The organism is Maricaulis sp., assembly GCF_030149515.1.
Classification (GTDB): domain Bacteria; phylum Pseudomonadota; class Alphaproteobacteria; order Caulobacterales; family Maricaulaceae; genus Maricaulis.
This window is the reverse complement of the sequence record NZ_JASBRI010000001.1, coordinates 168780-222403: the sequence shown is the minus strand read 5'-3', so window position 1 is coordinate 222403 and position 53624 is coordinate 168780. Positions and strand designations below refer to the sequence as shown.

General features: G+C 65.9%; 58 protein-coding genes, 1 tRNA gene and 1 riboswitch (2 of these 60 cut by a window edge). Of the genes, 27 read left to right on the top strand and 32 right to left on the bottom strand.

Translation table 11 applies throughout. The features are described from left to right. Positions 1-572, bottom strand: the start of a protein-coding gene (locus Q1U94_RS01110; protein WP_300541048.1) for an ABC transporter permease. 826 nt of this gene lie to the left of the window's left edge; the window shows 572 of its 1398 coding nt (coding positions 1-572); its start codon is at positions 570-572; its stop codon lies beyond the left edge, outside the window. Beyond that, on the bottom strand, positions 572-1516 hold the full coding sequence (locus Q1U94_RS01105) for an ATP-binding cassette domain-containing protein (protein WP_300541046.1): 945 nt from the start codon (positions 1514-1516) through the stop codon (positions 572-574). Before Q1U94_RS01105 ends, Q1U94_RS01110 begins: the two co-directional genes overlap by 1 nt. Before the next feature lie 163 nt (positions 1517-1679). Here Q1U94_RS01105 and Q1U94_RS01100 point away from each other — a divergent pair, with 163 nt between their 5' ends. Both Q1U94_RS01100 and Q1U94_RS01095 read left to right on the top strand, forming a co-directional pair. After that, positions 1680-2009, top strand: coding sequence for a TraR/DksA C4-type zinc finger protein (locus Q1U94_RS01100; protein WP_300541044.1), 330 nt, complete (start codon positions 1680-1682; stop codon positions 2007-2009). Between the two features lie 98 nt (positions 2010-2107). After that, positions 2108-2848, top strand: a complete 741-nt coding sequence (locus Q1U94_RS01095) for a 2OG-Fe(II) oxygenase family protein (protein ID WP_300541042.1) — start codon at positions 2108-2110, stop codon at positions 2846-2848. Here the strand turns inward: Q1U94_RS01095 and Q1U94_RS01090 are convergent. Continuing rightward, complete coding sequence (locus tag Q1U94_RS01090) at positions 2845-3396, bottom strand: DUF4269 domain-containing protein (RefSeq protein WP_300541040.1); 552 nt, start codon at positions 3394-3396, stop codon at positions 2845-2847. The two genes, Q1U94_RS01095 and Q1U94_RS01090, sit on opposite strands and share 4 nt — an antisense overlap. Before the next feature lie 67 nt (positions 3397-3463). Between Q1U94_RS01090 and Q1U94_RS01085 the strand changes: the two genes are divergently transcribed. After that, on the top strand, positions 3464-3943 hold the full coding sequence (locus Q1U94_RS01085) for a DUF6265 family protein (RefSeq protein WP_300541038.1): 480 nt from the start codon (positions 3464-3466) through the stop codon (positions 3941-3943). After that, positions 3943-4563: a class I SAM-dependent methyltransferase gene (locus tag Q1U94_RS01080; RefSeq protein ID WP_300541037.1), complete on the top strand. Its 621-nt coding sequence runs from the start codon at positions 3943-3945 to the stop codon at positions 4561-4563. The genes Q1U94_RS01085 and Q1U94_RS01080 overlap by 1 nt, the downstream gene beginning before the upstream one ends. Here Q1U94_RS01080 and Q1U94_RS01075 read toward each other — a convergent pair whose 3' ends face one another. The 6 genes from Q1U94_RS01075 to Q1U94_RS01050 all read right to left on the bottom strand — a co-directional run bounded on the left by Q1U94_RS01075 (position 4564) and on the right by Q1U94_RS01050 (position 8684). Continuing rightward, positions 4564-4851: a hypothetical protein gene (locus Q1U94_RS01075; protein ID WP_300541035.1), complete on the bottom strand. Its 288-nt coding sequence runs from the start codon at positions 4849-4851 to the stop codon at positions 4564-4566. Positions 4852-4894: 43 nt separating this feature from the next. Beyond that, positions 4895-5323: a DUF3995 domain-containing protein gene (locus Q1U94_RS01070; RefSeq protein WP_300541033.1), complete on the bottom strand. Its 429-nt coding sequence runs from the start codon at positions 5321-5323 to the stop codon at positions 4895-4897. A 77-nt stretch (positions 5324-5400) separates the two neighbouring features. Further along, positions 5401-6804, bottom strand: coding sequence for an NAD(P)(+) transhydrogenase (Re/Si-specific) subunit beta (locus Q1U94_RS01065; RefSeq protein ID WP_300541031.1), 1404 nt, complete (start codon positions 6802-6804; stop codon positions 5401-5403). A gap of 3 nt (positions 6805-6807) precedes the next feature. Further along, positions 6808-7128 carry a proton-translocating transhydrogenase family protein gene (locus Q1U94_RS01060; RefSeq protein ID WP_300541029.1) on the bottom strand — a complete coding sequence of 107 codons (321 nt, stop codon included), beginning with the start codon at positions 7126-7128 and terminating at the stop codon, positions 6808-6810. Positions 7129-7130: 2 nt separating this feature from the next. Next, positions 7131-8261 (bottom strand): Re/Si-specific NAD(P)(+) transhydrogenase subunit alpha, encoded by a 1131-nt coding sequence (locus tag Q1U94_RS01055; RefSeq protein ID WP_300541027.1) that lies wholly within the window; start codon positions 8259-8261, stop codon positions 7131-7133. A 117-nt stretch (positions 8262-8378) separates the two neighbouring features. Next, positions 8379-8684, bottom strand: coding sequence for an aa3-type cytochrome c oxidase subunit IV (locus Q1U94_RS01050; RefSeq protein ID WP_300541025.1), 306 nt, complete (start codon positions 8682-8684; stop codon positions 8379-8381). A gap of 211 nt (positions 8685-8895) precedes the next feature. Between Q1U94_RS01050 and Q1U94_RS01045 the strand changes: the two genes are divergently transcribed. Then, positions 8896-9144 carry a hypothetical protein gene (locus Q1U94_RS01045; protein WP_300541023.1) on the top strand — a complete coding sequence of 83 codons (249 nt, stop codon included), beginning with the start codon at positions 8896-8898 and terminating at the stop codon, positions 9142-9144. 3 nt (positions 9145-9147) lie between these two features. On the opposite strand, the gene Q1U94_RS01040 is transcribed toward Q1U94_RS01045, so the two are convergent. After that, on the bottom strand, positions 9148-10098 hold the full coding sequence (locus Q1U94_RS01040) for an alpha/beta hydrolase (protein ID WP_300541021.1): 951 nt from the start codon (positions 10096-10098) through the stop codon (positions 9148-9150). Between the two features lie 206 nt (positions 10099-10304). Here Q1U94_RS01040 and Q1U94_RS01035 point away from each other — a divergent pair, with 206 nt between their 5' ends. After that, positions 10305-11762, top strand: coding sequence for a sigma-54 dependent transcriptional regulator (locus Q1U94_RS01035; protein WP_300541019.1), 1458 nt, complete (start codon positions 10305-10307; stop codon positions 11760-11762). 118 nt (positions 11763-11880) lie between these two features. On the opposite strand, the gene Q1U94_RS01030 is transcribed toward Q1U94_RS01035, so the two are convergent. The 6 genes from Q1U94_RS01030 to Q1U94_RS01005 all read right to left on the bottom strand — a co-directional run bounded on the left by Q1U94_RS01030 (position 11881) and on the right by Q1U94_RS01005 (position 16820). Next, on the bottom strand, positions 11881-12309 hold the full coding sequence (locus Q1U94_RS01030; RefSeq protein ID WP_300541017.1) for a hypothetical protein: 429 nt from the start codon (positions 12307-12309) through the stop codon (positions 11881-11883). A gap of 93 nt (positions 12310-12402) precedes the next feature. Beyond that, entirely contained in the window at positions 12403-14376 is a 1974-nt protein-coding gene (locus Q1U94_RS01025) for a S9 family peptidase (protein WP_300541016.1), read from the bottom strand. Between the two features lie 64 nt (positions 14377-14440). Next, positions 14441-14890 carry a hypothetical protein gene (locus Q1U94_RS01020; RefSeq protein WP_300541014.1) on the bottom strand — a complete coding sequence of 150 codons (450 nt, stop codon included), beginning with the start codon at positions 14888-14890 and terminating at the stop codon, positions 14441-14443. 25 nt (positions 14891-14915) lie between these two features. After that, on the bottom strand, positions 14916-15206 hold the full coding sequence (locus Q1U94_RS01015; protein WP_300541012.1) for a DUF2312 domain-containing protein: 291 nt from the start codon (positions 15204-15206) through the stop codon (positions 14916-14918). A gap of 56 nt (positions 15207-15262) precedes the next feature. Next, the gene (locus tag Q1U94_RS01010; protein ID WP_300541010.1) at positions 15263-16294 is read right to left on the bottom strand and encodes an alpha/beta hydrolase; all 1032 of its coding nucleotides are present in this window, start codon (positions 16292-16294) and stop codon (positions 15263-15265) included. Then, the gene (locus tag Q1U94_RS01005; protein WP_300541009.1) at positions 16239-16820 is read right to left on the bottom strand and encodes a tetratricopeptide repeat protein; all 582 of its coding nucleotides are present in this window, start codon (positions 16818-16820) and stop codon (positions 16239-16241) included. Before Q1U94_RS01005 ends, Q1U94_RS01010 begins: the two co-directional genes overlap by 56 nt. Positions 16821-16975: 155 nt before the next feature. Between Q1U94_RS01005 and Q1U94_RS01000 the strand changes: the two genes are divergently transcribed. Then, positions 16976-18100, top strand: coding sequence for a lipase family protein (locus tag Q1U94_RS01000; RefSeq protein ID WP_300541007.1), 1125 nt, complete (start codon positions 16976-16978; stop codon positions 18098-18100). Between the two features lie 8 nt (positions 18101-18108). Here Q1U94_RS01000 and Q1U94_RS00995 read toward each other — a convergent pair whose 3' ends face one another. The 5 genes from Q1U94_RS00995 to Q1U94_RS00975 all read right to left on the bottom strand — a co-directional run bounded on the left by Q1U94_RS00995 (position 18109) and on the right by Q1U94_RS00975 (position 22664). Next, on the bottom strand, positions 18109-19188 hold the full coding sequence (locus Q1U94_RS00995) for an acyl-CoA dehydrogenase (protein WP_300541005.1): 1080 nt from the start codon (positions 19186-19188) through the stop codon (positions 18109-18111). Between the two features lie 3 nt (positions 19189-19191). Then, the gene (locus Q1U94_RS00990; protein ID WP_300541003.1) at positions 19192-20373 is read right to left on the bottom strand and encodes an acyl-CoA dehydrogenase family protein; all 1182 of its coding nucleotides are present in this window, start codon (positions 20371-20373) and stop codon (positions 19192-19194) included. Between the two features lie 368 nt (positions 20374-20741). Beyond that, entirely contained in the window at positions 20742-21356 is a 615-nt protein-coding gene (locus Q1U94_RS00985) for an HAD family phosphatase (protein ID WP_300541001.1), read from the bottom strand. 117 nt (positions 21357-21473) lie between these two features. Beyond that, positions 21474-21599: a type B 50S ribosomal protein L36 gene (ykgO, locus tag Q1U94_RS00980; RefSeq protein ID WP_075188610.1), complete on the bottom strand. Its 126-nt coding sequence runs from the start codon at positions 21597-21599 to the stop codon at positions 21474-21476. Positions 21600-21710: 111 nt separating this feature from the next. Next, positions 21711-22664 carry a hypothetical protein gene (locus Q1U94_RS00975; RefSeq protein ID WP_300540998.1) on the bottom strand — a complete coding sequence of 318 codons (954 nt, stop codon included), beginning with the start codon at positions 22662-22664 and terminating at the stop codon, positions 21711-21713. A 275-nt stretch (positions 22665-22939) separates the two neighbouring features. Here Q1U94_RS00975 and Q1U94_RS00970 point away from each other — a divergent pair, with 275 nt between their 5' ends. From Q1U94_RS00970 to Q1U94_RS00955, 4 genes are all read left to right on the top strand, one after another. Beyond that, positions 22940-23575 (top strand): LysE family translocator, encoded by a 636-nt coding sequence (locus Q1U94_RS00970; RefSeq protein ID WP_300540996.1) that lies wholly within the window; start codon positions 22940-22942, stop codon positions 23573-23575. Positions 23576-23636: 61 nt separating this feature from the next. Further along, positions 23637-24416: a DUF1194 domain-containing protein gene (locus Q1U94_RS00965; protein ID WP_300540994.1), complete on the top strand. Its 780-nt coding sequence runs from the start codon at positions 23637-23639 to the stop codon at positions 24414-24416. Further along, positions 24413-25186 (top strand): DUF1194 domain-containing protein, encoded by a 774-nt coding sequence (locus Q1U94_RS00960; protein ID WP_300540992.1) that lies wholly within the window; start codon positions 24413-24415, stop codon positions 25184-25186. The genes Q1U94_RS00965 and Q1U94_RS00960 overlap by 4 nt, the downstream gene beginning before the upstream one ends. Continuing rightward, positions 25183-26394, top strand: coding sequence for a lytic murein transglycosylase (locus Q1U94_RS00955; protein WP_300540990.1), 1212 nt, complete (start codon positions 25183-25185; stop codon positions 26392-26394). Before Q1U94_RS00960 ends, Q1U94_RS00955 begins: the two co-directional genes overlap by 4 nt. On the opposite strand, the gene Q1U94_RS00950 is transcribed toward Q1U94_RS00955, so the two are convergent. Continuing rightward, positions 26391-27665, bottom strand: a complete 1275-nt coding sequence (locus tag Q1U94_RS00950; protein WP_300540988.1) for an MFS transporter — start codon at positions 27663-27665, stop codon at positions 26391-26393. The genes Q1U94_RS00955 and Q1U94_RS00950 overlap by 4 nt on opposite strands. 146 nt (positions 27666-27811) lie before the next feature. Between Q1U94_RS00950 and motA the strand changes: the two genes are divergently transcribed. The 3 genes from motA to mnmD all read left to right on the top strand — a co-directional run bounded on the left by motA (position 27812) and on the right by mnmD (position 31087). Beyond that, positions 27812-28684, top strand: a complete 873-nt coding sequence (motA, locus tag Q1U94_RS00945; protein ID WP_300540986.1) for a flagellar motor stator protein MotA — start codon at positions 27812-27814, stop codon at positions 28682-28684. A gap of 100 nt (positions 28685-28784) precedes the next feature. Further along, positions 28785-29336, top strand: coding sequence for an alpha/beta hydrolase (locus tag Q1U94_RS00940; protein ID WP_300540984.1), 552 nt, complete (start codon positions 28785-28787; stop codon positions 29334-29336). Beyond that, positions 29336-31087 carry a tRNA (5-methylaminomethyl-2-thiouridine)(34)-methyltransferase MnmD gene (gene mnmD, locus Q1U94_RS00935; RefSeq protein WP_300540982.1) on the top strand — a complete coding sequence of 584 codons (1752 nt, stop codon included), beginning with the start codon at positions 29336-29338 and terminating at the stop codon, positions 31085-31087. The genes Q1U94_RS00940 and mnmD overlap by 1 nt, the downstream gene beginning before the upstream one ends. Here the strand turns inward: mnmD and Q1U94_RS00930 are convergent. Next, entirely contained in the window at positions 31069-31308 is a 240-nt protein-coding gene (locus Q1U94_RS00930; protein ID WP_300540980.1) for a hypothetical protein, read from the bottom strand. The two genes, mnmD and Q1U94_RS00930, sit on opposite strands and share 19 nt — an antisense overlap. A 146-nt stretch (positions 31309-31454) precedes the next feature. Here Q1U94_RS00930 and Q1U94_RS00925 point away from each other — a divergent pair, with 146 nt between their 5' ends. The 5 genes from Q1U94_RS00925 to Q1U94_RS00905 all read left to right on the top strand — a co-directional run bounded on the left by Q1U94_RS00925 (position 31455) and on the right by Q1U94_RS00905 (position 37141). Then, on the top strand, positions 31455-32339 hold the full coding sequence (locus Q1U94_RS00925) for a WecB/TagA/CpsF family glycosyltransferase (RefSeq protein WP_300540979.1): 885 nt from the start codon (positions 31455-31457) through the stop codon (positions 32337-32339). Between the two features lie 42 nt (positions 32340-32381). Then, positions 32382-32582, top strand: a riboswitch (cobalamin riboswitch). Between the two features lie 111 nt (positions 32583-32693). Continuing rightward, positions 32694-34589 carry a TonB-dependent receptor gene (locus Q1U94_RS00920; RefSeq protein ID WP_300540977.1) on the top strand — a complete coding sequence of 632 codons (1896 nt, stop codon included), beginning with the start codon at positions 32694-32696 and terminating at the stop codon, positions 34587-34589. After that, positions 34525-35400 (top strand): ABC transporter substrate-binding protein, encoded by an 876-nt coding sequence (locus Q1U94_RS00915; RefSeq protein ID WP_300540975.1) that lies wholly within the window; start codon positions 34525-34527, stop codon positions 35398-35400. Before Q1U94_RS00920 ends, Q1U94_RS00915 begins: the two co-directional genes overlap by 65 nt. Further along, entirely contained in the window at positions 35397-36386 is a 990-nt protein-coding gene (locus Q1U94_RS00910; protein ID WP_300540973.1) for an iron ABC transporter permease, read from the top strand. Before Q1U94_RS00915 ends, Q1U94_RS00910 begins: the two co-directional genes overlap by 4 nt. Continuing rightward, entirely contained in the window at positions 36383-37141 is a 759-nt protein-coding gene (locus Q1U94_RS00905; protein ID WP_300540971.1) for an ABC transporter ATP-binding protein, read from the top strand. Before Q1U94_RS00910 ends, Q1U94_RS00905 begins: the two co-directional genes overlap by 4 nt. A gap of 100 nt (positions 37142-37241) precedes the next feature. Here the strand turns inward: Q1U94_RS00905 and Q1U94_RS00900 are convergent, their stop codons facing one another. Next, on the bottom strand, positions 37242-38324 hold the full coding sequence (locus Q1U94_RS00900) for an Mrp/NBP35 family ATP-binding protein (RefSeq protein ID WP_300540969.1): 1083 nt from the start codon (positions 38322-38324) through the stop codon (positions 37242-37244). 70 nt (positions 38325-38394) lie between these two features. Beyond that, positions 38395-39033, bottom strand: a complete 639-nt coding sequence (locus Q1U94_RS00895) for a response regulator transcription factor (protein ID WP_300540967.1) — start codon at positions 39031-39033, stop codon at positions 38395-38397. Positions 39034-39112: 79 nt separating this feature from the next. Here Q1U94_RS00895 and Q1U94_RS00890 point away from each other — a divergent pair, with 79 nt between their 5' ends. Both Q1U94_RS00890 and Q1U94_RS00885 read left to right on the top strand, forming a co-directional pair. Then, positions 39113-40486, top strand: a complete 1374-nt coding sequence (locus Q1U94_RS00890) for a HAMP domain-containing sensor histidine kinase (protein ID WP_300540965.1) — start codon at positions 39113-39115, stop codon at positions 40484-40486. A gap of 93 nt (positions 40487-40579) precedes the next feature. Further along, positions 40580-40924 carry a hypothetical protein gene (locus Q1U94_RS00885; RefSeq protein WP_300540963.1) on the top strand — a complete coding sequence of 115 codons (345 nt, stop codon included), beginning with the start codon at positions 40580-40582 and terminating at the stop codon, positions 40922-40924. Between the two features lie 203 nt (positions 40925-41127). Here Q1U94_RS00885 and Q1U94_RS00880 read toward each other — a convergent pair. Then, positions 41128-41202: transfer RNA gene (locus tag Q1U94_RS00880), tRNA-Val, on the bottom strand. Positions 41203-41551: 349 nt separating this feature from the next. On the opposite strand from Q1U94_RS00880, the gene Q1U94_RS00875 reads away from it, so the two are divergent. Next, on the top strand, positions 41552-44734 hold the full coding sequence (locus Q1U94_RS00875) for a TonB-dependent receptor (protein WP_300540961.1): 3183 nt from the start codon (positions 41552-41554) through the stop codon (positions 44732-44734). 141 nt (positions 44735-44875) lie between these two features. Here the strand turns inward: Q1U94_RS00875 and cpdR are convergent, their stop codons facing one another. Beyond that, positions 44876-45241, bottom strand: a complete 366-nt coding sequence (cpdR, locus tag Q1U94_RS00870; protein WP_300540959.1) for a cell cycle two-component system response regulator CpdR — start codon at positions 45239-45241, stop codon at positions 44876-44878. Positions 45242-45388: 147 nt separating this feature from the next. On the opposite strand from cpdR, the gene Q1U94_RS00865 reads away from it, so the two are divergent. From Q1U94_RS00865 to hisN, 3 genes are all read left to right on the top strand, one after another. After that, positions 45389-46267, top strand: coding sequence for an N-formylglutamate amidohydrolase (locus Q1U94_RS00865; RefSeq protein ID WP_300540957.1), 879 nt, complete (start codon positions 45389-45391; stop codon positions 46265-46267). Positions 46268-46388: 121 nt separating this feature from the next. Beyond that, the gene (locus tag Q1U94_RS00860) at positions 46389-46775 is read left to right on the top strand and encodes a helix-turn-helix domain-containing protein (RefSeq protein ID WP_300540955.1); all 387 of its coding nucleotides are present in this window, start codon (positions 46389-46391) and stop codon (positions 46773-46775) included. 68 nt (positions 46776-46843) lie between these two features. Beyond that, the gene (hisN, locus tag Q1U94_RS00855) at positions 46844-47644 is read left to right on the top strand and encodes a histidinol-phosphatase (protein WP_300540953.1); all 801 of its coding nucleotides are present in this window, start codon (positions 46844-46846) and stop codon (positions 47642-47644) included. Here hisN and Q1U94_RS00850 read toward each other — a convergent pair. Further along, on the bottom strand, positions 47641-48300 hold the full coding sequence (locus tag Q1U94_RS00850; RefSeq protein ID WP_300540951.1) for a hypothetical protein: 660 nt from the start codon (positions 48298-48300) through the stop codon (positions 47641-47643). The two genes, hisN and Q1U94_RS00850, sit on opposite strands and share 4 nt — an antisense overlap. Further along, positions 48297-49265, bottom strand: coding sequence for a methyltransferase (locus Q1U94_RS00845; RefSeq protein WP_300540949.1), 969 nt, complete (start codon positions 49263-49265; stop codon positions 48297-48299). Before Q1U94_RS00845 ends, Q1U94_RS00850 begins: the two co-directional genes overlap by 4 nt. Positions 49266-49490: 225 nt before the next feature. On the opposite strand from Q1U94_RS00845, the gene Q1U94_RS00840 reads away from it, so the two are divergent. Continuing rightward, complete coding sequence (locus Q1U94_RS00840; RefSeq protein ID WP_300540946.1) at positions 49491-49967, top strand: Hsp20 family protein; 477 nt, start codon at positions 49491-49493, stop codon at positions 49965-49967. A gap of 72 nt (positions 49968-50039) precedes the next feature. Here Q1U94_RS00840 and Q1U94_RS00835 read toward each other — a convergent pair whose 3' ends face one another. The 3 genes from Q1U94_RS00835 to gpmA form a co-directional block, all read right to left on the bottom strand. Continuing rightward, positions 50040-51341: a pentapeptide repeat-containing protein gene (locus tag Q1U94_RS00835; protein ID WP_300540944.1), complete on the bottom strand. Its 1302-nt coding sequence runs from the start codon at positions 51339-51341 to the stop codon at positions 50040-50042. Between the two features lie 65 nt (positions 51342-51406). Next, positions 51407-52045: a bifunctional diaminohydroxyphosphoribosylaminopyrimidine deaminase/5-amino-6-(5-phosphoribosylamino)uracil reductase RibD gene (ribD, locus tag Q1U94_RS00830; RefSeq protein ID WP_300540942.1), complete on the bottom strand. Its 639-nt coding sequence runs from the start codon at positions 52043-52045 to the stop codon at positions 51407-51409. Between the two features lie 4 nt (positions 52046-52049). Next, positions 52050-52775 carry a 2,3-diphosphoglycerate-dependent phosphoglycerate mutase gene (gpmA, locus tag Q1U94_RS00825; protein ID WP_300540940.1) on the bottom strand — a complete coding sequence of 242 codons (726 nt, stop codon included), beginning with the start codon at positions 52773-52775 and terminating at the stop codon, positions 52050-52052. A gap of 412 nt (positions 52776-53187) precedes the next feature. On the opposite strand from gpmA, the gene Q1U94_RS00820 reads away from it, so the two are divergent. Beyond that, positions 53188-53624, top strand: the start of a protein-coding gene (locus Q1U94_RS00820) for a KpsF/GutQ family sugar-phosphate isomerase (protein ID WP_300540938.1). 532 nt of this gene lie beyond the right edge of the window; 437 of the gene's 969 nt are visible here — the first part of the coding sequence; it begins with the start codon at positions 53188-53190; the stop codon falls past the right edge of the window.

Below are 53624 nucleotides of genomic sequence, written 5' to 3'. Positions count from 1 at the left end.
ACCCCGCCCTCGATTAGCCGCTGCAATTGCATGTGATCGCGCAGGGCGCTGCGGATGGTCGAGCGCAGGCCACCATCGGTCAGATTGGCGCTCCAGTATTCGATATCGACATCGCCGGGCGAGGGTTCGCTGAGATAGATCGCGGCGAACAGCGGCTGCGGCCCGTCCTGGGTGTCCAGTTCCCGGTCGCCCGTGAGATAGGGGCGCAACGCATCCAGATCGGTGGTCTCTGCCTCGATGCGGATATAGCGGTCGTCTTCCAGCTGCATCGAGCTTTCCAGCGCGGCCTGGACCTGCGGATTGTCGCCGAGCATTTCCGAGGCGACTTCGCGGGCGCGTTCGAGCTGTTCCTCCCGGGCACGGTCCATCTGTTCATAAACGGCCTGTTCCAGCGAGCCGCCGGTCTCGTCGACCAGCACGTAGTAGCGGGTGGGCTGGGAGTTTTCGATGAGGATCGGCATGCCGAAGCCGAGCGCCATGAACATGGGCACCGAGAGCAGGGAGAGCCAGAAGCCCCAGGTGGCGACGTAGGACAGGAATTCGCGGCGGGCGATAAGATAGATGGCACGCATCAGACGGTCTCCGGCTCGCTCGGGGTCTCGGCATCGCGGCCGACCAGATGGACAAAGGCGTCGTGCAGGTGGGCCCGCACCGGTTCGAACCGGGTCAGCTTCACATCGGCGTCGACGCAGGCTTTCAGCACGTCCTGGGCGTCCGAGCCGGCCGCCAGGTCGACGATCCAGACCGAGCGTCCGTCCTGCTCTTCACGGTGAAGATTGCCCATTCCGGCGAGGACCTGGGCAAGGTCATGGTCGGACGCAATCTCCAGCATCACCCGGCGTGGAACCTGTGACAGGGCCGAAGCAACGGTGCCGTCGAAGGCCTTCCGGCCCTTGGCGATGAGCACGATCTTGTCGCACAGGCGTTCCGCGTGCTCCATCACATGGGTCGAGAACAGGATGGTGCGGCCGGCCTGGGCTTGTTTTCGGACGACCTGTTCGAGTGCCGACTGGTTGACCGGATCGAGGCCGGAGAAGGGTTCGTCGAGAATGATGAATTCGGGCTCGTGCACCAGGGTGGAGATGATCTGCACCTTCTGCGCCATGCCCTTGGACAATTCCTTGACCTTGGACTGGGCGACATCGGCCAGGCCGAATTCCTCCAGCATGGCAAGCCCGCGTTCGCGGGCGATGGCGGGGCCGACGCCCTTGAGGCGGGCAAAGAAGACGATCACGTCGATCACCTTCATCTTGCGGTAGATGCCGCGCTCCTCCGGCAGGAAACCGACCCGGTCGAGCGCCGCGGCGCGCGGCCGCCCGCCGAACAGGGCAACCGTACCGCTGTCGGGTGTGAGAATGCCCAGCGCCATACGCAGGCTGGTCGTCTTGCCGGCGCCGTTCGGTCCGAGGAAGCCGGTGATCTGTCCGCGTTCGACGGAAAAGCTGACTTCGCGTACGGCGGGCTTTCCGCCAAAGGATTTCGACACGCCGTTGAGCGCGAGTATTGTATCGGACATGTGGGCCCCTCCCGCTTTTCGGTAGCGACACTAGACAGGCAAGACCGCGCAATCCACCGGTATTCCTCAGCGCGGTGTCCCCCCTTGCACCGGCCGCTGTGCCGGCCGCTTGGTGGTGCAGGGCGATACACCGATACTCGGTGCCGGAGGACACTATGTGCCCATGGGAACAGACGCTGAAAATGTCCGCGAACGGCTGACGGCCCTCAAGGCCGAACTACTGGAGTTGTCGCGATCCGGCCGGGAAGACCGCCGGCCTGTCGAGCTCGACCAGCAGTCGGTGGGGCGCCTGTCGCGTCAGGATTCACTTCAGGTGCAGGCCATGGCCCAGGCCGCCGATGTGCGCCGGTTGCAGGAGGTCCGGCGTATCGATGCGGCGCTGCAGCGCCTCGACGACGGCGAGTATGGCTGGTGCACCGAATGCGGCGAGGCGATCGAAGCCAGGCGGCTTGAGATCGATCCGGCCTCCCCGCGCTGCGCAGGCTGTGCCTGAAGCGACGCCCCGCCCCTGCATGACAGCAATTTCATGGAACCGAAACGCGCGCTTTTTCCGGGCGCTGCTAAGGAGGGCTCAAACCCGGATTTCCGCGTATGAGTCTGCCTGTTTCCATCGATGTTCCGGCCCGCCGGGACGAATATCGCAGCCTGACCCGTGTCCAGCTGCCCGGTCTGTTGCCGCGCAAGCGGCTGCGGTCCGTGCTGTCCGGAGTGGAGACGGTGCCGGGCTGGATGCTGGTGACACGGCTGGGCGGCCGGCACGTCATGCTGGACGCGGCGGAAATGGAGATGCTCGATCCGGGGCGCCGGGCCGAATTCGAGCGGCATGTCGTCGCCGGTGCGCGCGAGGGGTTCCAATATCTCTACGACGCCTATCCGCTGTACGGGAAATGGCATGCCGGCACGTTGCGCCAGGAAGCACCGGCACTGGCAGACATGTTCGAGTTTCTCAACAGCGACGCTTTCCTCGATCCCATGCGCGAATTGCTGGACGCGCCGGATATAGGCTTTGTCGATGCCCAGCTGACACGCTACAGGGCAGGACATTTCCTGACCGAGCACGATGACAGTGTCGACAAGGGTAATCGCATTGCCGCCTATGTGCTCAGCCTGAGCTCGGACTGGAAGGCGGAGTGGGGTGGTCAGCTGCAGTTTCTCGATACGGCCGGCGCGGTGACCCACAGCTTCGTGCCGCGCTGCAATACGCTGTCGGTCTTTCGCGTGCCCCAGCCGCACCTCGTCACACAGGTGGCCTCCTATGCCAGGGGTGGGCGGATATCGATCACCGGCTGGTTCCGGGCAGGCGACGACCCCGGCCCCGGCGCGGTAGGCTAGCGGGGCCTATAGCCGGCACGGTCGATCAGCTGGCACAGGGCCGTGTCCGATGGCGAGGCGAGTTTCAGGATTTCCACGAAAGGATCGCCGCCCAGGCCCAGCACGGCGGCGAAGGCCGGTTCGGTCTTCAGCCCGGAAGCTTTTGCATCGCGGACATCGCGTCTCAGGCGATCCTCGGCGAGCGTCAGCAATCTGTGCTCGGCATACCAGTGGATGTAGCTTTCATGGGTTTCGACTGGCCGGGCGCGGCCGAAAATCTCCACCGGCATGCCCTCGAGTTCCAGGCGTGCAATGACGGAGGGTTCGCCGGCGTGTATATTGTCCGCAACTTCGGCGCCTTCGGCGAAGAAGGTGTCGCGCAGTGCGGTCCTGAAGCGCGCCAGGTCGGGCCCGGCGCTGCAGGCGATGTCGGCGTCGGCTCCGGGGCCGTGAATGTCGAGCGGCGTGGAGCCCACCCATCTCGGATCGAATTCACGCAGGCGTTCGAAGACAGCGCCCCGTTCGAGAATGGCCCGCACCTCGCAGACCGGCAAGATTTCGCAAGACATGAACTGCGTCTTGCCCGAAGCTGTGCCCGTGTCAATCTTGCATTGTATAGGGCAGGAGGAGAAAGACATGATCGTATCGGTTTTGTCGGCAGCCGCGCTGGTGGCGATGCAGCCGGCTGAAGCGGCGGGCGAGAACGAGGACGCGGCTGCACTCGACGGTCTTGCATGGATGGAAGGCTGCTGGTCCGGCCCCGGCTTCGAGGGCGAGATGTCGGAATGCTGGATGCGCACCGCCAGCGGCGAGCTGGTCGGCGCCTTCCAGTATTCCGCGCATGGCGAGCTCCAGTTTTCCGAGATGTTGATGATCGGAACGGCCGGCGGCCGGTTCGGCTATCACGTCAAGCATTTCAATCGCGACTTCACGGGCTGGGAAACGCAGAACGAGCAGGTCACCTTCCCGTTCGAGGCGGCCGATGGGGGACGCACGGAATTCGGCGGCCTTGTGCTGGAGCGCGACGGCGATGACGCATTCCGCGCCTATCTCGACATGCGCGGGTCCGACGGCATGGCGCGGACTGTCGAATTCCACTTCCAGCGGGACCGGTGATGGGATTTTACGGCGAACGCATCCTGCCCAACCTGATCGACTGTGCCTGCGGAGCCCGGCCGATTCTCAAGCATCGCCGGGCCATCGTTCCCGAGGCCGGGGGTGTGGTCCTGGAAGTCGGTCTCGGTTCGGGCACGAACCTGCCCTATTACGATGCGGGCAAGGTGTCGCGGGTGATCGGTGTGGAACCGTCCAGGGGGATGCGCACCAAGGCCGATCGGGCGATCGTACGCCAGGCCATCCCGGTGGAACTGCTCGATGCGGCTGGCGAAGCCCTGCCGCTGGAGGACGCAACGGTCGACACCGTCCTGCTGACCTTCACGCTCTGCACCATACCCGACCATTCTGCCGCGCTGGCGGAGATGCGGCGTGTACTGAAGCCCGGCGGCAAGCTGGTCTTTCTGGAACACGGGCTGGCCCCCGATCCCGGCGTGGTAAAATGGCAGCGGCGGCTCGAACCGATCTGGAAGCGGATCGGCGGCGGTTGTCACCTGACCCGGCCGATGGACCGGCTGATCGGAGAGGCCGGTTTCAGAATCGACCGGCTGGAGGCCAGCTACACGCCGAAAACGCCGAAATTCTCCGGCTATGTCTATCGGGGTGTAGCCGGCATCGCCTGATCAGGGCAGGCCCGGAAAACTGTCGACGAAACGGATCTTGATGTCGGGAAAGCTCTCGACGAATTCGACCGTGAAATCCGGGAAGCTGGTGACGATCTCCCATTCTCCGCACATATCCGGGAAGCTCTCCACCGTTTTCACTTTCAGATCGGGGAAGCTCTCTACGACCTGAACCCGGATGTCCGGAAAACTCTCCACGATCTCCACCTCGCCATAGAGCGGTATCCCGTTCCAGGTGCAGTCTTCGGCAATCGGGTTGCCGGCAAGGGCGGCGAGCAGCGCGAGCATGCCGGCATTGTGGTGCAAGACACCTGAACGCGGCCTGACTGGATCAGGAACGGGGTGCAAGGGCCAGATAGGCAAAACCCAGCCCGAGCAGGAGAATGAGCGGCGAAAAATAAAGGGCGTTCAGCGTTGCGAAGGGTTCAACCGACCGGGCGAAGGGTCCGGGAAGATAGCTGGCGGTGCCCCGCAGCAGGAAAATCGCTGCAAGCCCGGCCAGGGGAATACGCAGAAAGAGCCGCGAATCCCAGTCCAGCACTCCACGGGCAAAGGCGAAGACGCCGGCGGTGAAGATGAGGAACGCAACCAGGAGCGTGAGCCCCGCCGCCGGCATCCGGTCGTGATCGGCACCGATGACCGTCTTCACCAGATCCGGTTCAGCAGCGGCCGGCCAGAGGCCGCCCAGCGCCCAGTATGCATGCAGCGCTGCCGTGGCCCCGAGAACGCAAAAACAGAACCAGCCCACCCACGTCGTCATTGCGGCCTCCCTGCAACCGGCCGGCCAGAGGTAGGCCGCGGGCGCGGTGCAGGGAAGCCGTCACGATGTCGCGGCTGTCAGTCCAGCGCCTTGATGACGCTCTCGGCCATCTTCTTGGCGTCGCCCAGCAGCATCATCGTGTTGTCGCGGAAGAAGAGCGGGTTCTCCACGCCGGCATAGCCCGAACCCAGAGAACGCTTGACGAAGAAGACTGTGCGCGCCTTCCACACCTGCAGAACCGGCATGCCGTAGATCGGCGATCCCGGATCGTCCTCGGCGGCCGGATTGGTGACGTCGTTGGCGCCGATCACGAAGGCGACGTCGGCGTTGGAGAAGGCGGAATTGATGTCCTCCAGCTCGAACACCTCGTCATAGGGCACCTGGGCCTCGGCCAGCAGGACATTCATGTGGCCGGGCATGCGGCCGGCCACCGGGTGGATGGCATAGGCCACGTCCACGCCCTCGTCCTTGAGGACGTCGGCCATTTCCTTGACCGCGTGCTGGGCCTGGGCGACGGCCATGCCATAGCCGGGCACGATGATGACCTTGCCGGCATTCTTCATGACGAATGCGGCGTCTTCGGCGGATCCCTGTTTGACATTGCCCTTGGGGCCCTCGTCGGCCGCGGCGGACCCGTCCTCGCCGAACCCGCCCAGGATCACCGAGATGAAGGAGCGGTTCATGCCCTTGCACATGATGTAGGACAGGATCGCACCGGAGGAACCGACGAGAGCGCCGGTGACCAGAAGGGCCGTGTTCTCCAGCGTGAAGCCCAGCGCAGCGGCGGCCCAGCCGGAATAGGAGTTCAGCATCGACACCACGACGGGCATGTCGGCGCCGCCAATGGGGATGATCAGGGTGACGCCCAGGACGAAGGCGGCCAGTGTGATCAGCCAGAAGGCCAGTTTCGCTTCGCCGGCCGAGGCCATCAGGAAGGCGATCATCACCGCGATGAAGACGCCGATGGCGATGTTCAGAAGATGCCGCGCGGGCAGGATGATGGGCGCGCCCGACATGTTCCCGTTCAGCTTGGCGAAGGCAATCACCGAACCGGAAAAGGTGATGGCGCCGATCGCCGTGCCCATGGAGAGCTCGAACAGGGAAAGGTGTTTCAGATTGCCCAGCTCGTCGGCGATGTGGAAGGCGCCGGGGGCGTAGAGCGCAGCCGCGGCGACCAGCACGGCGGCCATGCCGACCAGGGAGTGGAAGGCGGCCACAAGCTGGGGCATCGCCGTCATCGGAATGCGCCGGGCGATCACTGCGCCGATACCGCCGCCGATGGCGATGCCGCCGACGATCAGGGCGATGGACGCCCCGTCCAGATCGACGGCCAGGAGCGTGGTGACAATCGCGATGGCCATGCCGGCCATGCCGAAGAGGTTGCCGCGGCGGGCGGTTTCCGGGCTCGACAGGCCCCTGAGGGCCAGGATGAAGAGAATGCCGGAGACGAGATAGAGAAGGGCAGCGAGATTGGCGGACATGCCTTAGCGCTCCTTCTTCTTGTACATCGCCAGCATGCGCTGGGTGACGAGGAAGCCGCCAAATATGTTCACGCTGGCCAGGATGATGGCGATGGCGCCCAGACCGCGCGAAAAGCCGGCGCCATTGGGGTCACCGCCGCCCGAGGTCGCCGTGGCCGTGGCGGCCAGCAGGGCGCCGACGATGATGACCGAGGAAATGGCGTTGGTGACGGCCATCAGCGGCGTATGCAGGGCCGGGGTGACGGACCACACGACGTAGTAGCCGACAAACACCGCCAGCACGAAAATGGCCAGGCGGAAGATAACGGGATCAACAACTTCCATGACTATGCGTCCTCTTTCGTCAGGCTCGGATGCACCACCGCGCCATCCCGGGTCAGCGCCATGCCCTGGATCACCTCGTCGTCCCAGTGCGGCGCCTTGGCGCCGTCTTCGCCGACGAGCAGGGGCAGGAGATTGGCCAGGTTCTTGGCATAGAGCGCCGAGGAATCCGCTGCGAGGCGGCCGGGCAGGTTGGCATAGCCGGCAATCTTCACACCGTTGTGCTCGACGATCTCGTCGGCCCGGGTCAGTTCGCAATTGCCGCCATTGGGTGCGGCCAGATCGACGATGACCGATCCGGGGCGCATCGTCTCCACCATCGCCTTTGTGACGAGCTTCGGTGCCGGACGGCCCGGGATGAGGGCGGTGGTGACCACAATGTCCTGCTTGGCGATATGGCTGGCGATCAGCTCGGCCTGTTTGGCCTGGTATTCACTGGACATTTCCTTGGCATAGCCGCCGGCTGTCTCGGCCTCCCTGAATTCCTCATCCTCGACCGCAACGAATTTCGCGCCCAGCGAAGCCACCTGTTCCTTGGCGGCCGGGCGGACGTCGGTGGCCGAGACCACGGCGCCGAGGCGGCGCGCGGTGGCGATGGCCTGGAGGCCCGCCACGCCGGCGCCCATGACGAAGGCCTTGGCGGGTGCAACCGTGCCTGCGGCCGTCATCATCATCGGAAAGGCCCGGCCATAGATCTGGGCGGCCTCGATGACACCGCGATAACCGGCCAGATTGGCCTGGGAGGACAGCGCGTCCATCGCCTGTGCCCGGGTGATGCGCGGCACGAACTCCATCGCCAGTGCGTCGATCCCGGCCTTGGCCAGGGCTTCGGCCCGCTCGCGATTGCCGTGCGGTTCCAGGTGGGCGACCAGCAGCATACCCTTGAGCCTGGCCAGGGTCGCCTCGTCCGGCATGCGCACGGCAAACAGGGCATCGGCGCCTTTCAGCGTGGCCGCCGCCGTGCCCATCGCAGCGCCGGCGTCGGCAAAGGCGTCGTCGGGAATGGCCGCGGTGAGACCCGCGCCCTTCTCGACACGAACTTCATGTCCGCCGCCGACGAATTTCCTGACCGTTTCGGGAGTGGCCGCCACGCGGGTCTCGCCCGCATGTCGTTCTTTCAGAATGGCAATTCGCATTTCGTCCCGCCGCTTATGGCTGTTTTGCGGCGAGGATGCGCGAATTCCCCCGGCAGGGGAAGCCCTGTCGGAAAAAATCTTTGTGCGGTGCGATATCGGCCGGCGTGCGGCGCCGGATCAGCCTGCCAGGGCGATCGAGAAGAGCTGGGCGATTCCGCCGCTGATCAGGCCGAATACGAACAGGCCCGCCACGGTGACATACCAGGACATCTTCATCCGCAGCGCCAGACCGGCGAGAATGCCGACGAGGGCGACGGCGATGAGGGAGGCCATCCAGTTGAAGCCGGCTGCGAAAACGAGCGTGAGATAGAGCACGGTGACGCCGGTCAGGAGCGAGCTCCAGACCGAAACCGAAATGAAGCCGTCGAACGTGGACTTGTGCTGGGCGATATCCATCTCGCCACGAACGTGATCAGCCGCCATTGCTGCAATCCCTTGTCGTCAATTCGCGATGTGCGGGTGAGCGGATAGCATGGGTCGCCCGCCCCGCCAAGATGCCCGACTGCCGCGGATTCCCGGCCGCTGTGACTTGTCTGCCGCGGCAGCGCGGAAAATCGCCGCCGGGGTGCATCCTGCGGCTGGCGACCGGGCGAGTACGTCTCTAGGATGCGACGGGATGTTGGGAGGCGTCGCGATGAAGATTCCCTTTGCACTCTGGTCGGCCGTTGTGGCGCTGGGCGTCTACGGTGCGCTGGTGGCGCTCGCCTATCGCGATTTCGGCGTGCTGGATCCGCTGTGGAACCGGGCCTTGCAGATCGGGGGCGTCTGGCTGGGCCTTATCGTGCTGGCCGGTATTTTCGGCGCGCTGCGCAGGTCTTTTACATCGCGTCCCGCCGATATCCCGTCGGATGTCGCCCGCGAACTCGATTCCCATCCCGAATAGGGATCACACGCCCCAGCCCGGCCCGGTGAGGACTTCCAGCGCCGCAGCTACGGCGATGGGCTGGTCGAGAATGAGGTGGTGCTGGGCATCCGGGATCGAGACCATCGTGGTGTCCGGTCCGAACGTGTCGCGCATATAGGACCAGATCTCGTCCGTGACCAGGCGCGACTGGGCGCCGCGGAAGAGCGCGACGCGGGTCTTCAGCGCGCCGACCAGTTGGGCGGGCGGCGGGCGATTATAGTCCAGCTTGTCCCACAGGCGGGGATCGAACTTCCAGGTCCAGCCGTCTGTACCGTCGGGACGCCGGGCCTGTTTCAGGCTTTTGCGCGCTATATGGTCCAGCAGGAAGGCGTTGGCGCAGGGCTGTTCCGGCAGCAGCCGGAAGCGCTCCATCGCGGCGCGGAAGGTCGGATACACCGTTCCGCCGCGGCTGGGCGGGGAGGAGCGCCGCTGTTCTTCCGGCGGGCGGACCGGGCTGTCCAGGACGCCGACGCCGCGCACTTGCTCTCCGAACTCCATACCCAGGGCCAGCGACACAAAGCCGCCGAAGGAATGACCGACGATGAAGGGCTTGCCCGCGTCGAAGGCGCCGCCGGCCTGACCGGCCGCAATCACCTCGCATGCGTAGGTCTCCATGACATAGCGCTCGCGATGATCGCTGTCGCCCATTCCGGAAAGATCGAGCGCCACGACCCGGCGGGTAGGAGCCAGGAAGGGACCGATACTGTCCCACCAGTCCTTGTGTGCGACCCCGCCATGCACCAGCACCAGGCCGGGCTGGCCGCGTTCACCCCAAGCCTTCCACACTACATTGGCGCCTTCGACATCGACCGAACCGCGTTCGCACGGCGTGTCGAGTGCCTGGACAAACCAGTCCGGTGCAGGCGGTTTCTCGCCGGCGAACTGAATGAGAGGGGCGGGCGGGCGCGGGGAGGCGGCGGCTTTTTGGCTCATGATCAAGCGCTAGCCCCGGACCTGGGCTGCGTCAATCTCCGGCGGCGTGACCGGCGGGCCGCGCGTTATGCTTAACCGGTCGTTGCCGGGGCTTAAACGTCAAATTTAGAAGAGTGTCCCATAACGGTGCGCATAGACGCCCCACCGCAAGGTGGCGAGGTCAAAAGACCCGGCGGAATAACAAGGCGACCGAAAAGGCGTGGGTGATGGTGAAATCTGTTCTGATCGTCGATGACGATCCGACGCAACGCCGCCTTCTCCAGGCGGTGATCGAGAAACAGGGCTACAAGGCCGAGACCGCGGAGAGTGGCGAGGCGGCCCTGGATCGCGTGGCATCTCCGGGGATCGATGTCATGCTGCTGGATCTGATCATGCCCGGCATGGACGGAATGGAGACGCTCGAAGCGCTCCAGCGCAAGCAGCTGGACATTCCGGTGATCGTGCTGACGGCGAGCGGGGGGATCGAGACGGTGGTGTCGGCCATGCGGGCCGGAGCCGTCGACTTCTTCGTCAAGCCCGCCTCGCCCGAACGCATCGCGGTGTCGATCCGCAATGCACTGAAGGTGCAGAACCTGTCCGGCGAAGTGCAGCGCCTGTCCAAGAAGGCGACGAACAAGCTGGGCTTTGCCGACATGATCGCCGGTGCGCCGGCCATGAAGCAGGTGGTGCGCCTGGGCGAGCGTGCGGCGCAGTCGGACATTCCGATCCTGATCACCGGAGAAAGCGGCGTCGGCAAGGAGCTCGTCGCCGGTTCGATCATGGCGGCGTCCAAGCGCGCCGGCGGCCCCTTCGTCGCAGTCAATTGCGGCGCAATCCCGGAAAATCTGGTGGAATCGACCCTTTTCGGTCACGAGAAGGGCTCGTTCACCGGTGCCGTGGGCAAGCATATGGGCAAGTTCCAGGAAGCCGATGGTGGCACGCTCTTCCTGGACGAGATCGGCGAGCTGCCGCTGGACATGCAGGTGAAGCTGCTGCGGGCGCTGCAGGAGGGCGAAGTCGACCCGGTCGGTTCCAAACGCCCGGTGAAGGTCAATGTGCGTATCATTTCCGCGACCAATCGGGATCTGGCCGAACAGGTGGCCCAGGGACAATTCCGCGAGGACCTGTTCTATCGCCTGAATGTCTTCCCGATCGAAGTGCCCTCGCTGAAGGCCCGCAAGGACGATATCCCGGCGCTGGTGCGCCATTTCATCGGCCGCTTCAACGCCCAGGAGAACAAGTCGATCCTGGATGCGGCGCCGGAGACGCATGCCCTGCTGTCCAGTTACGACTGGCCCGGCAATGTGCGCCAGCTGGAAAATGCGGTCTTCCGGGCCGTAGTGCTCTCCGACGGAGACTACCTCAAGCCCGAGGACTTCCCGCAGATTTCCGGCCTGTCGCCGGATATCGCGTCTACGCCGGCGGCGGCGGAAAGCCTGGCCAGCGATGTCGCCGGCATGGCGGCGGACCAGCACGGCGATCTGGGACCGATCGAGATCATGGACGAGGCGGGCAATCTGCGCTCGCTCGAGGATATCGAACGCGATCTCATCGAGTTCGCCATCGAGACCTATGCGGGCCGGATGAGCGAGGTTGCGCGCCGTCTCGGCGTCGGCCGGTCCACGCTTTACCGCAAGGTCCGCGAATACCAGCTCGATGTGGACGGGGTTCGCGCCGCGGGCTAGCCGGACAGGCAAACCAGACGTCCCCTGCCGCGGGGCGCGCCCGGACAAGCGGGTGGGGATGGACGGGCCGGTGCCCTTGGGGGAGTGCCGGCCCGTTTTTCATGGCGGTGAGGGGCGGTCAGGCGCGGGCGGCGGTCTCGGTCTGGCGGCCGAGCCAGCCGGCATAGACCGGCATCAGCGCGGCCTCGCGGCGAAAGCGGGCCTTCAGCTGGCGGACAAGACGGGCCAGCGACATGTTGAGGCCGGCGATATCGCCGCGGCCCGTCAACAGGCCGAGCTCGATCCGCGTGCGGTGAATGTCGATGCGCGCCGACAGACCGCGCAGCTGCCCGTCCAGATGAGTGACATAGTCACGGGTCAGCGGATCGGCAGCCAGTGTGTCATAGATCCCTGCCGTCCGCTCTTCGGCGAGCAGGTCCAGTGCCGTCATGGCGCGGCGGAAGGCGAACTGGCCTTCGCCGGAGGCAAGGCCCCTCCGTTCGGCCTCGCCCATGGCGTTGAAGAGCTCGGTTTCCAGCCGTTCGAATTGTTCGACGTCGCGGTCCATGGATGTGCCCGTTGTGTTGTCCGGACAATCTAGCGGCCGACCGTCTTTGACGCGCGGGGAATCCGGGATCAGATTTAACCGCCGCCTAACATTCTACTCGCGGGCGAGCTGCTCCTCCACGAATTCGGCCTGGCGGCGGTAATAGAACAGCCGGTTTGCCAGTTTGCGCCAGCCATGGCCCTCGTCGGGAATGCGGATGAAGGGGGCTTCGACACCGTTCTCCCGCAGGGTGCGTACCATGGTCTCGGTCTCGGAAATGTCGATCCGGGGGTCCATCACGCCATGGCTGTAGAGCACCGGAACGTCGATCCGGCCAGCCTGCTGGATCGGTGAGTTTTCGGTGTAGTATTGCCGCCAGTCGCTGTCTGTGATGTCGCCGTACTCGATCCGGTCGGAGGCCTTCAGGGCCGGCGAGGCGATTTCCAGCGCATTGACCCAGTCCGACACGCCATAGCGCGAGACCCCGGCGATGAAATGGCCCGGGAAATTGGCCAGAACCGCATTGACCATATAACCGCCATAGGAACCGCCGGAGACGGCGGCGCGGTTGGCGTCGACCCGGCCGTCCTCGCGCAGATAATCCAGCATGTCGATCAGGTCGCGCACGCTGTCGAGCCGGTTTTCCCGGTCGTCCAATGTGACATAGGTGCGCCCGAAACCGGTCGAGCCGCGCACATTCGGTTCGAAGACGGCGATGCCCCGGTCGACATGGTATTGCACCACGGGATCGAAACTGGCCACGGACTGGCCGGTGGGCCCGCCATGGACCTCGACCAGAAGCGGCGGCAGTTCGCCGCCGGCGGAGGTCTCGTCCGGCAGGTAGAGCAGGCCCTGCAGTTCCACACCGTCCCGCGCGGTCATCCGGATCGATTCCGGCCGCACCAGCCGTTCCGGGTCGAGACCGGCCAGGGTGGAGCGATAGGCCAGTCCGATCTCGCCGGTGGCGATATCCCAGACGAAGATGTCGCCCGGCGTGCGCCACCCGTTGATGGTGATCGCGATGCGGCTGGAGGCGCCGCTGCAGCTGAGCGCGTAGTATCCCTCCGGCAGGCCGGGCGGTTCGACATCCTCGCCGCTGCTCAGATCGCGCACATGCAGGCGGTAGAAGCCGTCATGATTGGTGGTCCAGGCGAGATAGCGGTCGTCCGCGCCGCACAGCGAGACATTGCCCGCATCGGCGTCGATGGCGAAGAGGGTCTGCATGTCGCCATCGGCAAAGCCATAGCGCGTGACGGCGGTGAACTCGTTTTCGAGATTGGTCGCGAACCAGACGCTCTGCCCGTCATCGCTCCAGGCAAAGCCGCCATCGCCGTGATTGGCGCGGGGATCGGGACGAGACAGCGTGTTCAGCTCGCCGGTCGCCAGGTCGAGAACGTAGAGATTGTCGGAATCCTCGCCCACGCTCTCGGTCACGATGACGCGTTCTCCGCCCGGCGAGACGGCGCGCGCCAGATAGGCGAACTCTCCCTCGAAGACACGCCGGGTTTCTCCAGTGGACAGCATGGTGACGTAGATGTCGAAGTCCAGACCGTTGCGCTCGGTCGAGGCATAGACGATGCGGTCGCTATCGGCCGTGATGTCGCCGAATATACGAAATCCGTTCTCGGTCGCCGGCAGGATCAGGCGTTCCTCCGATCCGTCGGCGCTGACGAAGTAGTAGGCCGGCCGTTCGTTGCCGTCATTGTCGGCGCCGTAAATCAGGCCGGATCCGTCGGGCAGCCAGCGGAAGAAGGAGACCCCGTTGCCGAAGGTCAGCTGGTGCGGCTGACCGCCGTCGGCCTCGCTGATCCAGAGCTGGGCCTGTCCGGTGATGCCGAGCGAATAGGCCACCCGGCTGCCGTCCGGCGAGAGACGTGCACCATTGGCGCCGGAGGCCATCAGATAACGCCCGATATCGGCCGGGTCCTCGCCGGCCAGGCCGACGCCGATGGCCTCGCTGTCCGGTTCGATGGCTTCGATCGACATGTCGGCACCGGCGTGGCCGCCGGCGACATTCGTGGGCTGGGCGAGGGTTGCCGGACAGCCGATCAGCGCCAATGCGAATGCGGTGTAGGTGAAGCGGTGCATGGTCTCTCTTCCTGTCTGGGCGGGAGCGTAGGTGCAGCCCGGAAGGGCGGCAAGTCAGGCGTTGTCAGACGTCCGTATCGTCATCGCGGACGACCCGGAACCGCGCGCGCCGGTCCTCGGGTGTTGCCGGGTCCGGCCCTTGTGCAGGCCTTTCGGCCGGAGGGGCGCCGATATCCTCGTTGATGTCGCGACTGCGCGATGTGTAGCCCGGCGGTTTGCGCCTGAAGCCCTGGCCGCGCGACATCGGCTTGCGGGCCTTGCCCTTTGCCTTCTTCTCGATCTCGCGCAGCTTGACGGTCTGGCGTGCCGACAGCGCCTCTTCGGTATTGCCCTTGTCCGGATCGTTGAAAGCCGAGCCGTAGGTTTCCAGCCGTTCTTCCAGCGAGCCCAGGAATTCTCCTTCCCATTCGGAAAGTTCGCGGTCCGGCGTGCCGGCCTCGTCCGCAGCCTTGCGGGCGCGGCTCAGCCGGCGCAGGGCGCGTCTGGTCTTCTTCTCGTCGATCTTGCGAACCATGAAGCCTCCAGCGGAGGCCGTCAGACTAGCCTTCCACGGCACCCAGATACAATTCCAGAAGCGCGTCGGCTTCCTGGCGTTCGCGGCGGTCGATCTTGCGCAGGGAAACGACCTTGCGGAGGATCTTGGTGTCGAAACCCATCGACTTGGCTTCGGCATAGACCTCTTTCATGTCCGCCATGATGGCGGCCTTGTCTTCTTCCAGGCGTTCGATGCGGGCGACAAAGGCCTTGATCTGCTCGCGTGCGGCGCCGCCGATGGCGTCGGACTGGTCGATGGGGCCGTCGGTTTGGGGGGCGGTGTCGGTGAAAGCCATGTCGCGAACCTCGTGTCAGGGATGGGCCGCGAGACTAGTGCCGCATGTCCGCGGTCTCAAGCCGCCCCGCCAGCGATCCGCACGCTTTCGCGCAGTTCGCCGCGCACCTGCCGGACGGCGTCCAGAACCTGTTCGGGATGATGGTGGTGCAGATTGTGTCCGGCCCCGGAAATCCAGCGCATCTCGGCCCGCTTCATCCGCCTGGCCACCTGTCCGGCATGGCGGTGCGACCAGAGTACGGTATCGGCCTTGCCGGCCAGGATGACGGTGGCGTGGCCGATATGCTCGTAGCGGTGCTCCTGGCATTCCAGATGCGTGTTCACATTCGCCATGTCGCGGGAATTCGCCTGCCAGATGTCCGGGCGCAGCAACAGGGTCAGGGCCGAGCGGTCGATATAGGCATCGGGCACCGGTTCGGGATGGAAGGCGGCCACCGCGCCCGCGGCGGCCTGCGAGCGTCCGGTCAGCGGGACGAGGATGTACGAGATCAGCGGGCCGAGTACGGGCCAGAAACTCGCCGCATTGAACCAGGCTGCCTTGCCGATCCAGGCCGACAGGGCGGGTGCGACCAGGACCAGCCCGTCGACCCGGCCGGGATGGTCGATGGCCAGGCGCATGGCGATAGCGCCACCCCAGGAGTGTCCGATCACGGTCGCGCGCTCCAGGCCCAGCGCCTCGAGAAACCGGGCGATCAGGGCCGCCTCGTGCCGGGGCGACCAGTCGCCGCGCGGCCGTTGCGACCAGCCCAGGCCGGGCCGGTCGAGCCAGATGACGTGTTCCTGCCCGAACACGCCGGACAGGGCCATGTGCGGTTCTTCAAGATTGGACGCGGCGCCGTGCAGGACCAGCGTTGCGGGCTTCGACGGATCGCCGCTTCGGCGATAGTGCAGGCGCGTACCGTCGATCGTTGCGAACTCGCCCCGGGGCGGATGGGCCGCCTCGATCCGGCGCACGGCCTGCCTCGCGCCAATTCCTGCCGCGAGGAGGACGGCCAGGCTGGCCCCGGCGAAGAGCGCGGCGGTCAGCATCGCGTCAGAGCGCACGCCCGGCCAGCGCGTCGGCCAGGCGGTCGCGGGCCTCGCGGGCATCCTCATGGGCAGGATAGATGGCCAGGGCGGCCTCGTAGGCGTCGAGGGCCGCCTCGATCTCCTCGGCCCGTTCCAGCACACGGCCCAGGGTGAGATAGGCGTCGTAGCGGCGCGGCTCCAGGGTGAGCGCGGTGTTCAGCGTTTCCAGCGCATAGGCCCAGTCCTCGAAGCGGGCAGCCATGCGCCCGGCGGCAAGCCAGCCTTCCGCGAAATCGGGATCGAGCCGGATCACGTGATCGTACATGCGGGCGGCGATCTCGGGATTGTCGGCCGCCTCGGCGGCCTGGCCCCGGTCCATCAGCAGGGAAATAGTGTCCGAGCCGGAATGGGCCCACAGGGCGCGAATCTCGTCGACAAGTGGAGCCGCCTCACGCGGCGTTCCAGCCTCGGCCAGCGCGTCGAGACGATCGTCAAGCCGCTCTTCCGGCGTCCGGAATTCCGTCTGCGGGGCCACTTCCACATCGGCGGGCGGCGTGTCCTGCACGGCCAGGGCGGTGGTCAGGGCGATAAGTGCGGCGAGCATCATGGTGCAAAGGATAACGCAGCGCCGCGGCCCGTCCAGCGGTGAGGGGCAGAAGGTGGAAAGGATTTAACGCGATCGGTACGCGGTCAGATCGAGATAGCGCCGGCTTGCACGCCAGGGTATAATTTCCGCATCAAGTACGCTGGGGAGGCGAAATCATGCAATTCGAGATCAATGCCGACATGGCGCTCTCGACGCCGCCGGTCCGGCGGGCCGCCTATTCCGACCGCACCGCCTGGCTGATGGCGGTGATGTCGCTCCTGGCCTATGTGCCCTTCGAGGCCCCGCCGACCCAGGCCGACCTGCGGGAGATCGCCGGTGCGCTGGCCGGGGAATCCGATGTCGAGGCCATTCTCGTGGCGCTGAACCATCTTGTCTCGCCCGGCCGGGGCGAAAGCGGGCGGGCGGTGCTGGAAACCCAGCTCGGCCGGATCGGGTTCGAACTGGTCAAGACGTTCTCTATCAGCGACGGGCTGACGTCGGACACCCAGGCCTTCATCGCCAAGGTTTGTGTGGAAGAACGGGACGGTGAGCCGGCGGCGCCGATGCTGGTGCTGGCCTTCCGCGGTACCCAGCCCACCCGCATTGCCGACATCCGCTCGGATATCGATGCCGTGATGATCACCGTGCCGGGCGACGATGTCGTGCCGGCCCTTGTCCACCGCGGCTTCTTCACCGCCTTCCAGTCCGTGCGCGAACCCATCGATGCGGTGCTGCGGCGGTATCCGGAAATGCCGGTCTATGTCACGGGCCACAGCCTGGGCGGAGCGCTGGCGGTCGTGGCCACGCGTTTCATCGCCAATCAGTCCGAGGGCGCATGCTATACATTCGGGGCGCCGCGTTGCTGCAACGAGGTGTTCGCCGACCAGATATTCACCCCGATCTATCGCGTGGTGAATGCGTCGGACGGTGTTGCCGCCATCCCCTTCGATGCGAGCGTGATGCGTGTTCTCACCTGGGCTGTCCGGCGTATTCCGGGTGGCAAGGTGATTGTGCCGCATCTGGAAAAGATGAAGGATTACCGCCATCTCGGCGATGCGCGGCACCTCGCCCACGCGGCTGTCACCCTGGACGCTGATGGCCGGCCGCAATTTCCCGGCATGCGGGTCCGGCCCAACCCCACACTGCTCGAACGCTGGAAGCATCTGCGCCAGAGCTGGGGCGCGCCCCTGTCCGATCACGACATCCAGCTTTATGTGGAAAAGCTCGCCTGGCATGCGCGCCAGCGTCTGGCAAGGCGCCAGACGCTGAACACGAATACCGGATCGGGAACGGACAGCTAGGTTCGCCGTCAGGCCGCCGCGGCCATGTCCGTCAGGGCCATCACCTTGCGCAACTGGTCTTCGGTATCGCCCAGCTGGTGGTCGATCATGATCAGGCGCTTGGCATAGTGCGAGCCGGCATATTCCCAGGTCATGCCGATGCCGCCATGCATCTGGACGGCTTCCTCGGCCACCAGTTTTCCGGCCCGGCCGATCAGGTTCTTCGCCTTGGCCACGGCCAGGGCGTGCCCGTCCGTCTCGAACATGCCGGCGGCATGGATGACGATGGAACGGGCCTGTTCGATCTCGATGGAGAAATCGACCAGCCGGTGCTGCAACGCCTGGAAGAGCGCGATCGGACGGCCGAACTGCTGGCGCTGCATCAGATAGTCGCGCGTCATCTCCTTTATCACGTCCATGGCGCCGACGGCTTCAGCGCACAGCGCCAGGCGGCCGGCATCGAGCGCGGCTTCGATGGTGTCGAGCGCATCCTCGGCCAGGCAGTCCGCCGGCGTATTGTCGAGGACGATCTCCGCAGCCCCGCCACCGTCGATCATGGCATAGGACAGGATTTCGGCATCGGCCGCCTTGATCTCGTAGAGGCCGATCCTGCCGGCGGCAGATTTCGCCGCGACCAGGATCCGGTCGGCCACGTGACCGCCATAGACCACGGTCTTGCGCCCGGTCAGCTTGCCGTTTTCGGCCCGCGCGGCGATCTCGCCGAGATCGCCGAAACTGTCGCTTTCGTCAAAGGCGAAGGCGGCCTTTTCGGTGCCTGCGACGATGGCTTCGATGCGCTCGGCCTTGCCGTGCGACGCATAAAGGCGCAGGGCCATGAGATTGCCCAGGAGGGGTTCCGGGCACAGGGCCCGGCCGATTTCCTCGAACACGGTGGTGATGTCGAAACCGGCGCCGCCGAAACCGCCATCGTCTTCGGAGACGAGGGCGCCCATGATGCCCAGCTCGGCCAGGCCGGCCCAGCCCTTGGGGTCGTGGAAATCGCCCTCATAGGCGATCGTGTTGCGGTGTTCGGCCGGATAGGTATCGGCCAGGAAGCGGCGCAGGCTGTCCGCGATCATCCGGCGGTCGTCTGTCGGTGTGAAATCCATGGATCAGGCTCCGAAGGTCTCTTTGGCGATGATATTGCGCTGGATCTCGTTCGATCCGCCAAAGATCGAGAGCTTGCGATTGTTGAAATAGCTGGCGGCATTCGAGGCCGCTTCCGGCGGCGCGATACCGTAATTGCCGATCACTTCTTCCGACGGGAAGGGCGCAGCCGCCGGGCCCAGGGCGCGGCGGGACAGATCGTTGATCGCCTGACGGATCACCGTACCCTTGATCTTCAGCATCGAAGATACAGAGCCCTGCGCATCGGCATTGCCCGACAGCATGCGCAGATTGGTCATGCGCATGGCTTCCAGGTCGATCTCGACCTCGGCGACCCTGGCGGCAAACAGCGGGTCCCTGGCCAGCGGGCGTCCGCCGCGCTTCACCTTGCGGGCCAGCGCCTTGAGCTGGTTCAGCGCTTCGGTCGAGGCGCCGACGCCGGCAATATTGGTACGCTCGTGGCCCAGAAGGTATTTGGCGATGGTCCAGCCCTGGTTTTCCTCGCCGACGAGATTGGCGGCAGGCACACGCACATCGGTGAAGAAGACCTCATTCACCTCGTAGCCGCCCTCGATCAGCTTGATCGGGCGCATTTCGATGCCGGGCGTGTTCAGGTCCACCAGGATGAAGGAAATACCCTGTTGCGGCTTGCCCTCGGTGGAGGTGCGCACCAGGCAGAAGATCTTGTTGGCGAACTGGCCCAGCGTGGTCCAGGTCTTCTGGCCGTTGATAATGTAGTCCTCGCCGTCACGTACGGCGCGGGTTTTCAGACTGGCCAGGTCGGAACCGGCGCCCGGTTCGGAATAGCCCTGGCACCACCAGTCCTCTCCGGACAGGATGCGCGGCAGGATGGTCTTCTTCTGCGCGTCCGTGCCGAACTTGATCAGCACCGGACCCAGCATGTTGAGGCCGAAGGGCACGGTGCGCGGCGCATTGGCGAAGGCGCACTCCTCTTCGAAAATGTGCCGCTGGACCGCATTCCAGCCGGGACCGCCATGCTCTTTCGGCCAGGTCGTGGCGAGCCAGCCGCGCGATTGCAGCGTGGCGTGCCATGCCTCCATGTCGGCCTTGGCCAGTTCGCGCCCGTTGCGCACCTTGGTGGCCAGTTCCTCGGAGAGATTGTCCTTGAGAAAGTCGCGCACTTCCTGGCGGAAGGCCTCTTCCTCGGGGGTGAAGTTCAGATCCATCTCGTGTGTCTCCTCGCGCCCGTATCGACCGTTTCCCTGCCGGCAGCCGGTTCCGGTCTTGTGCCGGAATTCCTGCTTTCGACGACTGGGTACGTATTTAAGGCAAAAGGAGGCGCGGTGAACAGTGCGCAGCTGCAACATTTGGTGCGGCGCTGCGGCACAGGCAGACTCGCGCCTTGCGGCCACCCGCATGCGCGGATGCCGGCATGCTTCCGGTTTTCCCCGGCCTTGTGCCGGAGCCGGTTGAGGGTAGCAGCCTCATCGGCGGCGACAGGCTTGCATCAACGAAACGGTGCCGCCTTCGTCAGTCCCTGGAACTGGGAGCGGGAGACGTGTGCTCGTTCTAGACAGGCGCCGGGGCGCGGAGGCTAGGCGTGCTGGAGCAGTCCGCGCGCTGCCAGGTCCCGCCGAAGGCCCGCCTCGCCGGTAAATACTTCCGCATCGAAACCGAATTCCCGTGCCGCGCGGACATTGGCCTCGCGGTCGTCGAAGAAGACGACGTCGGCCGGATCGTGCGGCAGGCGCCGGGCCGTGATCTCGTAGATCTTCCGGTCGGGCTTGATGACACCTTCGTGGGCCGAGACGATGACGTCCCTCATGTGCGCCATCTGCGGATAGAGCGCGTGGACCGGTTCAACCCATTCGGCCGGCAGGTTGGTGAGGGCGTATTGCGGCACGCCCGCCCGGGCGAGCGCGTCCATGGTTTCCGCCGTGCCCGGAATGGCGCCGGCGAGCATGCCCTCGAACCCGCTCTCCCACGCCCGGATGGCATCCTCGTAGTGCGGATATTGCGCAATCAGGGATTCGCGGTTTTGCGCCATCGGCACACCGCGATCATGCTCGGCATGCCAGTCCATGGTGCATACTTCCGACAGGAAGTGGTCGACTTCCGCCTCGGTGCGGAAGAGCTTTTCGTAGAAGCGGCGCGGGGACCAGTCGAGCAGGACGTTTCCAAGATCCCAGAGGACGGCGCGAGTGGGCATGGTGTGCGGAGCCTCCATAACGCAAAACCCGCGCACGTCAGTGCACGGGCCATGCGACAAGCGTATGCGATGCGCTGAACACGGCCCGCCGGAGGCGGGCCCGGCGCTGCGGCGTGACTAGCCGGCGCGCGCCTTGAAGCGCGGATCGGTCTTGTTGATCACGTAGATGCGGCCACGGCGCTTCACGACCTGGCAATCGCGGTGGCGGTTCTTCAGCGATTTGATCGAGCTGCGGACTTTCATCGTTCGGCCTTCACGGTCTAACAAGCGTGTTTCAAGGGAGCGCGGTGGATACTGGGTCCGGCGGGACGTGTCAACATCGCTTGTGCTGAGAATCTGCGTGCGGCGCGCCGGTCAGCGAAAGACCGGTTTCGACGGCGCTTCGCCATCCTCTTCCTTCTGGGTGTTGAACATCGAGACGATCAGCACCGGATCGTCCTTGGGCGGCGGCTGGCAGATGCCATAGGCCAGTTCCGGCATGTCGGTGGAGATATTCAGGCCGAACCCGGCCGCTTCCTGCGGCAGGATCGGATAGTCGTGATTGCGGCCGCCGCCGATCAGGTCGTTGGTCAGGTCGCAGGTGCCGTCGCGCTTGTGGGCGTCATTGATATAGTCGCAGGAGAAGCGCCGGGCCTCGTTGACGGCCTGTTGCGCCATTTTCGACAGGATCATCATCTCGTCGGAAATCCGGTCTGCGGACTTCTGCCGGGTCAGGTCGGCCAGGATCGGTGCCGGCATCCAGGCGTATTGCGGATCGATGGGGCCGAGCACCGCGCTGGTCCCCATCACGATCTCGTCGCAGGCCAGGGCGATCATCGTGCCGGCGGACTTGGCGCGATAGGGCACGAAGGCGGTCTTGGGACCCTTGTGGTGCTTGAGCGCGTGCAGGATCTGCTGGGTCGCCGAGGCGATGCCGCCCGGCGTGTGCAGCACGACATCGATGGGCGCATTCTCGGGCGCATTGCGGATCAGGTCGATGGCCTCGATGGCGGTGTCGGTGTCGACATATTCGTCGACTTCGTGATGCACGATCTTCAGCACCACGCTGCCGCGTGCCTTCGCGAAATTCTTCACACGCTTGTCGATCGTCGCCTTGTAGGCCTCCCAGGCCGACATTTCCTCGGGGATCTGGACGGGCGGCTCGTCGCCTCCATCGAGGTATTGTGCCGTTTCGCCCTTGCCAGGTGCCGTCGGGCGCGCCTTGCGCCGGCGATTGCTCTGCCAGGCGGCGGTGCCGCCCAGGATCACACCGATCGAGGCGATACCGCTCCATCCCGCCACGCCGAGGCCGGCCAATACGCTGAACATGCCCTGTCCCCTCCAGGCTCCGGCGCCGGCCCTTATCCCAGGACCGTATCGCCGCCATCCACTTGTCCGGCAAGCTTATACGAGCGGTCCTGCAGGGGCGAATCGGAATCGGCTGTGACGCGAACCGGGTATCACTGCGGCCCGTATCGCCCGAATCCGCGGCAGTCCTGCCGCCGCGGCGGGCAGAAGCGCCCGCCAGCGCGCGCCCGGGACGGGAAGGTTTGGACGGACCGGCGCGCCTCCGGCAGGCGTTGGCAGCACGCCCGGAGCCGATCATGACCCTCACCATCGACCTCATCCTCGCCTTCACCCTCATGCACATCGCCATGTCCTTCAGCCCCGGACCGGCCGTGTTGCTGGTCACGACCCAGGCCATGGCGCGCGGCGTCCGGCCGGGCCTGGCAACCTCGCTGGGCATCCTGGCGGGCAATACGATCTATTTCGGCCTGTCGGTCTTCGGGCTGGGCGCGGTCCTGGTCAGTTCGGCCTTCCTGTTCGCCCTGATCAAATGGGCCGGCGCGGCCTATCTGATCTGGCTGGGTATCACCACGCTGCGACAGGCGCGCCGGGTTGCCGAGGTGTCCGGGCCGCCGCGCGCCGCGGACCCTGCCGGACCTGCCTTCCGGCAGGGGCTGGCGAAACAGCTGGCCAATCCAAAATCGGTGCTCTTCTTCGGGGCTCTGCTGCCGCAATTCATCACGCCGGGCGTTACGGGCATGGCCGATTACGGCCTCATGCTGGCGATCATGCACGCCACCGAATTGCCGGTCCTGGCCGGTTATGCCGTGCTGGGTGCGACCGGCGGGGCCTTCGTGCGCGGTCCGGTCGGCCTTGTCTGGCGCGAACGCGTCTGCGGGCTGTCGCAGATCGCCGTCGGCGGATTGCTGGCGGGATTGCGCCGCACGGCCTGACAAGCTTACCACATCGTCAGTTGCCCGCCGTGCGGGGGCTTTCTAGTGTGCCGCCATGAGAATGTTGCGATCCACTATTGCGGCCGCCGCGGCGGCCTTTTTTTTGGCCGGCGGTTCGAGCCAGGCCGACGGGTTCGGTTATGATTACGACGTCGATGTGGAACTCGTCCTGGCCGTGGACATCTCCTATTCGGTCGACGAGGAGGAAGCGCGCCGCCAGCGCGAGGGCTATGTCGCCGCGCTGGCCTCGGAGGACGTGATCCGGTCGATCCGGGGCGGTCCGCTGGGCCGGATCGCGGTGACCTATGTGGAATGGGCCGACAGCGGATTTCAGCGCGCCGCTGCCGACTGGACGGTGATCGCCAGCGAAGCGGACGCGCTGGAGTTTGCCGCACGGGTGGCGGCTGCGCCGCTCGAGCGCGGGCATTACACGGCGATCGGGGCTGCCATCGCCGACAGTGTCGCGCGCATTCGTTCCAATCCGCACACTGCACCGCGCCGGATCATCGACATTTCCGGCGACGGTCCGCAGAATCAGGGCCTGCCGCTGGACCAGGCCCGGGCCATGGCCGACGAGGCGGGAGTTGTGGTCAACGGCCTGCCGGTAATCTCTGTGGACGAGGGCCGCTGGGTGCGGCCGGCCGAACTGCATCTGGACGACTATTTCCGCGACAATGTGATCGCCGGGCCCGGCGCCTTCGTGCTGCCTGCGCGCACCGAGGCGGAGTTCCGCGAGGCGATCCTGCGCAAGCTGGTCATCGAGATTGCCGGTGCCGTGCCCTCTCCGGACGAGCTGGGCCGGGGAGCCTCCGGCGCTATGGAGACGGGCCGGGCACCATGACCCAGTGGCGTCTCCTGTGTGCTGTGCTGGCCGCCGGCCTGGCCGCCGGGGCGGCGGCCGAGCCGGCCAGCGTCCCCGACCGTCCCGTCGAATACGCTGCGGACGGGCGCGAGCGGGTCGATCTGGAACTCGTTCTGGCCGTGGACGTGTCCTCCTCCATCGACGAGGTAGAGGCGCGGCGCCAGCGCGAGGGCCATGTTGCGGCCCTGGCCGATCCCGACGTGATCGCGGCAATCCAGAGCGGGGGCTATGGCCGGATCGCGGTGATGTATCTGGAATGGGCGGATGCCGACTTCCAGCGCGTCGTTGCGCCCTGGACGGTGATCGAAACGCAGGCGGACGCCCGGGCCTTCGCGGCCGCGCTGGCAATCGCGCCTTTCGTCTCCGGCCGCCGCACGGCCATCGGCGCGGCGATCGACAATGCGGTCAGCCTGATCGACACCAACCGTTTCGACGGGGTGCGCCAGGTCGTCGACCTGTCCGGCGACGGGCCGCAGAATGCCGGGCCCAGCCTTGCGGCCGCGCGCAGCCGTGCTGAAAGCCGGCTGATCACGGTCAACGGCCTGCCGATCGACAATAGCCGCCAGCATCCGTTCCGGCCCTCGGTAAGTATCGATGTCAGCGCCTATTTCGAAAACCAGGTGATTGCCGGGCCGGGCGCCTTCATTTCGCCCACAAATCTGCATGATGATTTCGTGGACGCGCTCAAACGCAAGCTTATCATCGAAATCGCCGGTCTGGCGCCGGATACACTGACGAGGAACGGATGATCCGCACTCTCCTGGCCTTGATTCTCGCCCTGGCCGCCTCGGCCGGCCCGGCCCAGGCCCAGCCCGGGGACGAAAGCTTTGCCGACTGGCTGGCCGGTTTCCGTGTGCGCCTGGAAGCGTCCGGCGCTTCGCCGGAGACGGTCGGCGCCATGCTGGACGGTCTGGAACCGGAAATGCGCATCATCCAGGCCGACCGCTCACAGCCCGAATTCGTCCGGCCGGTCTGGGAATATCTCGATATCGCCGCGTCGGACCTGCGTATCCGCAACGGCCGAACCGCCTACGCCGAGCATCGCGATACTGTCGATGCCATCGCCGGCCGGTTCGGGGTGCGGGCGGAAATCCTGGTCGCGATCTGGGGGCTGGAAAGCTCCTATGGCGAAATTCCGGGCAATAACGACATCGTCCAGGCCCTGGCCACGCTGGCCTGGGAAGGCCGCCGCCGCGCCTGGGCCGAAGGCGAGCTGATCGCCGTCGCCCGGATGATCGACCGGGGTTATGCCACGCGCGACCAGCTCACCGGATCCTGGGCCGGGGCGATGGGGCAGACGCAGTTCATCCCCTCGACCTATCTCATGCGGGCGTATGACTGGGACGGCGATGGCCGCCGCAATATCTGGACCGATGTGGGCGACGCCCTGGCCTCGGCCGCCAACCTGCTCGGCGAGGCCGGCTGGCAGGCCGGCGCACCGGCCATTCTCGAGGTCGACCTGCCGGCGGATTTCGATTTTTCCGCCTGGGACCCGGATCAGTCGCGCCTGGTCTCGGAATGGGCGATGCGCGGGCTGGTGCCCGCGCACGGTGACTGGCATGCCGATCATCTGATGCGTGCGGCGCGGCTGGAACTGCCCGCCGGAGGGGCCGGCCCCGGATTTCTCACCTTCCCCAATTTCCGCGTCATCAAGCGCTACAACAATTCCACCGCCTACGCGCTGGGCGTCGCACACCTGGCCGACCGCATCGCCGGCGGTGCGTCCTTCGAAGGCCCCTGGCCGGAAGACAATCCGCCCATCACCCGGTCGCAGACCCGCGAACTCCAGGCCGCGCTCAACGCGCTCGGTTTCGATGCCGGCACCCCCGACGGCCTCGCCGGCCCCAATACCCGCGGCGCCCTGCGCGCCTTCCAGCGCGCCCACGGCCATGTGGCCGACGGCTATGTGGGCCGGGCAATGTACGATGCGGTGATGGCGGCTGCGGCGCAGCGCTAGGGTTCCGGCTTGATCTCGACGAAGTTCTGCACGCGCCGGATCTGCGGATGCAGCCAGGCCAGGGCAAGGGCGACAAGGCTCAGGACGGCGGCGACATAGTAGGGCACTACGTGGCCCAGCTGGTTGTACATGAAGAGGCCGCCCACGGGCCCCAGGATGAAGCCCAGCCCGGCGGTGGCGGTGGTAAGGCCGGCCGCGCGCCCCTGTTCCTCCGGTTCGACGGCGATGGACGCGCCGCCCGTGAAGCCCGAGCGGGACAGTCCGAAGGCGAAACTGATCAGCAGATAGGCTGTGACGATGCCGGCATAGTTCGGTGCCGCAATCATCAGCGCAAATCCGCCCACTGTCAGGAAAGCGCCCAGCGACATCAGGATGCGGGGACTGGCCTTGAGCGCCGGGATGACAATCAGCTGGGCGACGATCAGGGCCCCGGCCCCGGCGGCCAGGGCGATCGCCGACATCTGCAGGCCCTCGGATTCGTCGAGGCCCAGCGAGTCCATGATGAAGAAGGCAAGCGTGGACAGGCTGAGCGACTGCACGATCCAGGTCAGACAGCCATAGACGACGAAGGCGAAGATGCGCGGATCGGCGCCGAAGGCGAATTGCTTGAACGGGTTGATGGGCCGGTTCTGCTGCTTCGGCGGGGATTGTTCGGGCAGTTTGAACCACACGGCCGCCGCGCCGGCGAACACGGTGGCGGAAACGATGACCATGAAGACAGGCACGCCCACCAGCTCGACCAGCGTGGCGGCGAGCGTGGGGCCGATCACGGCACCCAGGCCGAAGGCCGCGGTGAGCCCGGCCAGTGCTTCGGTGCGTTCGGACGGGCTGGTCCGGTCGGCAACATAGGCCTGGGCGGACGGGTTTGTCGCCGAGCCCAGCCCGCCGAACAGGGTACGCGCCAGCGCCATCGCGAAAATCGCGGCCAGCGGCGGCACCCAGCCTTCCTCGCCCGCCCAGGCGGCGGCGGCGAAGATCAGGGTGGAACAGGCAAAGGCCGACAGGCCGAAGACGATAAAGGGTTTGCGGCCGCGCCGGTCCGAGAGGGCGCCCCAGATCGGTGTCATCGTCATGAACAGCACGGCCGAGACCGTATAGATCGCCCCGACCCAGTATTCGGGCACAGCCAGACCGCGCGCCAGCGGCGGCAGGATGGCGAACAGCATGTTGTTGCCGATCCCCGTTGCCATCAGGCACAGGAAGAGCAGGCGGAAGGCCTGGCGCCGTTCGGCGGGACCTGTCGGGCTGGACGGATCGTGGGGCGGGGTCATGAAGGACGTCATCTAGACCGATGCGTGTCCGGCGCCAAGCGGTAAACCGCCCGCTAACCCCCGTTCAACCGGACATTAAGCTTAAGCCGTCATAGTGCCGGTCAAACGGGTGGAAAAACCGCCCGGCAGCGTGGTGGACGGGACATATGTTTCAGATCATTGGCATTGTGGTCGTGTTTGCGATGGTGTTTGGCGGATTCTCCCTCGCCGGCGGCCATTTCGACGTTATTTTCAAGGCCCTGCCCTTCGAGATGATGATGATCGGCGGAGCGGCGACGGGTGCGTTCCTGATCGGCAACAAACCGAAGACGATCATGAAGACGCTGGGCGACCTGGCCAAGATCTTCTCCGGTCCGAAGTGGAAGGCGCAGGACTATTCAGACCTGTTGTCATTGCTCTTCCTGCTAACAAAGACCATGAAGACAAAAGGGGTGATTGCGCTGGAGACGCATATCGAAAACCCCAAGGACAGTGCCATCTTCACGCGCTATCCCAAGATCATGAAGGACCATTTCGCGGTCGACTTCATCTGCGACACGTTGCGCATGATGACGATGAACCTGGAGGATCCCCACCAGGTCGAGGACGCGATGGAAAAACAGCTGGAAAAGCACCATCATGAGACCGCCGATCCCGCACACGCCATGCAGACGATGGCCGACGGCCTGCCCGCCCTGGGCATCGTCGCCGCGGTGCTGGGTGTGATCAAGACGATGGGCGCTATCGAAAGCCCGCCGGCCATTCTGGGCGGTTATATCGGTTCGGCTCTTGTCGGCACCTTCCTCGGCGTGTTCCTGGCCTATGGTTTCGTGGGCCCGTTCGCGGCCTATCTGCAGGCGATCTACGACGAGGAACACCAGTTCTACAAGATCATCCAGGATGTGCTGGTGGCCCATCTGCACGGCAATGCCGCCCAGATTTCCGTCGAGATCGGCCGCGGCGGCGTACCCTCCAAGATGCAACCCAGCTTCGCCGAGCTGGAAACCGCCCTGGACCAGATTCCCTCCGAAGTCGGCTGACCGACAAAGTCCGGCACGGAATGGAGGCGCGGAACCGGGCGGTTTCGCGCCTCTTCATTTGGGGGATGGCGTGCGCCGGAATCGGCGTTAGAACGGCGGTATGAAAATCAAGGACAGCGAAATCCTCATCGTGCCCGGCCTGGGCAATTCGTCTCCCTTTCACTGGCAGACACGCTGGCAGGACAACATGTCGACAGCCCGCCGCGTCGAACAGGACGACTGGAACCGGCCGCGCCGGGATGCCTGGGTCGCCCGGCTGGACGAGGAAGTCGCGCGGGCCGAAAAGCCGGTCATTCTCGTTGCCCATTCGGTCGGTGTACTGACCGTGGCCCATGCGGCACCCCGCCTTGCGGGCAAGATCGCCGGCGCTTTTCTGGTCGGGCCCTCGGATTGGGAACGGCCTGAACTCAAGGAAAAGTACGGCGAGCACGGCTTCGATCCGGTGCCGCGCAAACCCCTGGGCTTTGCAGGACTGCTGCTGGCCAGTTCCAACGACCCGACCTGCAACATCACCAAGGCCGAGGCCTGGGCGCGGGACTGGGACATTCGATTCGGCGATGCCGGCGAAGCCGGGCATTTCGAGCCCGAAAGCGGGCACGGGCCCTGGCCCGAAGGCCTGATGGCCTTCGCCAAGTTCACGCAAAGCCTCTGATGGACGCGGTCAGCCTGGTCTGCGATCCGGCCCGGCTCGACTGGAGCGAGCCTTCGGGGCCGCGGGCTGCAGATTATGGCGATGTGTATTTTTCCATGGAAGACGGGCTGGAGGAGACCCGGTCCGTCTTTCTGGCCGGGTGCGGCCTGCCCGGGGCCTGGCAGGGGCGCCGTCATTTCACCGTTGGTGAGCTGGGCTTCGGTACGGGGCTGAACGCCCTGGCGCTGTGGCAGCTCTGGCGCGAAACCCGTGCCGGAGGCGCCTGGCTCGACTTCGTGACGGTGGAGAAACACCCGCTCTCGCGCGAGGAGGCCCGCCGGGCCTTCGCGGCCTGGCCGGCCCTGTCGGAACTGGCCGGCAGGCTCCTGGCGCAATGGCCGCCCCGGTTCAAGGGGAGCCACCGCATGGTGTTTCCCGAAGACGGGTTCGCCATCACTGTCTTCCACGACGATGCGGACGCCGCGCTGGGGCAGATGGAAATCTGTGCCGACGCCTGGTTTCTCGACGGATTTGCGCCGGCAAGGAATGAGGCGATGTGGTCCCAGACGGTGCTGGACAGGGTCGGATCGCTGTCGGCTCCAGGCGCCCGCGTGGGCACTTTCACCGTTGCGGGGGCCGTGCGGCGAGGACTTGAGGCCGCCGGCTTCCAGGTGGCCAAACGCCCCGGTTTCGGGCGCAAGCGCGAACGGCTCGAGGCGATATTTCCCGGAATGCCTAATGCCGGCCGAACCCCGGTCGGCCGGATTGCCATCGTGGGCGCCGGGATTGCCGGGGCCTCACTGGCCCGGTCGCTCGATGCGCGCGGATGCGATGTTGTACTGGTCGACAAGGCCGGCCCGGCGGGCGGGGCGTCCGGCGCGCCCGCCGGTCTCCTGACCCCGCGCCTGGAACGCGCCGACAGGCCGCATGTGCGTGCCACGCTGGCCGCATTCGACTTCGCGCGCACGCTCTACGAAACGCTCGGCGGCTACCGGCCCGAAGGCGTGATCCGCCGGCCGAAGGATGCAGCCGAGGCAGGACGGTTCGCTGCCATTGCCGCCATGATGGACGACAGTGTGGTCTGGGACGGCCAGGTTCTGCAGCTGACCCGGGCGGGCCGGTTCGAACCCGCCCGCCTGGTACAACAGCTGATCGGCAATCTGCCGGTCGTTGAAGCCGGGATCGAGCGGGTCGAGGAGACGGAGGCGGGCTGTGTCCTGCTCGACTACGGCGGGAGCATCGTGCTGAGCGCCGACTGGATCGTCCACGCCTCGGGTGCGGGCGCGGCGATGGCATTGCCGGACATTTCGCCCAGCGCCGGACAGGTGGCCGTGTTTGCCGGCGATCCGCCGGTACGGCCCGTGACCTGGGGCGGCTATGCCTGTGCCGCGCGGGGCGGGGTTCTGGTGGGCGCCACGCATGTGAAGGGCGATACGGCCGGGCCCGCCGAAACAGCTATCGCCGGTTTCCGCCAGGCCATGGCCGGTCAGTGTCCCGATATTGAACTGGGCGAGGCCGTGGCGACCTGGTCGGGCGTACGTGCCTCGACGCCGGACCGCCTGCCCGTGTGCGGCGCGCTGAGCGGCCGGCAGTTCATTCTCTCCGGCCTCGGCTCGCGCGGTTTTGCCCATGCGCCCCTTCTGGCCGAGCAGATCGCCGCCAAGATCTGCGGCCACGCTCCGGCGCTGGAGTGTGCGGGCGCAGACGCCCTGGCGCCCGGCCGGTTTGCGGAACGCCGGCGCCGCCGCGGTGTTCAGACGCCGGTCAGATAGACCGGCGCGTCATCTGCGCCGATGCGCAATTGGGCCAGCGGGCATGTCTGCACAAAGCAGACCGGGTCCAGATCGATATCCACCCCGTTTCTCCGGTCGATCTCCAACGCGATTCCGCCGACGGTCACGGTCACCGGCGTGCCCGATATCACCGGCACGGTTACCGGCAGGCTGGCCAGTATGCTGGCAAGCCCGGCAATGAAAAAGGATTTGGCCATCATCCCGATACCCCTTCATGGCGGCGATATCCCGAAGATGCAGCCGGGCCCCGGTTTGGATGCACCCCGCGAGGGGAATCCGGCGCACGATTTGCAACGTCACGGGTCAAGGGCACCGGACTGGTGCGTTACGGGACAAGAGTGCGAATATGCAAGTTGCAGCCAGCGAGACCTTCGTCGACCGGCGTTCCGGGTCGCGGCATGTCTGGTTCCTGAACTCGGCCTTCGACAAGATCGGCCTGGACGTGGCCCTGCGCCGGATTCGCGAACGCGATGCGGGCCGGCCCTTCGCCTTCGTGGTAACGCCCAATGTGGATCACCTTGTCCGCCTGGAGACCGACACCGTGCTGGCCACGCTCTATGCCCAGGCCTGGCTGACGGTCTGCGACAGCCGGGTGCTGGAGATCGTCGGCCGCATTTCCGGCGAGAGCATCGATGTGGCGCCGGGCTCGGACCTGACCGAACGCCTGTTCGAGACGGTCATCGATCCCGCCGAGCCGCTGACCATCGTCGGTGGTTCGAAGGAGGTGATCGATGCGGTGACCGCGCGCTACGGCCTGGCGGATGTGCGCTGGCACGAACCGCCGATGGGTTTGCGCGACAATCCCGAAGCGATCGCGGACTGTGCCCGTTTCGTCGCCGAGAACCCGGCGCGTTTTGTGCTGATCTGTGTCGGCTCTCCGCAGCAGGAACTGGTCGCCGAAGCCTGTCTCGACCGGGGCGATTGCACCGGCGTGGGCCTGTGTGTGGGCGCCTCGCTGGATTTCCTGGGCGGCAAGGCCCGCCGGGCCCCGGAATGGATGCAGAAGGCGCGGCTGGAATGGCTGCACCGCCTGTTGCAGGAGCCGCGGCGGATGTGGCGGCGCTATCTGGTCGACGGGCCCAAAGTGGTCTTCCTGTGGCGGCGCTGGCGCAAGGCGCGGCGGCAATTGCGGGCGCTCGAGCGCAGCCTGTCGCGGCCGGAAAAGATCAAGGAACGCGCGCTGCACCAGCGCATCCGCAGGCTCGAGGCCCAGCTCGCCGTGCGCGACTGACACGCGGTCCACACCGGCATTGCCTTTTTCGCGCGCGCGCCCTAGCGTCCGCGCCGCGATGGTTCCCTCACGGGATTAATCGGGAAGCCGGTGCGGTGATCTCACCCAGTCCGGCGCTGTGCCCGCAGCCGTAAGCGGCGAGCGGCGATGCGACAATCCCACTGGAACGAAAGTGTTCCGGGAAGGGGCATCGTCTGCAATGACCCGCAAGCCGGAAGACCTGCCATCGCGGTCGTCTGTCCGCTCGTGCGGGAGCACACGAGGCCGGCGCGGAATTTCCGTTTTCGACGACTCCTTGCAACCGGCCCGGGTGCGCAACGCGTCCGGCATTTGACTGCTATGGAGACGTGGCACATGTACAAATCCCAACGGCGGCCCGCAGCCCTTGCCGCCGCCTTTCTGCTTCTTCCCTCCGCCGCCCTGGCCCAGGACGAGACCGACGAGGTCGTCTATGTCACGGCAGCCCGTGTGGCCATCGACCCCGAAGACGCAACGGCCAGCATCACCCGGCTCGACGCCGGCGCCATCGAGGCGCGCGGGGCCGCCTTCGCCGCGGATATCCTGCGCGCGGTTCCCGGTCTGGCCGTCTCGCGCTCGGGCGCACCGGGCTCGCTGACCCAGATCCGCGCCCGCGGTGCCGAGGCCAACCATGTCCTGGTCCTCATCGACGGTGTGGAGGCGAACAACCCGTTCACCGGCGAAGCGGATTTCGCGCATTACGCCTTCGACGATATCGGGTCGATCGAAGTCGCCCGCGGTGAACAATCGGCCTTGTGGGGCGCCGATGCGGTGGGCGGCGTGATCCGCCTGACCACGGCGCGCCCGCATGCAGACACGGAGACGGAACTGCGCCTGGAAGGCGGCGATTTCGGGACGTTCCGGGGCACCGGCCGGCTTGCCGCGAGCTTTGAGGATGGCTGGGTATCGCTGTCGGGCAGCGCCTACCGGTCCGACGGCATCGATGTGTCGGGCACCGGCGGCGAGGACGACGGCTATGAGAACGACACGCTGGCAGTGTCCGGCGCCATGTCGCTGAACGAAACGGTCCGTTTCGAAGGCTCCGCCCGCTGGGTCGGCTATGACAGCCAGTTCGACAGCGACACGGATTTTGACGGGCGCCTGAACGATGTCGACCGCAATTCCCGCGGCGACACGGTCTATGGCCGTATCGCGGCGGTCGCCGAGCATGCGCCTGGCGGGATCGAGCTGCGCCATGAAGCGGCCATCCAGATCACCGATGACGAGGTCGAGAATTTTGCGGCGGGAACGCGTTCCGGCCGTTCGCTGGGCCAGCGCCTGCAAGGCCATTACGAAGTTACCGCGCGCTGGGAAACCGGTGAGACCGGTCATCGCCTGACCGGTCTTCTGGAGCACGATCGCGACCGTCTGAAGTCCTTTTCCGGTCCGGCGGCAGGCTCGAACCAGACGCGCGTCATCGAGACCGATGCCATGGCATTCGATTACGGACTGGATCGCGGTTCGCTGGATATTTCGCTCTCGGCGCGCCTGGACCGCCATGACCGGTTCGAGGATTCGACGACCTGGCGCGCCGGCGCGGGCTGGCGGTTCGACGGCGTCGGTGGACGGGTTCGCGCCTCCTTCGGCGAAGGCGTGAAAAATCCGGGCATCTACGAGCTGTTCGGCTTCTTCCCCGATTTTTTTGCCGGCAATCCGAACCTCGATCCGGAACGTTCGCGCGGCTGGGAGGTTGGCTGGGATCAGAGCGTATTCGGCGGCGATGCGTTCTTGTCGGTTGTCTATTTCCGGTCCGAGCTCGAGGACGAGATCTTCACCGACTTCTCGGTCTTCCCCTCGACGGCGCGCAATGCGTCGACGCAATCGGAACGCTCCGGCCTTGAGGTCTCGGGCAGCTGGGATATCTCCGGCAGCCTGTCGGCCTTCGGCTCGCTGACGGCGCTGGACAGCGAGGAAAACGGTGTCGCGGAAATCCGGCGCCCGGAATTCCTGGCATCCCTGACGATCGACTGGAATCCCGCGGACACACCGTGGTCCGGCGCCCTGTCGATCGATCATACCGGCGAGCAGACCGACACCGATTTCGGCACGTTCCGGACGGTGACGCTGGATGCGTATACGCTGGTCGGCGGACAGGTGCGCTGGGACGCCGCGGAGAATGTGCAAGTCTATGTCCGGGGCGAGAACCTGCTCGATGAGGAGTATCAGGATGTGTTCGGCTATCACACGCCGGGCCGGGGCCTGTATCTGGGTCTGCGCCTTACTGGCGGCTAGTCCGGTGCATGCCTCGAATGTGACGGCGGTGCCGCGCGCGGGCGGAATCGCCTCGACCGCATTGTGTGCGGACGCCTATGTGCTGGCCGTGGCCGGGCCGGGGCGGATCTCCGCCCTGTCCTGGCAGGCCGCACAGCCGGTGTCCGCCGCGCCGGACTGGGCCCGCGACCTGCCGGCCGCCTGGAGCGATGCCGAACGTCTTTACACGCTGGCGCCGGATCTCACCGTTTTCGATCCGGGCGGGGGCGGTCGTACCGCCCGTCTCATGGAGCGGGCGGAACTGGACACGTTCGAGCTTGCCTGGAGCGACGACTTCGACGGCGTCCGCGCCAATCTGCTGGCCCTTGGCGACCGGCTGGGCGAAGCAGGCCGGGCGGAGGCGGCGATCGCCGACCTCGACGCCCGCCTGGATGCGCTCGCCGCGCGTACCGAGCGGCGCGGCATGCGCCCGCGCGTACTCTATCTCAGCGCCTCGGGCGGTTCGGCCGGAGCGGGGACCTATATCGATGCCGCCATCGCCGCGGCCGGCGGGATCAATGTCATGGCCCGGGACGGCATCTCCGGCTGGACCCGCTCGGATCCGGAAACCTTTCTGACCGTCGAGACCGATATCGTGTTGACCAGCTTCTTCACCGACGGGTTCAGATCGACCTTCAATCACGGCGTCCATCATGCCGCCTACCGGCATCTGCTGGAGGATGCTGCGCGGGTCGACATTCCGGCCGGCGACTGGCCCTGTGCCGGGCCGCGCCTGATCGATGCCGCCGAACGCATCGCCGATGCGCTGGACGCATGGGCGGGGACGCCATGACCGGATTTCGACTGATCCTGGCCCTCGCCCTCTTGCTGCTGGTCGCCGCGGCGCTTGCCCTGTTCTGCGGCGATGCCCGTTTGAACCCGGTCAGCCTGGGCCGGGCATTGAGCGGCGGCGAAACGCTGGACGCGCTCATCCTGCGCGAACTGCGCCTGCCGCGCCTGCTTCTGGGAGTTCTGGTGGGTGCCGGACTGGGCGGGGCCGGGGCCGTGCTGCAGGGATTTTTCCGCAATCCGCTGGCCGATCCGGGCATTGTCGGCGTCTCCGCCAGCGCCGGGCTGGGGGCCGTCTCGGCGCTCTATTTCGGCCTTTCGGCCGCGTTCGCGCTGGCCCTGCCGCTGGCCGGCGTGGCCGGCGCGGCTGCCGGGGTGGCCCTGTTGTTCCTGATCGCCGGGCGCGGTGCTTCCGCAACGACACTGATCCTGGCGGGTGTGGCGGTGAATGCGATGGCGGGGGCGGCAACAGCGCTGTTGATGAATCTCGCGCCCAATCCCTGGGCCCTGTCGGAAATCGCCTACTGGCTGATGGGCTCGCTGACCGATGCCAGCTGGAATGAGGTGATGTTCGCCGGCCCGCTGATCGCGACCGGTCTGACCGTCCTCCTGACCGCGCATCGCGCCATCGATGCGTTGAGCCTGGGCGAGGACACGGCCCGCAGCCTGGGTATCGATCTGGCACGCCTGCGACTGACCGTGGTGACGGGCACCGCCCTGGCCGTGGGCGGCGGTGTCGCCGTGGCCGGCGCCATCGGCTTTGTCGGACTGATCGTGCCACACCTGCTGCGCCCGCTCGTGGCCTTCCGTCCCGCTGCGCTGATCGTGCCGTCCATGCTGGGCGGTGCCTTGCTGATCACCTTGGCCGACCTGTTCGCGCGACTGATCTCCGGCCCCGGAATGCCGCTCTATCTCGGCGTGCTGACCGCGTTGACCGGTGCGCCCTTCTTCCTCTGGCTTGTACGCTCGACGCAAAGGGTGGCGCCATGAGCGGTCCGCAATTCCGGAATGCCCGTTTCGGATATGGCAGCCGGCTCGTCATCGACGGGCTGGATCTCTGCCTGGAGACACCGGGGGTGACCGCGCTGGTCGGCCCCAACGGGGCCGGAAAGTCCACCCTGCTCAAACTGGCTGCGGGCCTGCTGGCGCCGACCTCCGGCCGGGTCTTCGTGAACGGCCGTGCGCTTGCGGGCATGCCGGATCGCGACCGGGCCCGCACTATCGGTTATCTCGCGCCGGACGGGCGGTCGGCCTGGCCGGTGACGGTGCGGACGATTGTCGCGCTGGGCCGGGCTCCGTGGCTGAAGCCGCTGCGGCGGCTGAGCGGGACAGACGAGGCGGCGATCGCGCGCGCCATGGACCAGACCGGCGTGACCGGACTCGCCGAGCGGCGGTTCGACACCCTGTCCTCGGGTGAGCGGGCGCGGGTCCTGCTGGCGCGTGTGCTGGCTGGGGAAACGCCCGTTCTGGTCCTGGACGAGCCGACGGCGGCCCTGGATATCCGCCATCAGCTCGGCGTGATGGAAATTCTGAGATCGGCGGCGGCGCGCGGCGCGCATGTCGTGGTGGCGGTGCATGCGCTGGACCTGGCGGCCCGCTATGCCGACCGGGTCGTGGTGCTCAGAACTGGCGCGATTGCGGCCGACGGCGCACCAGCCGATGCCTTGGGCGAAGACGTGATGCGGGATGTGTTCGGTATTTCCGCGCCCGGTGGCATCCGGCCCACCCCGCTGGATATTCCCTAGAACCAATTCATCGGAACCAAAGTCGAAGAAATCGTTCAAGGTTGTCGAGCGGCCGCATTTCCGAACGGCAAAACCGGTTCCCGCCCATGCCGATAGGGCTTCAATCCTCGAAGACGATGGCCGGGGCCGGCCTGGACGCGGTGTCCGCGGCTTCCAGCGCGGCGCGGGCCGCCCTGCGGAAGGCCTTGCCGACCGGTCCGTCCTCCAGCGCGATGGGTTCGCCGGCATCCGAACGCGTGCGCAGGTCGGGGTGCAGGGGAATGTCGCCCAGATAGGCCAGGCCCAGCGTTTCGGCCTCGGCCTTCACGCCGCCGGATCCGAAGATATGGCTGCTCTCGCCGCAATGCGGACAGATGAAGACGGACATGTTCTCGATCATGCCCAGGATCGGCACATGGGTCTGTTCGAACAGGTGCATCGCCTTTCGGGCATCGTCGAGGGCGAGATCCTGGGGTGTGGAGACGATCACGGCGCCATCCACGGGAAGGTCCTGGGCGATGGCCAGCTGGGCATCGCCCGTCCCCGGCGGCATGTCCAGGATGAGCACATCGGCATTGCCCCAATTCGTGTCGGTCATGAACTGCCGGATCGCACCCTGGACCATCGGACCGCGCCACACCACGGCCGAGCCGGGCTTCACCACGAAGCCCATGGAGATGATCTTCACGCCGTGCGCCTCGACAGGTTCCACGCCGGCATCCGACTTGCGCAGGCCGGGGACACCGGTCAGCCCGAACAGGCGCGGCGCGGAAGGGCCATAGACATCGGCATCCAGGAGGCCGACCTTCAGCCCGTCGCGCGCCAGGGCGACGGCGAGATTGGCGGCGATTGTGGACTTGCCGACGCCGCCCTTGCCCGAGGCGACAGCGATAATGCGTTTGGCGGGTCTGGCAGCCGGCTTGGCGGCGGGCGCCGGCCGGGCCTTCGGTTTTCCCGACGGGCCCTCGCGATGGGCGGTCATTACCACGCGGACCCGCTCGATACCGTCCAGTGCCATCAGCGCCGCTTCGATGCCGGGCCGCAACCGGTCCAGATCCGGCGCGCCCGCAACAGGCGGAAACAGGATGACGGTGGCCGTAGAGCCGCTCACCAGGGCCGAGTCGACCCGCCCTGCATCGACGATCGGACGTCCGGACTGGCGTTCCGTGACAGTGTTCAGCGCCTCGCGCAGCTTCGGGTCCATGTCATGCCTCCAACTGTGCCGATGACATAGGCGCTGGCCCGGCCGGGATAAAGATGCGGCCGCAGGTAGATCAGGCGAGCCCGGCTTGCATGGCGATTCGGACGAGGCGAGCACTGGACCGCACGGCCAGCTTGCTCATCATGTTCTCGCGGTGCTTGCGGACGGTGGCCGGCGATATACACAACTCCCCGGCAATGACCTCGACCGGCTGTCCGCGGCCCAGGCTGCGCAGGATTTCCCGCTCCCGCGAGGTCAGCCGGTGCAAAGCCATCAGGCCCGGCGAAACCTCTTTGGCAACATCCGGCGGCCCGGCCTGTGGCTGATGACCGGGCAGGGCCGAGACCAGGTCGACCAGCCGCTCGACGGGGTCCTGCTTGTGATAGAGGAAGCCGGTGTGCCGCTGCATATCCGCGCGTTCGGCCCGCGACAGGGTCGATCCGGTCATCAGGATGCACGGCAGGCCGGGGGCGTGGGCGTGCAGATGCTCCACCGCCTCCAAACCGGTTTTTCCGGCCAGGCCGAAATCGATAATGGCAAAGCCGAGATCGTCGAACCGCGTTTCCGCCAGCAGTGGCGCCAGCCCTGTCAGAATCCTGACGTCCTGTGCCAGCGCATGACTTGTCAGCATCTGGGCGATGCCGTCGGCGACAATCCGGTGGTCATCGATGATCAGGGCGACTGGCCCGGCTTTTACGTTGGACTTGATCATTCTGCAAACTGTGATTGTTTCGCGGTTGCGGCGATATAAACACAAAGACTGCCGCGACTGGGCGGGGAGCGCCAGCGAAATGAGTCAGATCGAGCTTCCGAAACTCCGGCTGTTCACCGGCATGTTCGATGATGCGGCCCTGGAGAAGGACTATCAGGCCGCCACCCGGTCCCAGTCGCTAAAGCTGGCGGCATTTGTCGCGTCGGCGACGGCACTGATCTGGCTGGTATCGATCAGCCACGAGCTGCAGATCATCGACGCCTTCCCGGCGGCCATCTATCTGATTGCCGGCCGCGTCATCTTCGCGATTGTCGGCATTTCCGCTGCAGTCTACTGGCTGACCCGGCTCAATCGTCCGGAATCGGCGGCGGGAACCCGGCTTCTGACAGCCTGGATGCTGCTCTATTTTCTGGAAATCGCAGCCGTATCGACCACCTATCTCAGCCTCGAGGGCACGCTGGACGGCCTGGTCGACCGTTTTCTGGCGACGTCGTTCTGGATCACCCTGACGCTGGGGCTCGTGGGTATCGTCAATTTCGGCTTTCCCCGCCACAGCCTGCTTTTCGGGTTGGCGCTGATGGCCTGGTATGGGTGGTTGCTGGCCTGGTTCCATCCGCCGGACCTGCGCCCCTATCTTGTGGGCGGGGTGAGCATGCTGATCACCTTGTTCATCCTGTTTCTCAGCGTGGGCATGCTGGGCCGGGCAGGGCGGCGCAATCACTTTCTGAACCTGGTTCTGAAACAGGCCCGGGAGAAGGCGGAGCGCGTGAATTCCGTCCTGTCTCTGTTGCTCACCTCGACCGGCCATGATGCACGTCAGCCATTGTTTGCCCTGGACGCCAACGCGGCGGCCATGCGCATGGCACTGCAACGCGAGGACTTGTCGCTGGCCCGCGAGCTGGCGCATCGCCAGCGGGATTTGACGCGTACCGTGTCGCATATTTTGACCTCGGTCCTGGAGCTTTCCCGGGCGGAGCGGAACCTGCCAGGCTGGCAGGTGCGCGAGGTGGTACCGGTACAAGAGCTCCTCGACCACGCCGCCTCCCAGGTGGCCGACCTGGTGGACCTGGACGGCATAGATCTGCGTGTGCGGCCGTCCTCGCTGCGGGTGCAGACCAATCCGGCCATGATCGACCGCATCCTGCTGAACCTCCTGATCAATGCGGTGCGGCACTCCGGTGCCAGCCGGATTCTCCTGGGCGCGCGAAAGCGGCAGGGGCGCGTTTGTATCGGGGTTCTGGACAATGGACGCGGATTGGCCGAAATGCCCGTGGATTTGTCGAGCGCAGACTTCTTCGATCACCGCCTGTCGGGCCCGCAGGCCCGCTCGGGCTACGGGCTGGACCTGGCGTTCCGCATGACTCAGCTGATCGAGGCCAGCCTGGAGATTCGCTCGCGCCCGAATGCCGGTGTGGCGGCCATGGTCTGCGTCCAGGAAGCGCCGGCCCGCTGACGCTTCAAAAATACGACGATTGCCGTATTCCGGTTGTGCGGCGGATATGGTGAATCCATCCGGGAAAGCAGACGTGCAACCGGGAGAGCTGGAATGCATTGGCTGGACTGGATTTGGCCGGGAAACCGGCGCCGCCGCCGCGCCAGGGAGCTGGCCAACCGGCCGGATTCGCTGACCGTCATTTCCTCGGCTTCCTTCGAGCCCGGCGTGCCGCCCGCGGGTGGCTACCGGACGCCCCGGGCGGGGGAAGCGCCGATCGGGCAAGTGCCGCCACCGCCTTTTCCGCCCGGCCATCCCAGGCGCGAAATCGAGCGCCTGAATCACGCGGGATTCCAGGCCGCCCTGGAAGGCCACGAGGCCCTGGCAGACACGGCGGACCTGTCGCCGGAGGCCGATGGTGCAGAAGAGACACCGAACCGGCTCGAACCCGTGTCCTGACGGCAGAAATGCGAACCCGGCGCACGGGTCCTCACCCATTTCCCGTGCGTCACCCCCGCTGGTCCTGCTGTAGTGGCGCCAGTGAGAAACGGCCGGTACCACAAGGTGCCGGCCGTTTCGCCATCTTGTGGAACAGGTGCAAGCGGTGCGCGCCGCCCCGGCTGCTGTCCGGTTCGCGCCGGAGAAAGGCGGGCTGAAGTGGATGGTGGGCGATACTGGGATTGAACCAGTGACCCCTTCGATGTCAACGAAGTGCTCTCCCGCTGAGCTAATCGCCCATCCGTCGCTTGGGAGCCGGGTTTCTAGCGCCGGCCCGCGCGAAGTGCAAGGCGGCAATGTGCACGAACGGCGGGGGATCGCAGTTGGCGCAACGCCGCTCCGGAGCCGGTTCCGGGGCAGGATCGGTGCAGGCCGGACGGGCCGCGGGCAAATTCATGCTGGCGCTGTGAATGCGATATGACTTTTTTGCAACAATTGCGGCCGAAATGCGGAGAAAACGTGTCCGGCGCTTTCAAGCCAAAACGAGTTTGGACATAGTGCGGCGCAGGTAGGGGTCTCCCGACCAGGCGCGTACCAGAGTCCGGACAATTGGGCGGGCGCGTAGTTTGAAAACAAAGGGGTACAATCGTGAGCAACATTACGGATCGGGGGCGCTTGCTGCGCTCCACAATTCTTGCTGGCTTTGCTGCGACCGGCCTGGCCATGGCGCCGGCCTACGCGCAAGACGCCGATGAAGTGCCGGAGTCCGAAGGGGAATCCTCTTCGTCGCAAACCGAAGACCGCATCGTCGTCACCGGTTCGCGCATTGCGCGTGCGGGTATCGACACCGTCTATCCGGCGATTTCGGTCGATGCGCAGGTCCTCGAAGACCGTGCTTTCACCAACCTGGCCGACGCGCTGAACGAAGTGCCGACCTTCGGCAATCCGGACGCCACGCCGCAAGGCACCCAGAACACCTTCTCGGTGGGCCAGAGCTTCGTCGACTTCCTTGGCCTGGGTTCGCAGCGTACGCTGACCGTTCTCAACGGCCGCCGCTTCGTGTCGTCCAACACGCCGGTCATCTTCGGTGAAACCGGCGGTCTGCAGGTCGACTTCAACGTGATCCCGCTGGCCCTGGTCGACCGTGTCGAGACGATCTCGGTGGGTGGTGCGCCGATCTACGGTTCCGACGCCATTGCCGGCACCATCAACGTGATCACGCGCGACGACTATGAAGGCTTCGAGATCGGCGGCCAGTACGGCGTCACCGACGAGGGCGACGGCGAGCACAGCCAGTTCACCCTGGTGGCCGGTTCGAACTTCGACAACGGCCGCGGTAACGTCGCGCTGTCGATGGAGTTCTTCACCCAGGATTCCCTGGTCGGCGCCCAGCGTCCCTGGCTGACGGTCAACGACCCGAACATCCTGCAGGTCGGTTCCAATCTCTACATTGCGCGCGACCAGCGTCTGAACATTTTCACCAATGGCGGCATGATCAGCCCGACGCCGTTGAATATCCCGTCGATCGGCCTGGGGTCCTTCGGTGGCGATTTCTACCAGTTCAGCCCGTCGGGTGAACTGGTCGACTATACGCCGGGCACGCATATCGCCGGTTCGGTGTTCTTCGCCTATGGCGGCGACGGCCCCGACTTCTTCGACGAAGTCAACCAGCTGCAGTCCCCGCTCGAGCGCTTCGTCGTCCAGGGCATGACGCACTACGATATCTCCGACAATGTGCGCTTCTCGGGTGACTTCCAGTTCGCCAACACCTCGGCCGACGAACTGACCAACCAGGGCGGTTTCCAGACCTTCGCCTTCGGCGGCACGTCTGCGGCCCTGAACATCCAGGCCGACAACCCGCTGCTCACCGCGCAGGCCCGGAGCACGCTGGCAGGTCTCGGTGTGTCGGACTTCTATCTGCACCGCTTCAACAACGACATCATCGACTCGATGAACTCGAACGAGGTGCACCTGTGGCGCGCCACGGCCGGTCTCGACGGTGATTTCAACGTGGGCGGCGTTCCGTTCTACTGGGACTTCTCGGTCGTTCACGGTGAAAGTGACGCCGAATCCCGCCGCGAGATGATCATCGACGGCCGTTTCATCAACGCCATCGACGCCATGCGCCTGACGGCCGCCGATCTGGCCGCCGTGGACCAGGCCACCCTGCTGGCCATCTCCGGTACGGATACGGTCAACGAAGGCGACGTGATCTGCCGCGCGGCCTATGAAGCGGCTGCCGGTACGCTGGACGGTGCCAACGAGCCGCCGTCGGGTTCGGGTGTCACCGACGCCGACCTGATCTTCGTCAATGGCTGTATCCCGCTCGACATCTTCGGCGAAGGCCGTGCCAATCCGGCTGCCCGCGACTGGGTGACCGGCCTGGCCTACGGTATCTCCGACATCGAGCAGACCATCTACACGGCCAACTTCGGCGGCGAGCTGTTCCAGCTGCCGGCTGGCGGCTTCTCGTTCAACGTGGGTTACGAAGCCCGCGAAGAGCGTGCGAGCTTCCTGGTCGATGCGGCGTCGGAAGTGGCGCTCGGCCGGTCCTCGCCGATCCCGGCGACCGGTGGCCGCTACACCACCAGCGAATACTACGGTGAGGTTCTCATCCCGCTCATCAGCGACGATATGAACCTGCCCTTCCTGAGCTTTGCCGAACTGTCTGCGGCCTACCGCAACATCGACAACTCGCAGGCGGGCGAAGGCGAGACCTGGACTGTCGGCGGCCGTGTCGCCCCGATCCCGGCCCTGACCTTCCGCGGCAACTACACGGAATCGCTCCGTGCGCCGTCCCTGGTGGAACTGTTCACGCCGATCACGCAGTCCTTCTCGTTCGCGAGCGACCCGTGTGACTTCCGCTTCTCCGGCGAAGGCGACAACCCGTCTGTCCGTCAGGCCAACTGCGCCACGGATATTCCGGGCTACGATCCGAGCTCCTTCACCTCGAACGTCGTGAACGCGACGGCGGTGGGCCGTACGGGTGGTAATCCGAACCTCCGCAACGAGACTTCGGAAGCCTATGCCTTCGGCTTCACCTTCGAGCCGGATCAGTGGGTCGAGAACCTCCTGATCTCGATGGACTACACCAATATCGAACTGGTGGACGCCATCGGCGCGATCTCGCTGACCAACCTGCTGCAGGCCTGCTACGACTCGCCGGACTTCCCGAACGCGAATGCATGTCAGCAGTTCGAGCGTGATGCCTCCGGCCAGATCGTCGACTTCCAGACCGGTCAGGGCAACTTCGACTCCCTGGTCTATGAAGGTCTCGACCTGCTGGTGAACTATAACTTCGATGTGGCGGACCTCTTCGGCCGCTTCAAGGAGAGCTATGGTGAGCGCGATCTCGGCAACATGGAGATCACGGCCCGGATCAACCAGCGCCTCGAGCGTGGCACGAGCCTGGCCGGTGCCGACCAGCCGGACACGATCGGCGGCTTCAGCGATCCGGAGTTCGCCGGCACGTTCGACTTCGCCTGGACCAAGGACAACACCCGTGTGTTCTGGCGGATCAACTGGCAGGATGAAGCCCTTGTCGACCCGGCTGGCGAAGACACCTTCTACGCCATCGCCGCGGAAGACGCCGGCACCGAAACGGCCTCCGATCAGGTGACCTCGACGGATGCCCGTTTCATCCACAACCTCTCTGTCTCGCACATCCTCCCGGAAATGTTCCCGGGTGCTCCGCGTGACACGGTTCTCCAGCTGAGCATCAACAACGTGTTCGACCGCCGTCCGGACTATGTCGAGCAGGCGCTCGGCCACTTCGGCTTCGCCGAACGGTTCGGTCGCAGCTACACCTTCCGCATCCGCGCGGTGTACTAGGACCCGACCGTCCCGGACGGTTTTCGGATTGGGCCCGCCGGTTTCCGGCGGGCCCTTTCTCTTTGCGCGTCGGCCGGGCACGAAAAAGGCGCCGTCCCGGCGGGCGGCGCCTTGATCTTGTCCGGTGGTGAAGCCCTGGCCTCAGGCCGCCATCACACGGGCCACTTCATCGACCAGTTCACGCAGGTGGAAGGGCTTGGAGAGCACTTTTGCATTGGTCGGTGCGCCGGAGCCGGGATTGAGGGCGACGGCGGCAAAACCGGTGATGAACATGATCTTGAGCGCCGGATCGATTTCGGCGGCGCGGCGCGCCAGCTCGATCCCGTCGACGCCGGGCATGACGATGTCGGTCAGCAGGAGGTCGAACTGGGCCGGCTGTTCGCCGATCGCATCGAGCCCCTCCTCGCCGTCCGCGCAAACCATGACCTCATGCCCGGCACGCTTGAGCGCCTTGGCGAGGAAGTCGCGCATCGAATCGTCGTCTTCAGCCAGAAGAATCTTAGCCATCTTGGGTCCCACCCTTGAGAATCGTCACTGTGACGGCATCCTACAGGCGTCTGGTAAAAACCCGCTGAACGCGCTGTAGCGCTTGACCGGCGGTGTGCAGCTGCCCACTCTTTGGCAATGGCTGCTCCGGACACATCATCTCTCGCCTTGGGCATTTCGGCAAATCCAAATCACCGGCCAGACGGTTCGGAAGGGCCGGTCCGGATCGACCGGCCCGCAGGCGCCGCACCATGCCCGCTGATTCTGGCATCGCCGCACTCGGGCCGCAACTATGGCCGTGACTTCTCCGAACTGGCCTGTCTCAGCCTCGACATGCTGCGCCGGTCCGAGGATGCCTATGTCGATACGCTTATCGCCAGCGCGCCGGATTGCGGGGCCTGTGTCGTGCGCGCCCTGTTCCCGCGCGTCTATGTCGACGCCAATCGCGGGCCATGGGAACTGGACCCGGCCATGTTCTCCGACCGGCTGCCGGTTCAGGCCGACGATGTATCCCGGCGCGCCGCGTCCGGCCTGGGCGTTGTGCCGCGCATCGGCGTGGAGGGGCGGCCGCTCTACCGCCGCCGGCTTCGCTACGAGGAAGCGCGCGAGCGGTTGAGCCAGTGCTATGAACCCTATCACGCGGCCCTGGCGGGTCTGATTGGCGAAATTCGCGACCAGTTCGGTTTTGCCGTTGTCGTGGACATGCACTCCATGCCGGACCAGAGCGCGCGCGGCGTGGATTTCGTGATCGGTGACCGCTTCGGCACAGCCTGCGACCCGGCGGTCGTCGATGCCGTGGAGACGGATCTGGCCGAATTGGGATTCGTTGCAGTTCGGAACATTCCCTATGCCGGCGGCTATACCACGGAACACTACGGACGGCCCGCCGAGGGTGTGCATGTGGTCCAGATCGAGATCAATCGCAGTCTTTACATGGATGAAAAACGGGTCGTGAAATCCGCCCGATTTGCCGATTTTGAACGCGAAATGCGGAAATTTATCAGTCGGTTGTCGCAACGCGACTGGTCTGCGCTTGCATCGTCTTAATACTGCCTATTTCAGGCGAACACTGAGAACCGCCTTCGCCCGGCACGCGCTTTGCTCTCCTGAGACGTGTGCGTCCCATCGCGGCGCAATTCGAGACGCGAAGACTAGGCGGCGAGTAGTTATGACGAATGATATCGACCTTCATGTGGGCAAGCGCCTGCGCCGTCGGCGCCGGCTCCTCGGCCTGACCCAGCAGCAGCTGGCGGAATCCGTCGGGATCCGTTTCCAGCAGATCCAGAAATACGAGTGCGGGGCGAACCGGGTGAGCGCGAGCCGCCTGTTCGAACTTGCCGAATCCCTCGATGTCCCGGTGCAGTACTTCTATGAAGGCCTGTCCCGGCGCGACGAGGCGGCCGGCGAGACCACGCTGGCCGCAGACATTCTTTCCCAGAAGGAAACCGTGGACCTGATCCGGGCCTATTACCGGCTTGGCGAGCGTCCCCGCAAGCGCCTCCTGGAACTGGCCAAGTCGCTGGAGCCGGAAGAGGCGGCCAACGACGCGGCCTGAAAGGGCCTGGGCGTCTGACGATGCGCGGCGTCTGGCATGACCGTCCCGGTCGTGCTAGGCGCCGTTTCATGTCCACGTACAACCCGACCGCCGATCTCGAGATCGCCCACGCCATGGCCGACGCCGCGCGCTCGGCCTGCTTGCCGCATTTCCGGACCGGTCCCGCCGTCGAGAACAAGCTGTCCGGGGGGTTCGATCCCGTGACCGTGGCAGACAGGGCTTCCGAACAGGCCATGCGTGCGGTCCTGGCCGAGCGGGCGCCGGCCGACGGGATTCTTGGCGAGGAGTTCGGCGAGACCGCGGGCGGAAATGGCCGCCGCTGGGTGCTCGATCCGATCGACGGTACACGGGCCTTCATCGCCGGCCTGCCCAGCTGGACCATGCTGATCGCCCTGGAATACCGGGCGCGGCCCGTCATCGGACTGATCGACCAGCCGCATATCGGCGAGCGTTTCATCGGCTGGCCGGGCGGCGCCGAATATCGCCGCGGGGGCCAGGCACGCGCCCTGAAGACCCGGCCCACACGCCGGCTCGGCGATGCCATAATGTCCAGTACCGACGCCTTCCTGTTCGAGGCGGCCGTCGAGGCCGAGGCCTTCGAACGTGTGCGCCGGTCAGTGCGTCTGTGCCGTTTCGGGTTCGACGCCTATGCCTATGCCATGCTGGCGGCGGGCGGCGTGGACCTGGTCATCGAAAGCGGCCTTCAGATCTACGACGTGCAGGCCTTCATCCCGGTCGTCGAGGGCGCCGGCGGCGTGGTGACCAACTGGTCGGGCGGCGATGCCAGCGAAGGCGGACAGGTCGTGGCGGCGGCCACCCCGGAACTGCTCGACGAGGCGCTGCGCCTGCTGGCTCCGGCGGCGCTCTAGCTGTCGAACAGCACCCGCACCGGCTCCCGGCCGAACTCGACATGACTGACGGACCGGTTTTCCCGGTCGCGCGGACGGAACAGGGCGCGGTCCTCCTGCACGGTCAGGGCCGTGCGCGAACCGTCCTCGTCCACCGCCCAGGCTTCCGGCGCCGGACCGTCGAATTCAAAGATCACCGTCTTGAAATTCGGCGCGAACAGGGCCGCCACTCCGGCCGCACGGCGCATGGCCCGGTTGGCCTGCGACAGCCCGCCCAGCAGGTCGCCGCGTTCATACCGCGTCGCCGGTTCGCCGGCATAGGCAAACAGCATGGTCAGCGCCATAGATCCGCCCGGCTGGTTGACCCAGACCGTGGGCTCGGCGGCCAGGGCTCCGGCATCCGGGGGATTGGTGATCCGGCCCGTCCCGGTCAGCGCCAGTTCGATACGTTCGCCTTCATGCTCGTACCAGATCCGGATGTCTTCGGGCGGTACGCCCTGCTGGGACGCCACGACGTAGTCCAGCCGGAACCGGCTGCGCTCGTCCGGCGGCAGGTCCAGATAGGTTTCGCGATGCGGGAAGAGGCGGGGCAGGGGCCCCGCCTCGCGTTCCACATCCTCGGCCGTCGCCGATCCTGCCGAAGCAAGAAACGCGGCGGCTAGAAGTGCACGGATCATTCAGTATCCTCGGCTTCCGTGTCTTCGGACATCGTCCCGGCGGGCTTGCGGAAGAACAGGGTCATCCGGTCGCTTTCGCCGATGGCATCGAAATGCGCCCGGTCGAACTCCTCCGCGCCTTCGTCGCCTTCGGATGGCGACCGGCGCACCGGCGGCAGGGTCCATACGCCATAGGGGTGGTCGGCTGTGTCGGCCGGATTGGCGTTGATCTCCGACGTGTCCACCAGTTCGAAGCCGGCCTCCTGGGCCATGGCGATCACATAGTCCTGCTGGACATAGCCGGAACCGGCCATCGGATCCTGTTCGCGCGTAGAGGGCAGGCGGTGCTCGACCACGCCCAGAACTCCGCCCGGCCGCAGCGCATCGTAGAATTCACCAAAGGCGCGTTCCGCAAACCCGTTGGCCATCCAGTTGTGCACATTGCGGAAGGTCAGCACCGCATCGGCCGAGCCGTCCGGGACGGCCAGGCCCGACTGGCCGCCGAACTCCGCGAGCACGGCGTCGCCATAATGCGCATTCTCCGCCATGCGGGCCTCGAACGCCGCCCGCGAACGCCGCCGGTAGTCGCTGGTCGTCGATGCCGGGAAGTGGGCCGCGACATAGGTTCCGCCATTGGCCGAGATCCAGGGCGCTAGGATATCGGCATACCAGCCGCCGCCGGGCCAGATCTCGACGACGGTCCAGGACGGGTCGATCCCGAAAAAGGCGAGTGTTTCCGCAGGGTGACGCCAGACGTCACGGTCCGCCGCCTCACCCCGCCATTCGCCGTCGAGAACGTTGGCCAGGTCCGACAGGTCGGGCTGGGCCGGTTCGGGGGCGGTGTCGGCCGCCGTGTCCGCCGGTGCGGCCGCTTCCGCGCCGGTCTCGGTTCCGGTTTCCGTCTCCGTGTCGCGATCGGTATTTCCGCACGCAGCCAGCGCGATCAGCGAGCTGCTCAGAAGCGCGCCCAGTACCAGTTTACGCATGTCGATGATCTCCCTCCATTTCGGCACAGTCCTAGCCAAGCAGAAAGTGTCGCGCAATCGCCGATCGGGGTCTTGCGCAACACGGGATCGTTACCCAATTAGGGACTGCGGGTCGCCATGACGGGGCCCGGACAGTGGCTGCGGCCCAATGTGCGCAGCCAGTTTCATCAACCGCCCGGCCGGATTGCCGGGACTGTTTGTCGCTCTGAAGGAGGATAGACTGATATGCGTACCGTTGATTTTACCCCTCTCTATCGTTCCATCGTCGGTTTCGACCGGCTTGCGGACATGATGGATTCCGCGACCAAGATCGAGTCGCAGGGATATCCGCCCTACAACATTCAGCATGTGGATGATGACGAATACCTGATCGAGCTTGCGGTCGCCGGCTTCGGCGAGGACGATCTGAGCGTCGAGGTCCAGGAGAATGTGCTCACCGTGTCCGGCCGGATCGGCGAGAAGGATGGCGAGGACGAGCGCCGCTTCGTACATCGCGGCATTGCCGAGCGCGCTTTCGAGCGCCGCTTCCATCTGGCCGATCATGTCGAAGTGACCGAGGCCGGCCTCAGGAACGGTCTGCTGTCGATCCGTCTTGTCCGTGAGATCCCGGAGGCTGCGAAGCCGAAACGGATCGAGATCAAGGCCGGATCCGGCAAGACCAAGGCCAAGCTGATCGAAGGCGGCAAGACGAAGGCCGCCTGACCGGATCGCCGGCACTCACGATTTCCCCCGAATTCCTGGCGGCGAACGCAAGTTCGCCGCCTTTTTCGTGCATCAGGCGGCGTTGAGATCGACCGCGCCGTCGATGGACGCCACGAGTTCCAGGAAGCGCTCCTCCACGCTTACACCGGTAAAGCAGGTGCCGGTGAACAGGGCGCGGCGCACATCGGCGCCGTCGAGGCGTGCATAGGAGAAATCGGCGCCTGTCGCCTTGACCTGGCGCAGGTCGGCGCCGCGCAGATCGGTGTAGCGGCAGCGCGTGCCGGCCAGCGATGCCGGCAGGACCCGGTCGCCTTCCAGCAGCAGCGGGCCGAGCTGGCAATCGCGCAGATCGGCATTGGACAGATTGGCCCCCGTAAGATCGGCGCCGCGCAGATCCGCACCGCGCAGTGAAACCATGCGCAGATCGGCTTTTTCAAGCCGCGCGCCCTGCAGCTGCGCGCCTTCCAGGTCCAGCCCGTACAGTGTGGCGCCGCGGGCGTGGAAGGCGGTGAGCGTCTTGCCGGCCAGCGAGTGGAGGCCGCGAAGGTCGGTGCCGTCGAACAGCGAGGGTTTGCCCTCGCGGCCGTCCGTGTCGCACCACAGGACATGGGCGGCGATCTGGTCGGCGACGGGGTTTTCAAGATCCTTTGCGTCGATCCCCACCGGTGTGTCGGTAAGGGCGCCATCCGTGTTCATACGGTCCTTTTTCGCCATCAGCATCTTGGCGCCGACCAGAACGGAATAGCTGAAATCGGTATCGGTCAGATCGGCGCCGGACAGGTCGGCTCCTTCCAGGTTGGCACCCTGAAAGGAGGAGCCGCGCAGATTGGCCCGGATCAGGCGTGTGCCCAGCAGCATGGCGTCGGTGAAGTCGGCCTTTTGCGCCGTGATGCCGGCCATTTTCGACCGCGACAGGTTGGCGCCGGTAAAATTGGCCGTGCCGGCGTCGTTTTCCTGGGCCTTGTGGCTGAGAACGGACAGTCCCTTTTCCTTGTCGATTTGCGCGATCGCACCCTCGCGCATGTCGGCCTCGGTCAGGTCGGCGCCGGTCAGATTGGCGCCCCGCATGATCGCGCCGCGCAGGTCGGCCCGGCGCAGGCAGGCGCCTTCCAGATTGGCGCGCCGCAGGTCGGCGGCAAAGAAGATCGCGCTGTTCAGCGTGGTGCCGGACAGATTGGCGCCGCGCAGCACGGCGCCGGAGAAATCGGCATCGGACAGGTCGCGGTTGGAGAGGTCGAGATTTTCCAGAACGCAATAGGCCAGGCTGGCCCGTGCGCCGCCCGACCTGCCGGACCACAGGAGTTCATGCCGTTCGCAGATCGCATCGACATGCGCCTGGGTCAGCGTCTTGAACTCGATCTTGCGGCCGGGCATGGGGGTCCTGTCGGTCGGAATAGCCAGAGACCCATTCTAACGCCCGAGAGTTAATACACGGTGTGTCAGCTGTGGCCGGGGCGCACGGCCAGGCCGCGGGCCAGCAGGCGTTCGGCAAATTCGCTTCCGGGCTCGACACGGGCCCGGCTGATGCCCGCCCGGCCCAGGGCCGTCAGTGCAGCCTCCAGACCCTCGTCGGCGACCGGTTCGAGAACCGCCTCGTATCCGCGCCGGGCCCGGTCGGCGAAGACCAGCGGATGGCCGGTTTCGAGCCGGTGGAAGAAGCCCGCATAAAGCCATTCGGCCTCGCGCCGGCCTGTCCCTTCGACCACGTCGATGCCGGCATCGCGGAGCATCGCGACACCGCGTCCGTCCACTTGCACATAGCGGTCCGGACTGGCCACCACTACGCGCGCGGCGCCCGCCTCGATCAGGCCGAGGGCGCAGGGCGGCGTCTGGCCATGGTGTGCGCAGGGCTCCAGTGTGACATAGGCCGTCGCCCCGCGTGCGCCGTCGCCGGCCCTGTCCAGGGCGATCCGTTCGGCATGGGGACGGCCGCCATCGGCCGTGGCGCCGGTGGCGAGTATCCGTCCGTCCCGGACCAGCACGCATCCGACCGCGGGGTTGGGGGCCGTGCGTCCCAGCTGGCCGCGGGCCAGCGCCAGGGCGAGCCCCATATAGCGCAGATCGTCGGTCCCGGTCATTGCGTCAGGGCAGGGGCGGCAGCGGCTTGGCCCGCGCTTCGTCGAGATAGCGCGCGGCGCGGATGGTCTCGCCATCCCCGGCAAGGTCGATCAGCAGGGGATTGCCGGTGGGAACCTCGATTTCCATGATGTCGGTGTCGGACACGTTGAACAGGAGTTTCACCAGGGCGCGAAGGCTGTTGCCGTGTGCCGCCACGACAACGTCTTCGCCGGTCTTGAGCCGGGGCTGGATGTCCGACCGCCAATACGGTTCGACGCGTTCCAGGGTGAGTTTCAGCGATTCCGCGGCCGGCAGGAGTTCGCGCGGAACGTCCTTGTACCGTTCGTCATTCACCGGATGATATTCATGGCTTTCCGGCAGGGGCGGGGGCGGCGTGTCGAAGGAGCGGCGCCAGATCTTTACCTGGCCGGCGCCGTGCTTCTGCCGCGTCTCGTCCTTGTTGAGACCGGCCAGGCCGCCATAGTGGCGCTCGTTGAGCCGCCAGGATTTGTCGACCGGAATCCACATCCGGTCCAGCCCGTCCAGTGTGAGGTCGAGCGTCTTGATGGCACGTTTGAGGACCGAGACGAAGGCGTGCGCGGGTTTGAACCCGCTATTGGCCAGCAATTCACCGCAGCGGCGCGCTTCTTCAATGCCCCGATCGCTCAGATCGACGTCGACCCAGCCGGTGAACCGGTTTTCCAGATTCCACTCGCTCTGGCCGTGGCGGATGAGGGCGAGTTGCGGCATGGCTGATGTCTCCCGGTCGCTGACAGTGCCGCAGCGATAGCCCGCAGGCCGCGCCGGGGCAAGGCAAAGCGGCGGCTCCCCGGGGGACATAACCATATGCAGGCGCTGCAGCCTGTGGTATAGCTTAGCCTGTAGAAGTTCCGGGTCGACGTGCCGAGTGGTTTGCGTCCCGTTCCGGGCCATCCCAATCTTGGTCGCCGAACCGTCTGGGGACGGGTGAGCACCTCACCCGGCTTTCGCCCGTCCTCCCAATTTGCGGCGATGACGATTGCTGGTCCCTCTCCGTCCCCCTTACGGACCACGCACAAACCGCCGCTCTGGCCGCGCACGTCTCTTCCCCGGACGTGCGCGGTTCTGGTATGGGACCTCCACGCGCCTTCCGGCCACCCTTCAGGAACTTCAAGGACCGCCCATGCCTGCATTCGATCCCGCCGTCTCGGCACGTCACGTGATCGCGACAGAACGGGACGGGCTCGATGCCCTCTACAACGCCATCGGCACAGACTTCACCGCCACGGTCGAACGGCTCAGCGGCATGGGCGGACGGGTGATCTGCGCGGGTGTGGGGAAGTCCGGCCATGTCGCGCGCAAGATCGCCGCCACGCTCGCCTCAACCGGCACACCCGCCTACTATGTGCACCCGACCGAAGCCAGCCACGGCGATCTGGGCATGATCGGCGAGACGGATGCCGTGCTGGCCCTGTCGAAATCGGGCGAGACGAAGGAGTTGGGAGACCTCATCGCCTATTGCCGCCGCTTTGGCGTCCCCCTGATCGCAATGACCGCGAAGCCGGACAGCACGCTTGGCCGGGCCGCCCATCATCTGCTGACCGTGCCGGACGCGCCGGA

Excerpts from the sequence above, each read along its gene's own strand:
- Q1U94_RS00885 (WP_300540963.1), top strand. The coding sequence starts at position 40,580 with ATGCATTGGCTGGACTGGATTTGGCCGGGAAACCGGCGCCGCCGCCGC.
- Q1U94_RS00890 (WP_300540965.1), top strand. The coding sequence starts at position 39,113 with ATGAGTCAGATCGAGCTTCCGAAACTCCGGCTGTTCACCGGCATGTTC.
- Q1U94_RS01030 (WP_300541017.1), bottom strand. The coding sequence starts at position 12,309 with ATGGACCGCGACGTCGAACAATTCGAACGGCTGGAAACCGAGCTCTTC.
- Q1U94_RS01060 (WP_300541029.1), bottom strand. The coding sequence starts at position 7,128 with ATGGAAGTTGTTGATCCCGTTATCTTCCGCCTGGCCATTTTCGTGCTG.
- Q1U94_RS00975 (WP_300540998.1), bottom strand. The coding sequence starts at position 22,664 with ATGTTCAGCGTATTGGCCGGCCTCGGCGTGGCGGGATGGAGCGGTATC.
- Q1U94_RS00955 (WP_300540990.1), top strand. The coding sequence starts at position 25,183 with ATGATCCGCACTCTCCTGGCCTTGATTCTCGCCCTGGCCGCCTCGGCC.
- Q1U94_RS00835 (WP_300540944.1), bottom strand. The coding sequence starts at position 51,341 with ATGCCCGGCCGCAAGATCGAGTTCAAGACGCTGACCCAGGCGCATGTC.
- Q1U94_RS01020 (WP_300541014.1), bottom strand. The coding sequence starts at position 14,890 with ATGGTTCGCAAGATCGACGAGAAGAAGACCAGACGCGCCCTGCGCCGG.
- Q1U94_RS01010 (WP_300541010.1), bottom strand. The coding sequence starts at position 16,294 with ATGCCCGCGAGGCCCGCGACCGCCTGGCCGACGCGCTGGCCGGGCGTG.
- Q1U94_RS00900 (WP_300540969.1), bottom strand. The coding sequence starts at position 38,324 with ATGGACCCGAAGCTGCGCGAGGCGCTGAACACTGTCACGGAACGCCAG.
- Q1U94_RS01100 (WP_300541044.1), top strand. The coding sequence starts at position 1,680 with ATGGGAACAGACGCTGAAAATGTCCGCGAACGGCTGACGGCCCTCAAG.
- Q1U94_RS00910 (WP_300540973.1), top strand. The coding sequence starts at position 35,397 with ATGACCGGATTTCGACTGATCCTGGCCCTCGCCCTCTTGCTGCTGGTC.
- Q1U94_RS01070 (WP_300541033.1), bottom strand. The coding sequence starts at position 5,323 with ATGACGACGTGGGTGGGCTGGTTCTGTTTTTGCGTTCTCGGGGCCACG.
- ribD (WP_300540942.1), bottom strand. The coding sequence starts at position 52,045 with ATGACCGGGACCGACGATCTGCGCTATATGGGGCTCGCCCTGGCGCTG.
- Q1U94_RS00985 (WP_300541001.1), bottom strand. The coding sequence starts at position 21,356 with ATGCCCACTCGCGCCGTCCTCTGGGATCTTGGAAACGTCCTGCTCGAC.
- Q1U94_RS01045 (WP_300541023.1), top strand. The coding sequence starts at position 8,896 with ATGAAGATTCCCTTTGCACTCTGGTCGGCCGTTGTGGCGCTGGGCGTC.
- Q1U94_RS00840 (WP_300540946.1), top strand. The coding sequence starts at position 49,491 with ATGCGTACCGTTGATTTTACCCCTCTCTATCGTTCCATCGTCGGTTTC.
- Q1U94_RS01050 (WP_300541025.1), bottom strand. The coding sequence starts at position 8,684 with ATGGCGGCTGATCACGTTCGTGGCGAGATGGATATCGCCCAGCACAAG.
- Q1U94_RS00960 (WP_300540992.1), top strand. The coding sequence starts at position 24,413 with ATGACCCAGTGGCGTCTCCTGTGTGCTGTGCTGGCCGCCGGCCTGGCC.
- Q1U94_RS00940 (WP_300540984.1), top strand. The coding sequence starts at position 28,785 with ATGAAAATCAAGGACAGCGAAATCCTCATCGTGCCCGGCCTGGGCAAT.
- Q1U94_RS00925 (WP_300540979.1), top strand. The coding sequence starts at position 31,455 with ATGCAAGTTGCAGCCAGCGAGACCTTCGTCGACCGGCGTTCCGGGTCG.
- Q1U94_RS00930 (WP_300540980.1), bottom strand. The coding sequence starts at position 31,308 with ATGATGGCCAAATCCTTTTTCATTGCCGGGCTTGCCAGCATACTGGCC.
- Q1U94_RS01025 (WP_300541016.1), bottom strand. The coding sequence starts at position 14,376 with ATGCACCGCTTCACCTACACCGCATTCGCATTGGCGCTGATCGGCTGT.
- Q1U94_RS01015 (WP_300541012.1), bottom strand. The coding sequence starts at position 15,206 with ATGGCTTTCACCGACACCGCCCCCCAAACCGACGGCCCCATCGACCAG.
- Q1U94_RS00990 (WP_300541003.1), bottom strand. The coding sequence starts at position 20,373 with ATGGATCTGAACTTCACCCCCGAGGAAGAGGCCTTCCGCCAGGAAGTG.
- Q1U94_RS00905 (WP_300540971.1), top strand. The coding sequence starts at position 36,383 with ATGAGCGGTCCGCAATTCCGGAATGCCCGTTTCGGATATGGCAGCCGG.
- cpdR (WP_300540959.1), bottom strand. The coding sequence starts at position 45,241 with ATGGCTAAGATTCTTCTGGCTGAAGACGACGATTCGATGCGCGACTTC.
- mnmD (WP_300540982.1), top strand. The coding sequence starts at position 29,336 with ATGGACGCGGTCAGCCTGGTCTGCGATCCGGCCCGGCTCGACTGGAGC.
- Q1U94_RS01005 (WP_300541009.1), bottom strand. The coding sequence starts at position 16,820 with ATGATGCTCGCCGCACTTATCGCCCTGACCACCGCCCTGGCCGTGCAG.
- Q1U94_RS01105 (WP_300541046.1), bottom strand. The coding sequence starts at position 1,516 with ATGTCCGATACAATACTCGCGCTCAACGGCGTGTCGAAATCCTTTGGC.
- Q1U94_RS01075 (WP_300541035.1), bottom strand. The coding sequence starts at position 4,851 with ATGCTCGCGCTGCTCGCCGCCCTTGCCGGCAACCCGATTGCCGAAGAC.
- Q1U94_RS00845 (WP_300540949.1), bottom strand. The coding sequence starts at position 49,265 with ATGCGTAAACTGGTACTGGGCGCGCTTCTGAGCAGCTCGCTGATCGCG.
- Q1U94_RS01000 (WP_300541007.1), top strand. The coding sequence starts at position 16,976 with ATGCAATTCGAGATCAATGCCGACATGGCGCTCTCGACGCCGCCGGTC.
- Q1U94_RS00915 (WP_300540975.1), top strand. The coding sequence starts at position 34,525 with ATGTGTTCGGCTATCACACGCCGGGCCGGGGCCTGTATCTGGGTCTGC.
- Q1U94_RS01080 (WP_300541037.1), top strand. The coding sequence starts at position 3,943 with ATGGGATTTTACGGCGAACGCATCCTGCCCAACCTGATCGACTGTGCC.
- Q1U94_RS01090 (WP_300541040.1), bottom strand. The coding sequence starts at position 3,396 with ATGTCTTGCGAAATCTTGCCGGTCTGCGAGGTGCGGGCCATTCTCGAA.
- gpmA (WP_300540940.1), bottom strand. The coding sequence starts at position 52,775 with ATGCCGCAACTCGCCCTCATCCGCCACGGCCAGAGCGAGTGGAATCTG.
- Q1U94_RS01085 (WP_300541038.1), top strand. The coding sequence starts at position 3,464 with ATGATCGTATCGGTTTTGTCGGCAGCCGCGCTGGTGGCGATGCAGCCG.
- Q1U94_RS00995 (WP_300541005.1), bottom strand. The coding sequence starts at position 19,188 with ATGGATTTCACACCGACAGACGACCGCCGGATGATCGCGGACAGCCTG.
- Q1U94_RS00860 (WP_300540955.1), top strand. The coding sequence starts at position 46,389 with ATGACGAATGATATCGACCTTCATGTGGGCAAGCGCCTGCGCCGTCGG.
- Q1U94_RS01065 (WP_300541031.1), bottom strand. The coding sequence starts at position 6,804 with ATGTCCGCCAATCTCGCTGCCCTTCTCTATCTCGTCTCCGGCATTCTC.
- Q1U94_RS00970 (WP_300540996.1), top strand. The coding sequence starts at position 22,940 with ATGACCCTCACCATCGACCTCATCCTCGCCTTCACCCTCATGCACATC.
- motA (WP_300540986.1), top strand. The coding sequence starts at position 27,812 with ATGTTTCAGATCATTGGCATTGTGGTCGTGTTTGCGATGGTGTTTGGC.
- Q1U94_RS01035 (WP_300541019.1), top strand. The coding sequence starts at position 10,305 with ATGGTGAAATCTGTTCTGATCGTCGATGACGATCCGACGCAACGCCGC.
- Q1U94_RS01095 (WP_300541042.1), top strand. The coding sequence starts at position 2,108 with ATGAGTCTGCCTGTTTCCATCGATGTTCCGGCCCGCCGGGACGAATAT.
- ykgO (WP_075188610.1), bottom strand. The coding sequence starts at position 21,599 with ATGAAAGTCCGCAGCTCGATCAAATCGCTGAAGAACCGCCACCGCGAT.
- hisN (WP_300540953.1), top strand. The coding sequence starts at position 46,844 with ATGTCCACGTACAACCCGACCGCCGATCTCGAGATCGCCCACGCCATG.
- Q1U94_RS01055 (WP_300541027.1), bottom strand. The coding sequence starts at position 8,261 with ATGCGAATTGCCATTCTGAAAGAACGACATGCGGGCGAGACCCGCGTG.
- Q1U94_RS00895 (WP_300540967.1), bottom strand. The coding sequence starts at position 39,033 with ATGATCAAGTCCAACGTAAAAGCCGGGCCAGTCGCCCTGATCATCGAT.
- Q1U94_RS00965 (WP_300540994.1), top strand. The coding sequence starts at position 23,637 with ATGTTGCGATCCACTATTGCGGCCGCCGCGGCGGCCTTTTTTTTGGCC.
- Q1U94_RS01040 (WP_300541021.1), bottom strand. The coding sequence starts at position 10,098 with ATGAGCCAAAAAGCCGCCGCCTCCCCGCGCCCGCCCGCCCCTCTCATT.
- Q1U94_RS00950 (WP_300540988.1), bottom strand. The coding sequence starts at position 27,665 with ATGACCCCGCCCCACGATCCGTCCAGCCCGACAGGTCCCGCCGAACGG.
- Q1U94_RS00920 (WP_300540977.1), top strand. The coding sequence starts at position 32,694 with ATGTACAAATCCCAACGGCGGCCCGCAGCCCTTGCCGCCGCCTTTCTG.
- Q1U94_RS00850 (WP_300540951.1), bottom strand. The coding sequence starts at position 48,300 with ATGATCCGTGCACTTCTAGCCGCCGCGTTTCTTGCTTCGGCAGGATCG.